The 57110-nt window shown below is 72.6% G+C and carries 48 protein-coding genes and 1 pseudogene (1 of these 49 cut by a window edge); 17 read left to right on the forward strand and 32 right to left on the reverse strand.

All coding sequences use genetic code 11. The annotated features are described in order from the left end of the window. Positions 1-18: 18 nt before the first annotated feature. From rpsG to AC6EH9_RS15880, 5 genes and pseudogenes are all read right to left on the reverse strand, one after another. Positions 19-489: a 30S ribosomal protein S7 gene (rpsG, locus tag AC6EH9_RS15860; RefSeq protein WP_498424442.1), complete on the reverse strand. Its 471-nt coding sequence runs from the start codon at positions 487-489 to the stop codon at positions 19-21. After that, positions 489-863 (reverse strand): 30S ribosomal protein S12, encoded by a 375-nt coding sequence (rpsL, locus tag AC6EH9_RS15865; protein ID WP_428344753.1) that lies wholly within the window; start codon positions 861-863, stop codon positions 489-491. The genes rpsG and rpsL overlap by 1 nt, the downstream gene beginning before the upstream one ends. A gap of 200 nt (positions 864-1063) precedes the next feature. Continuing rightward, a pseudogene (locus tag AC6EH9_RS15870) lies at positions 1064-2332 on the reverse strand (MFS transporter); the annotation flags it as partial. 30 nt (positions 2333-2362) lie between these two features. Continuing rightward, positions 2363-2812, reverse strand: a complete 450-nt coding sequence (locus tag AC6EH9_RS15875) for a MarR family winged helix-turn-helix transcriptional regulator (RefSeq protein WP_498424443.1) — start codon at positions 2810-2812, stop codon at positions 2363-2365. 176 nt (positions 2813-2988) lie between these two features. After that, a complete protein-coding gene (locus AC6EH9_RS15880; protein WP_498424444.1) occupies positions 2989-4485 on the reverse strand; it encodes an NCS2 family permease in 1497 nt (498 codons plus the stop codon). A gap of 110 nt (positions 4486-4595) precedes the next feature. On the opposite strand from AC6EH9_RS15880, the gene AC6EH9_RS15885 reads away from it, so the two are divergent. Further along, positions 4596-4871: a DUF2530 domain-containing protein gene (locus AC6EH9_RS15885; RefSeq protein WP_498424445.1), complete on the forward strand. Its 276-nt coding sequence runs from the start codon at positions 4596-4598 to the stop codon at positions 4869-4871. 32 nt (positions 4872-4903) lie between these two features. Here AC6EH9_RS15885 and AC6EH9_RS15890 read toward each other — a convergent pair whose 3' ends face one another. Beyond that, the gene (locus AC6EH9_RS15890; RefSeq protein ID WP_498424446.1) at positions 4904-5677 is read right to left on the reverse strand and encodes a DUF3027 domain-containing protein; all 774 of its coding nucleotides are present in this window, start codon (positions 5675-5677) and stop codon (positions 4904-4906) included. A gap of 174 nt (positions 5678-5851) precedes the next feature. On the opposite strand from AC6EH9_RS15890, the gene AC6EH9_RS15895 reads away from it, so the two are divergent. Further along, the gene (locus AC6EH9_RS15895; protein ID WP_498424447.1) at positions 5852-7312 is read left to right on the forward strand and encodes an MFS transporter; all 1461 of its coding nucleotides are present in this window, start codon (positions 5852-5854) and stop codon (positions 7310-7312) included. Here the strand turns inward: AC6EH9_RS15895 and AC6EH9_RS15900 are convergent. After that, positions 7305-7703: a cold-shock protein gene (locus AC6EH9_RS15900; protein WP_498424448.1), complete on the reverse strand. Its 399-nt coding sequence runs from the start codon at positions 7701-7703 to the stop codon at positions 7305-7307. The two genes, AC6EH9_RS15895 and AC6EH9_RS15900, sit on opposite strands and share 8 nt — an antisense overlap. Positions 7704-8041: 338 nt before the next feature. On the opposite strand from AC6EH9_RS15900, the gene AC6EH9_RS15905 reads away from it, so the two are divergent. Then, positions 8042-10099 (forward strand): S8 family serine peptidase, encoded by a 2058-nt coding sequence (locus AC6EH9_RS15905; RefSeq protein ID WP_498424449.1) that lies wholly within the window; start codon positions 8042-8044, stop codon positions 10097-10099. Between the two features lie 12 nt (positions 10100-10111). Here AC6EH9_RS15905 and AC6EH9_RS15910 read toward each other — a convergent pair whose 3' ends face one another. From AC6EH9_RS15910 to AC6EH9_RS15925, 4 genes are read right to left on the reverse strand one after another with little or no spacing between them, the layout of a single operon-like run. Beyond that, positions 10112-11722, reverse strand: coding sequence for an AMP-binding protein (locus tag AC6EH9_RS15910; RefSeq protein WP_498424451.1), 1611 nt, complete (start codon positions 11720-11722; stop codon positions 10112-10114). A 31-nt stretch (positions 11723-11753) separates the two neighbouring features. Then, the gene (locus AC6EH9_RS15915) at positions 11754-12956 is read right to left on the reverse strand and encodes an RDD family protein (protein WP_498424452.1); all 1203 of its coding nucleotides are present in this window, start codon (positions 12954-12956) and stop codon (positions 11754-11756) included. Between the two features lie 52 nt (positions 12957-13008). Next, positions 13009-14433, reverse strand: a complete 1425-nt coding sequence (locus AC6EH9_RS15920; protein WP_498424453.1) for an FHA domain-containing protein — start codon at positions 14431-14433, stop codon at positions 13009-13011. After that, positions 14430-15254, reverse strand: coding sequence for a PP2C family protein-serine/threonine phosphatase (locus AC6EH9_RS15925; protein ID WP_498424454.1), 825 nt, complete (start codon positions 15252-15254; stop codon positions 14430-14432). Before AC6EH9_RS15925 ends, AC6EH9_RS15920 begins: the two co-directional genes overlap by 4 nt. 63 nt (positions 15255-15317) lie before the next feature. Between AC6EH9_RS15925 and AC6EH9_RS15930 the strand changes: the two genes are divergently transcribed. From AC6EH9_RS15930 to AC6EH9_RS15955, 6 genes are all read left to right on the forward strand, one after another. Continuing rightward, positions 15318-17645: a helicase-associated domain-containing protein gene (locus AC6EH9_RS15930; protein ID WP_498424455.1), complete on the forward strand. Its 2328-nt coding sequence runs from the start codon at positions 15318-15320 to the stop codon at positions 17643-17645. Positions 17646-17667: 22 nt separating this feature from the next. After that, the gene (locus AC6EH9_RS15935) at positions 17668-18207 is read left to right on the forward strand and encodes a CGNR zinc finger domain-containing protein (protein ID WP_498424456.1); all 540 of its coding nucleotides are present in this window, start codon (positions 17668-17670) and stop codon (positions 18205-18207) included. Then, positions 18204-19847 (forward strand): DNA repair helicase XPB, encoded by a 1644-nt coding sequence (locus AC6EH9_RS15940; RefSeq protein WP_498424457.1) that lies wholly within the window; start codon positions 18204-18206, stop codon positions 19845-19847. Before AC6EH9_RS15935 ends, AC6EH9_RS15940 begins: the two co-directional genes overlap by 4 nt. Further along, positions 19844-21043 carry a phosphoglycerate dehydrogenase gene (gene serA / locus AC6EH9_RS15945; RefSeq protein WP_498424458.1) on the forward strand — a complete coding sequence of 400 codons (1200 nt, stop codon included), beginning with the start codon at positions 19844-19846 and terminating at the stop codon, positions 21041-21043. The genes AC6EH9_RS15940 and serA overlap by 4 nt, the downstream gene beginning before the upstream one ends. A 211-nt stretch (positions 21044-21254) precedes the next feature. Then, positions 21255-22136, forward strand: a complete 882-nt coding sequence (locus AC6EH9_RS15950) for an oxygenase MpaB family protein (protein ID WP_498424459.1) — start codon at positions 21255-21257, stop codon at positions 22134-22136. Position 22137: 1 nt separating this feature from the next. Then, positions 22138-22761 (forward strand): HD domain-containing protein, encoded by a 624-nt coding sequence (locus tag AC6EH9_RS15955; RefSeq protein ID WP_498424460.1) that lies wholly within the window; start codon positions 22138-22140, stop codon positions 22759-22761. Positions 22762-22877: 116 nt separating this feature from the next. Here AC6EH9_RS15955 and AC6EH9_RS15960 read toward each other — a convergent pair whose 3' ends face one another. Further along, on the reverse strand, positions 22878-24074 hold the full coding sequence (locus AC6EH9_RS15960) for a DUF4031 domain-containing protein (RefSeq protein ID WP_498424461.1): 1197 nt from the start codon (positions 24072-24074) through the stop codon (positions 22878-22880). Continuing rightward, positions 24071-24784, reverse strand: a complete 714-nt coding sequence (locus AC6EH9_RS15965) for a copper homeostasis protein CutC (RefSeq protein WP_498424462.1) — start codon at positions 24782-24784, stop codon at positions 24071-24073. Before AC6EH9_RS15965 ends, AC6EH9_RS15960 begins: the two co-directional genes overlap by 4 nt. Before the next feature lie 92 nt (positions 24785-24876). Here AC6EH9_RS15965 and AC6EH9_RS15970 point away from each other — a divergent pair, with 92 nt between their 5' ends. Beyond that, on the forward strand, positions 24877-25230 hold the full coding sequence (locus AC6EH9_RS15970) for a DUF8819 family protein (protein WP_498424464.1): 354 nt from the start codon (positions 24877-24879) through the stop codon (positions 25228-25230). Here the strand turns inward: AC6EH9_RS15970 and AC6EH9_RS15975 are convergent. From AC6EH9_RS15975 to AC6EH9_RS15985, 3 genes are all read right to left on the reverse strand, one after another. Continuing rightward, positions 25214-25945, reverse strand: coding sequence for a GntR family transcriptional regulator (locus AC6EH9_RS15975; protein ID WP_498424466.1), 732 nt, complete (start codon positions 25943-25945; stop codon positions 25214-25216). The genes AC6EH9_RS15970 and AC6EH9_RS15975 overlap by 17 nt on opposite strands. A gap of 89 nt (positions 25946-26034) precedes the next feature. Further along, on the reverse strand, positions 26035-28578 hold the full coding sequence (locus tag AC6EH9_RS15980; protein ID WP_498424467.1) for an ABC transporter permease: 2544 nt from the start codon (positions 28576-28578) through the stop codon (positions 26035-26037). Between the two features lie 2 nt (positions 28579-28580). Continuing rightward, positions 28581-29432, reverse strand: a complete 852-nt coding sequence (locus AC6EH9_RS15985; protein ID WP_498424469.1) for an ABC transporter ATP-binding protein — start codon at positions 29430-29432, stop codon at positions 28581-28583. Between the two features lie 232 nt (positions 29433-29664). On the opposite strand from AC6EH9_RS15985, the gene AC6EH9_RS15990 reads away from it, so the two are divergent. Further along, positions 29665-30306 carry an alpha-ketoglutarate-dependent dioxygenase AlkB gene (locus AC6EH9_RS15990; protein ID WP_498424470.1) on the forward strand — a complete coding sequence of 214 codons (642 nt, stop codon included), beginning with the start codon at positions 29665-29667 and terminating at the stop codon, positions 30304-30306. Between the two features lie 124 nt (positions 30307-30430). On the opposite strand, the gene AC6EH9_RS15995 is transcribed toward AC6EH9_RS15990, so the two are convergent. From AC6EH9_RS15995 to AC6EH9_RS16025, 7 genes are all read right to left on the reverse strand, one after another. Beyond that, entirely contained in the window at positions 30431-31585 is a 1155-nt protein-coding gene (locus AC6EH9_RS15995; protein WP_498424472.1) for a hypothetical protein, read from the reverse strand. A 247-nt stretch (positions 31586-31832) separates the two neighbouring features. Next, positions 31833-32594 carry an SRPBCC family protein gene (locus AC6EH9_RS16000; protein ID WP_498424473.1) on the reverse strand — a complete coding sequence of 254 codons (762 nt, stop codon included), beginning with the start codon at positions 32592-32594 and terminating at the stop codon, positions 31833-31835. 5 nt (positions 32595-32599) lie between these two features. Next, entirely contained in the window at positions 32600-33454 is an 855-nt protein-coding gene (locus tag AC6EH9_RS16005; RefSeq protein ID WP_498424474.1) for an FAD binding domain-containing protein, read from the reverse strand. Next, a complete protein-coding gene (locus AC6EH9_RS16010; protein ID WP_498424475.1) occupies positions 33451-35952 on the reverse strand; it encodes a xanthine dehydrogenase family protein molybdopterin-binding subunit in 2502 nt (833 codons plus the stop codon). Before AC6EH9_RS16010 ends, AC6EH9_RS16005 begins: the two co-directional genes overlap by 4 nt. Next, complete coding sequence (locus AC6EH9_RS16015; protein WP_498424477.1) at positions 35949-36455, reverse strand: (2Fe-2S)-binding protein; 507 nt, start codon at positions 36453-36455, stop codon at positions 35949-35951. The genes AC6EH9_RS16010 and AC6EH9_RS16015 overlap by 4 nt, the downstream gene beginning before the upstream one ends. Before the next feature lie 120 nt (positions 36456-36575). Further along, positions 36576-37862, reverse strand: a complete 1287-nt coding sequence (locus AC6EH9_RS16020; protein WP_498424478.1) for a transcriptional regulator — start codon at positions 37860-37862, stop codon at positions 36576-36578. Positions 37863-37892: 30 nt separating this feature from the next. Continuing rightward, a complete protein-coding gene (locus tag AC6EH9_RS16025) occupies positions 37893-38441 on the reverse strand; it encodes a TetR/AcrR family transcriptional regulator (RefSeq protein ID WP_498424479.1) in 549 nt (182 codons plus the stop codon). A 113-nt stretch (positions 38442-38554) separates the two neighbouring features. On the opposite strand from AC6EH9_RS16025, the gene AC6EH9_RS16030 reads away from it, so the two are divergent. Next, a complete protein-coding gene (locus tag AC6EH9_RS16030; protein ID WP_498424480.1) occupies positions 38555-40147 on the forward strand; it encodes an MFS transporter in 1593 nt (530 codons plus the stop codon). 43 nt (positions 40148-40190) lie between these two features. On the opposite strand, the gene AC6EH9_RS16035 is transcribed toward AC6EH9_RS16030, so the two are convergent. The 4 genes from AC6EH9_RS16035 to AC6EH9_RS16050 form a co-directional block, all read right to left on the reverse strand. Then, on the reverse strand, positions 40191-41330 hold the full coding sequence (locus tag AC6EH9_RS16035) for an XdhC family protein (protein WP_498424481.1): 1140 nt from the start codon (positions 41328-41330) through the stop codon (positions 40191-40193). Next, entirely contained in the window at positions 41323-42486 is a 1164-nt protein-coding gene (locus AC6EH9_RS16040; protein ID WP_498424482.1) for a vWA domain-containing protein, read from the reverse strand. The genes AC6EH9_RS16035 and AC6EH9_RS16040 overlap by 8 nt, the downstream gene beginning before the upstream one ends. Next, a complete protein-coding gene (locus AC6EH9_RS16045) occupies positions 42483-43511 on the reverse strand; it encodes an AAA family ATPase (protein WP_498424484.1) in 1029 nt (342 codons plus the stop codon). The genes AC6EH9_RS16040 and AC6EH9_RS16045 overlap by 4 nt, the downstream gene beginning before the upstream one ends. A gap of 201 nt (positions 43512-43712) precedes the next feature. Beyond that, positions 43713-44285, reverse strand: a complete 573-nt coding sequence (locus AC6EH9_RS16050; RefSeq protein ID WP_498424485.1) for a nucleotidyltransferase family protein — start codon at positions 44283-44285, stop codon at positions 43713-43715. A 133-nt stretch (positions 44286-44418) separates the two neighbouring features. On the opposite strand from AC6EH9_RS16050, the gene AC6EH9_RS16055 reads away from it, so the two are divergent. Next, positions 44419-44709: a helix-turn-helix transcriptional regulator gene (locus tag AC6EH9_RS16055; RefSeq protein ID WP_498424487.1), complete on the forward strand. Its 291-nt coding sequence runs from the start codon at positions 44419-44421 to the stop codon at positions 44707-44709. Further along, a complete protein-coding gene (locus AC6EH9_RS16060) occupies positions 44706-45176 on the forward strand; it encodes a hypothetical protein (RefSeq protein WP_498424489.1) in 471 nt (156 codons plus the stop codon). The genes AC6EH9_RS16055 and AC6EH9_RS16060 overlap by 4 nt, the downstream gene beginning before the upstream one ends. Positions 45177-45305: 129 nt before the next feature. Here AC6EH9_RS16060 and narI read toward each other — a convergent pair whose 3' ends face one another. The 4 genes from narI to AC6EH9_RS16080 are packed head-to-tail and all read right to left on the reverse strand — an operon-like array spanning position 45306 to position 52144. Continuing rightward, a complete protein-coding gene (gene narI, locus AC6EH9_RS16065; RefSeq protein WP_498424490.1) occupies positions 45306-46031 on the reverse strand; it encodes a respiratory nitrate reductase subunit gamma in 726 nt (241 codons plus the stop codon). 1 nt (position 46032) lies between these two features. Then, a complete protein-coding gene (gene narJ / locus AC6EH9_RS16070) occupies positions 46033-46782 on the reverse strand; it encodes a nitrate reductase molybdenum cofactor assembly chaperone (RefSeq protein ID WP_498424492.1) in 750 nt (249 codons plus the stop codon). Continuing rightward, positions 46779-48449: a nitrate reductase subunit beta gene (gene narH / locus AC6EH9_RS16075; protein ID WP_498424494.1), complete on the reverse strand. Its 1671-nt coding sequence runs from the start codon at positions 48447-48449 to the stop codon at positions 46779-46781. Before narH ends, narJ begins: the two co-directional genes overlap by 4 nt. Next, positions 48449-52144 carry a nitrate reductase subunit alpha gene (locus AC6EH9_RS16080; RefSeq protein WP_498424506.1) on the reverse strand — a complete coding sequence of 1232 codons (3696 nt, stop codon included), beginning with the start codon at positions 52142-52144 and terminating at the stop codon, positions 48449-48451. The genes narH and AC6EH9_RS16080 overlap by 1 nt, the downstream gene beginning before the upstream one ends. 293 nt (positions 52145-52437) lie before the next feature. Between AC6EH9_RS16080 and AC6EH9_RS16085 the strand changes: the two genes are divergently transcribed. The 3 genes from AC6EH9_RS16085 to AC6EH9_RS16095 all read left to right on the forward strand — a co-directional run bounded on the left by AC6EH9_RS16085 (position 52438) and on the right by AC6EH9_RS16095 (position 55981). Next, positions 52438-53736, forward strand: coding sequence for an MFS transporter (locus AC6EH9_RS16085; protein ID WP_498424495.1), 1299 nt, complete (start codon positions 52438-52440; stop codon positions 53734-53736). Further along, positions 53736-55151 carry an MFS transporter gene (locus AC6EH9_RS16090; RefSeq protein ID WP_498424496.1) on the forward strand — a complete coding sequence of 472 codons (1416 nt, stop codon included), beginning with the start codon at positions 53736-53738 and terminating at the stop codon, positions 55149-55151. The genes AC6EH9_RS16085 and AC6EH9_RS16090 overlap by 1 nt, the downstream gene beginning before the upstream one ends. 116 nt (positions 55152-55267) lie before the next feature. After that, positions 55268-55981 carry a helix-turn-helix transcriptional regulator gene (locus AC6EH9_RS16095; RefSeq protein WP_498424497.1) on the forward strand — a complete coding sequence of 238 codons (714 nt, stop codon included), beginning with the start codon at positions 55268-55270 and terminating at the stop codon, positions 55979-55981. 141 nt (positions 55982-56122) lie between these two features. Here the strand turns inward: AC6EH9_RS16095 and groL are convergent, their stop codons facing one another. Then, a protein-coding gene (gene groL / locus AC6EH9_RS16100) for a chaperonin GroEL (RefSeq protein WP_498424498.1) crosses the window boundary here: on the reverse strand, positions 56123-57110 show its 3' portion. 641 nt of this gene lie beyond the right edge of the window; the window shows 988 of its 1629 coding nt (coding positions 642-1629); the start codon falls outside the window, past its right edge; the stop codon is at positions 56123-56125.

Raw genomic sequence — 57110 nt, forward strand, 5'->3', positions numbered from 1 at the left:
GGTCCGATCGGACCGATGTCACCAGCGGTAGTGCGCGAAGGCCTTGTTGGACTCGGCCATCTTGTGGGTGTCCTCACGCTTCTTCACCGCGGCGCCGAGGCCGTTGCTCGCGTCGAGGATCTCGTTCATCAGCCGCTCCGACATCGTCTTCTCGCGACGGGCCTGGGCATAGCCGACGAGCCAGCGCAGGGCCAGCGTCGTGCTGCGGTTGGGCTTGACCTCGATCGGGACCTGGTAGGTCGCACCGCCGACGCGGCGGGACTTGACCTCGATAGCCGGCTTCACGTTGTCGAGCGCACGCTTGAGCGTGACGACCGGGTCGGTGCCGGTCTTCTCGCGGCAGCCCTCGAGCGCCGTGTAGACGATGCGCTGCGCAACCTGCTTCTTGCCGTCCTGCAGGACCTTGCTGACCAGCTGGGTGACGACCTGCGAACCGTAGACCGGGTCGACGTCGAGCGGGCGCTTCGGGGCGGGACCCTTACGCGGCATTAGCTCTTCTCCTTCTTCGCGCCGTAACGGCTGCGGGCCTGCTTGCGGTTCTTGACACCCTGGGTGTCGAGCGAGCCGCGGATGATCTTGTAGCGGACACCGGGGAGGTCCTTCACCCGGCCGCCGCGAACGAGCACGATCGAGTGCTCCTGAAGGTTGTGACCCACACCGGGGATGTACGCCGTGACCTCGACGCCGCTGGACAGGCGCACGCGGGCAACCTTGCGCAGGGCGGAGTTCGGCTTCTTCGGGGTGGTCGTGTAGACGCGGGTGCAGACACCGCGGCGCTGGGGCGAACCCTTGAGGGCAGGCGTCTTGCTCTTGGACACCTTGTCCTGGCGGCCCTTGCGGACCAGCTGGTTAATCGTGGGCACCTGGTGGTTCCCCTTCGTTTTCTCTCTCAGTACCCGGCGCTCTGCTGGGCACGATGATGCTGCTCTGTGTACTGGTGGTGCTCGGCGAACCTGAACCGCTACAACCCCCGCGGTCGGGCGTGTCGCCCTTCCCCGATAGTCACCACACGGGTAACTTGCGCCGGGATCCGTGCCCGTCACCGGCGGTTTCGACCCGCCGACTACTTCCGAGCACGCGCAACGGCCTGGTTGTTCCAGACACGAGGGAAAAGACTACTCGGCCGCACAATGCCGGTCAAAACGCGGCGACCGGGCCCGAACAGGGCCACCGCGAGCAGCACGCCGACCATCGTCATCGCCCCTCCCCCGAGCAGCGTCCAGCGGGCTCCGAAGACCTCGCCGATCCAGCCGACCACGGGAGCGCCCAGCGGGGTCCCGCCCATGAAGATCATCATGTACAGCGCCATCACCCGCCCCCGCAGGGCCGGCTCCACCGACATCTGGATGACGGTGTTGGCGGCCGTGATCATGGTCAGCGCGCTGACCCCGAGCACCGGCATCCACAGCGCGAACGACCAGTAGTGCGGCAGCAGCCCCGCCACCACCTCGGAGGCCCCGAAGGCCAGCGCGGCGAGCACCACCAGGCGCTGACCGACGTGCGTGCGCCGGGCCGCGAGCAGGGCGCCGGCGAGCGAGCCGACCGCCATCACCGAGCCCAGCAGGCCGTACTCGGTGGGCCCCTTGTCGAAGACCTCGGTGGCCATCAGCGCGGAGGTCATCTGGAAGTTCAGCCCGAAGGTGCCCGCGAAGAACACGATCGTCAGGATCAGCAGCAGGTCCGGGCGGCCGCGCACGTAGCGGATGCCCTCGCGCACGCCTCCGGCTCCCTTGCGCAGTGGCTCGGGGGTGGCCAGCAGCGCGGGGTTCATCCCGCGCAGGGCGACGATCGGGGCGGCGTAGGTGAAGGCGTTGATGATGATCACCCAGCCGGTGGCCACCGCTCCCCCGCCGAGCGCGGCGATCAGCAGGCCGGCGATGGCGGGTCCGACGAGACGCGCGGCGTTGAACGAGGCGGAGTTGAGGCCGACGGCGTTGCTCAGGTCCTCGCGGGTGACGATCTCGCTGACGAACGACTGCCGGGCGGGACCGTCGAAGGCGGTGCCGATGCCGAAGACGAAGGCCAGCACGTAAACGTGCCACACCTCGGCGACCCCGGTCACCGCGAGGAGACCGAGGACGAGGGCGGGCAGCGCCATCATCACCTGGGTGACCTGCAGCAGGGTCCGCTTGGAGACCCGGTCGGCGACCAGCCCGGCGTAGGGCGAGAGCAGCAGGATCGGCAGGAACTGCAGTCCGGTGGTGATGCCCAGCGCGGTGCCGCCGCTGGTGGCCAGCTGCAGGACCAGCCAGTCCTGGGCGACGCGCTGCATCCAGGTGCCGACGTTGGAGACGACACCGCCTGCGGCGTAGAGACGGTAGTTGGCGTTGGCGAGCGCCTTGAACGTGGGAGACGTGGTGGTTCAGTCCTTCCGGGCCAGTGCTTGCAGGATGGGGGTGGCCCGGCGCAGCACCTCGCGCTCCTCGGGCTCGAGCTCGGCCAGCCGGCGGGCCAGCCACGCGTCGTGACGGCGACGATCGGCCAGCACGACCTGCCGGCCCGGCTCCGACAGCGCGACCAGCACCTGACGGCCGTCGGTGTCGTGGGGGCGGCGAACGACCAGGCCACGGTCCACGAGGGCGTTCACGGTCCGGGTCATCGACGGCGGCTGGACCCGCTCGATCGCGGCGAGCTCACCGAGGGGGCACTCCCCCTGGCGCAGCAGCGTCCCGAGGACCGCCATCGCCCCCGAGCTCAGCTCGTTGTCGGGGTGCCGCTCGGCGGCCAGACGTCGGCGCAGCCGCATCACGGACAGGCGAAGCTCGGCGGCGAGGCCGGCGTCGGTGCGCGAGGCGGGCTGAGGGATGGGCACACCTCTCCCCAACTCGTTACCGTTGCTAACTATTCCAGCAGTTTCGAGTGATGCGCGCCACAGTCGCTCCGGGGGCCCGGCGGTGGTCCGGGGGCCGGTGGTTTCCCCGGTCGGCCGGGGAACGCTGAACTTGTCGGCCGAAGTTTCGCCCGACAAGTTCAGCGATCGCCTGAGGCTCAGCCCACCCAGTTCGAGATCGGGTTGATCGCGAAGTACACCGCGAACAGCACGGCCACCACCCACATCAGCCCGTGCACCTCGCCGACCTTGCCGCGCACCACCTTGATCAGGACGTAGGCCAGGAAGCCCGCGCCGATGCCGGCCGAGATCGAGTAGGTGAACGGCATCACCACGATCGTCAGGAACGCCGGGATGGCGATCTCGAGGTCGTCCCAGTCGATGCCGCGCACCTGCTGCATCATCAGGAAGCCGACCAGCACCAACGCCGGCACCGCGGCCTCGTTCGGCACCACGCGCACCAGCGGAGCCAGGAACGTCGCCAGCAGGAACAGCACCCCGGTGACCACGGAGGCCAGACCGGTACGGGCGCCCTCGGCGACCCCGGAGGTCGACTCGATGTACGACGTGTTGGACGAGACGCTGGCGGCGCCACCCGCCGCGGCGGCGAGCGAGTCGACGATGAGGATCCGCTTGGTGTTCGGCGGGTTGCCGTCCTCGTCGAGCAGGCGCCCCTCGGCCCCGATCGCGGTCATCGTGCCCATGGTGTCGAAGAAGTCGGCCAGCAGCAGGGTGAAGATCAGCAGCGCGACGGTGACCACGCCGGCGTTCTCCCACGAGCCGAGCAGGTTGAACTCGCCGACCAGGCCGAAGTCGGGCATCTGGACGATCTTGTCCGGCCAGTCCGGGACGTTGAGGTTCCAGCCCTTGGGGTTGACCGTGCCGTCCGCGCGGAACGTCGGGCCCACGTCCGCGATCTTCTCCACGATGATGGCGATCACGGTGGTGGTCAGGATCGAGATCAGGATCGCGCCGCGCACCTGATTGACGTAGAGGCCGATCAGCAGCGCCAGGCCGATCACGAACACCAGCACCGGCCAGCCCTGCAGCTGCCCGCCGATGCCCATCTCCACCGGCACCGAGGAGGCGGTCTTGCGCACGAACCCCGCGTCGACCAGGCCGATCAGGGTGATGAACAGACCGATGCCGACCGAGATGGCCACCTTCAGCTGCCCGGGGACGGCCTTGAACACCGCCTCGCGGAAGCCGGTGAGCACGAGGACCAGGATGATCAGGCCCTCCATCACCACCAGGCCCATCGCGTCGGCCCAGGTCATCTGGTTGGCGATCGAGTAGGTGACGAAGGCGTTCAGCCCCAGTCCCGCGGCCAGTGCCATCGGGAAGTTGGCGACCACGCCCATCACCAGCGTCAGCAGACCCGCCACCAGCGCCGTCGCGGCCGCGATGGCAGCCACGTCGCCGCCGGCGAGCTGGTCGCCGTTCACGTCGGTGCCACCGGTGAGGATGATCGGGTTGAGCACCAGGATGTAGGCCATCGTCAGGAAGGTGACGATGCCGCCGCGCACCTCGCGTCCGACGGTCGATCCTCGCTGGGAGATCTTGAACCAGGAGTCGAGTGCGCCTACGGACTCGGGGGCGGTTCGTGTCGTCTGCTTGTCCACAGATGACAACTGTGTCAGATCCGGGAGCCCCATCCGAGCCGTCGATGCCTGGATGAGACGAATGCGGACTTGGATCTTCGTCACACCGTGCGACCACGCAGCCGCGCCGCCGCGTCGGCCCGCCCATCGTCTAGCGTGGAGGCGTGGAGAACCGCGACGAGCAGCCGATGACGCACGAGATCGGCAACCGCACCTACCTCGTCGCCGACGTCGAGCCGCTCGACGTCGACGGCGTGCGCACGGTCACGGTCGGCACCGCGCTGTGGCTGGTCGCGTTCGTGGCCCTGCTGCCGTTCTACGGCGAGCTGAACGAGAGCGGCCGCGAGTGGTGGCTGTGGACGTGCCTGGCCGGCTTCGGCCTGGGGCTGTTCGGCGTGGAGTACTGCCGCCGGCGCCGCCAGGCCCGCACGGAGGGCTAGCCGGGAGGGTCAGCCGGCAGGTCCAGCCAGGGCTAGAACGACTCCATGTCGTCGGGGTTGATCGTGTCCACCACCGGCTCGAGCGGCGGCAGCGGCTGGTGCTTGCGGGCCAGCTGGACCTCGGAGTGGGCACCGCAGCCGTGGTCGAAGGACACGATCCGGCCGTCGTCGTTGGCGCTGCCGTTCGCGCAGACCCCGAACATCTCCGAGAGCGGGCCGGCGATGCGCATCAGGAACCCGCACGTCGTGCACGGCTCGGGGGCCGCCTGGGCGACCGGGGAGGTCGGGCCGCCGTCCCCGTCGTACCAGCGCTGAGCGGCCAGGTCACGACCCTCGACCGAGAGGGTGCGCACCCGACCGAGCCCGAGGTCCGTGGCGACCTGGCGGATCTGAGCCTTGTCGTCGGCGTCGAGGGGGTCGTCGCCGAAGGAGTACGTCGGGACCAGTCGCGGGTCGTCGTCCTCGACCGGGAGCAGGTCGCCGGGTGAGAGGTCGCCCGGGCGGACGCGCTCCCTCCACGGCAGCCACGGCGGGGCGACGATCGCCTCCTCGCCGGGCACCAGCACCACCTCGTCCACGGTGATCTTCTTCTGGCGCGAGGCGCGCGCCACCGTGACCGACCAGTGCCAGCCGCGGTAGCCCGGGCGCAGGCAGTCGAAGAGATGGGTGACGACGCGCTCCCCCTCGGCCTGCAGGGCGAGGTGTTCACCCACATCGGCAGCGTCGACGAGGTCGAGCAGGGCCGCGCGGGCGACGTCGACCGCGGCTGCCGCAGCGGCGTCGGGCTTGGAACGAAGGGTGGCCATCACACGCGAAATCATGACGCATGCCCCCCTCCTCTGTCGCCCCGGCCCGAGATCCGTCTCGCGAACGGCTCCCCCGAGTGCCCCTGCGGCCCTGCCGGCCGGACCGGCGAGACACGACCGACCAGCTGCGCGGACACCGCTCCGCGAACGCCCCGGGCGCGGCAGGATGTCCCCATGACCGCCGACCCCGACCCCACGCAGGAGCGCCCCACCACCGCGCGACGCGTCGGCTCCGCGGTGCACACCGGCGCCCGCGCCACCGCCGGCGCGCTGCGCGGGGCGGCCCGGGTGAGCGGACGGGCCGGCCGGTTCACGCTGCGCCAGGCGCGGCGCGCCTCGCACGCCGAGGGGGCGGGCGACTCGGGGCTGTCCCGGCTGATCGAGATGCACGCCTTCAACACCGCCGGCGACGCCGCGGTGGCGATCTCGCTCGCGGGCAGCCTGTTCTTCCAGGTGCCGACCGGCGAGGCCCGCGACCAGGTGGTGCTCTTCCTCGGCCTGACGATGCTGCCCTTCGCCATCGTCGCTCCGCTGATCGGGCCCTTCCTGGACCGGTTCAGCCACGGGCGCCGGTGGGCGATCGGGTCGACGATGGCGCTGCGGGCGTTCCTGTGCTGGGTGTTGGCCTCCGCGGTCGTCACCGAGTCCGCCTGGCTCTTCCCCGCCGCGCTGGGCGTGCTCGTCGCGTCCAAGGCGTACGGCGTGACCCGGGCCTCCGCGGTGCCCCGGCTCGTGCCGCGCGAGTTCACCCTGGTCAAGGCCAACGCCCGCATCTCCCTGTCCGGGGTGGTGGGCGCGTCGGTCTCCGCCCCGATCGCCGCACTGGCCGCGACCTTCGGCGCGCAGTGGTCGCTGCGCTACGCGTTCGTGCTCTTCGTGGTGGCGACGGTCCTGTCGATCCTGCTGCCCGCCAAGGTGGACTCCAGCCACGGCGAGATCAGGCTGGCGCTGCTGCCCGGCTCCACCTCGGACCGGGCGACGTACGGCGCGGGCGGCGTGAGCGCGGCGAGCGGGGAGGAGCCGGGGACCCGCACGAGCCGCCGGCGCCGGCGCGGGCCGAGCGTGCGGATGCCGCCCACCGTGGCCTTCGCGCTGCGCGCCAACGCCGGGCCGCGCTGGATGATGGGCTTCCTGACGATCTTCATGGCGTTCCTGCTGCGCGAGAACCCGATCGCGGGCTGGAGCACCGAGCTGCTGCTCGCCGTGGTGATCGGCGCCGCGGGGGCCGGCAACGTCATCGGGATCGCGATCGGCTCACTGCTGCGCCGGGTGAACCCGGCCACCACCGTGGTGCTGGCCCTGCTCGCCGACGTCGCGATGGCCCTGGTCGCCGCGCTGTTCTACGGCGTACTGCCCCTGGCCGCGCTGGGGCTGACCGCCGGCCTGGCGCAGTCGCTGGCCAAGCTGTCCCTGGACGCGACCATCCAGCGCGACGTCCACGAGCGGGTGCAGTCCAGCGCCTTCGCCCGCTCCGACACCACGCTGCAGCTGGCCTGGGTGATCGGCGGCTTCGTCGGCATCGCGATGCCGCTGCTGCCCCGGCTCGGCCTGGGCGTCGCCTGCGGGGTGCTGGCCGCCTGGGCGATCTACGTGCTCGCGGCGCGCGTCCAGCAGCCCGCGGTGCGGATCAGCTGAGCTCGAGCTCGTCGGCCAGCGCCCGCAGCAGCTTCGCGGTGGGGGCCGAGGTGCGGGTGTCGGGGTGACGCCCGTGCCGGTAGCCCTCGCCCACACCGTCGAGGAGCTTGATCAGGTCCTCCACGATGGTGGCCATCTGCTCGGGCGACTTGCGCTGCGCGCGCGACTGGTTGCGGGCCACCGAGGTCGGTGCCTCCAGCACCCGCACCTGCAGCGCCTGCTCGCCGCGCCGGCCCTGGACGATGCCGAACTCGACCCGCGTCCCGGCCTTCAGCGTGGCGACGCCGTTGGGCAGCGCATCGGAGCGCACGTAGACGTCGGGCCCGTCGTCCTGCGAGAGGAAGCCGAAGCCCTTCTCCGCGTCGTACCACTTGACCTTGCCACTGGGCACGGGGCCGACCTCTTCCGTAGTCCTGCGCCGCGACCCTGTGCCCCGGCGAAGGCACAGCCTAGGGGCGAGAACGCCGCGCTGCCACCGCGATGACCGGTGGAGGGGGCCGGGGTCGCGCTGGGGACGGTGTGGCGCACGTCCCCTGGCTTCCTCGGCGTGCGCCTGTCATCATCGCTCGTCTACGCAAGAATGGGCCTCCGAGACAGCTGGGACGGAAGAGAGACGTGGGTTCGCACGGTCGACTCCCCCGCCCGCGCCGGCGCTCGCCGGTCGCGGGGCTTCGTCCTGCCCTCGTCTCGGCCCTCGTCACGGTCCTCGCCCTCGGCGCCGCGACCGGTGTGACCCCGGGTAGCGCCGCCGCCCCCACCGAGCCGGACTCGACGGGCTCGACCGGACCGACCCGCTCACTGCACCTCGTCGCCCTCGAGGGCCCGGGGACCGCCGGTTACCGCGGCTCGCTGCGTACCGCCGACTACCGCCTGCGCCTGCTCGAGCGGCAGCGCGACGCGCTGGCCGGCGTCGCAGCCGTCGCCCCCGTCTACCGGTGGACCACGGCCCTCAACGGCATGGCGGTCGCGCTCACCCCCAGCCAGGCCGACGAGCTTCGCGCCACGCCCGGCGTCGCCTCGGTGGAGCCCAACTCCGTACGTCGCCTGGCCGGGGCCCGCGACGGCGCCCGCTCCCCCGCGGCGACGTCGATCCGAGGTGGCGGCGCGGGCACCGTCGTCGGCGTGGTCGACACCGGGATCTGGCCCGAGAGCCCGCTGTTCACCGGACACACCGGCGAGCCGATCAGCCGGCGGTTCCGGGGCGCGTGCACCGCCGGCGACGAGTGGCCCACCGACGGCTGCGACGCCAAGCTGGTCGGGGCGCGCTGGTTCGTGGCCGGCTTCGGCGCCGACGCCGTGCGGACGACCTCCTCGCTGTCCCCGCTCGACGACACCGGCCACGGCACCCAGGTCGCCTCGATCGCGGTGGGCAACGCCGGGGTCTCGGTCAACGCCGCCGGGGAGTCGATGGGCGCCTACTCCGGGGTGGCACCCGAGGCCGCGCTCGCGGTCTACAAGGCCTGCTGGACCGCTCCCGACCCGGCCGACGACGGTTGCGCGACCGCCGACCTGGTCACCGCGATCGACCGCGCCACCCGGGACCGGGTCGACGTCCTGAACCTCTCGGTGTCCGGCGGCAGCGCCCGCGACACGGTCTCGCGGGCACTGCTGGGCGCCGCCGAGGCCGGGGTGGTGGTCAGCGCCGCGGCCGGCACCGGCGCCGCGCAGTCGGCGGCGCCGCCCTGGGTCGTCTCCGCCGGGGCCACCACCGCCTCGGTACGGCGCGGCGAGGTCCGCGTCGCCGGCGGTCCGCGCCTGAGCGGAGCCATGCTCTCGCGCCGGCGCACCCAGCCCGCCCCCCTGGTGCGCGCCGCGGACGCGGTCGCCCCCGGCGCCCGCCGGGCCGACGCCCGGGTCTGCCGGCCCGGGTCGCTGGACGCCGCCCAGGTCTCCGGCGCGGTGGTGCTCTGCGCCCGCGGCGCTCTGGGCCGCGTCGACAAGTCGCTGGCGGTCCAGCGCGCCGACGGCATCGCGATGGTGCTGGTCAACCCGCGCGGACGCGACGTCGCCGCCGACTTCCACAGCGTCCCCACCGTCCACCTCACCGCACCGGCCGGTCGCCGGCTGAAGGCATGGCTGGCGCGTCACGACGACGCCCGGGTCGCCCTCGCCCCGCTGCCGGCCGATCGCGGTCCGCTGCGGGTGGCGCCCTCCTCCCCGTCCGCCGCCGCCGGCGGCCCCGACCTGGTCGCGCCGGGCGTGGGAGTGCTGGGCGCGGTGCCGCCCACCGGCTCCGGGGCCCGTTGGGACTTCCTCACCGGCACGTCGGCCGCGGCGGCGCACGTCAGCGGCACGGCCGCGGCGCTGCTCTCCGGCGGGCTCTCGTCCGCCGAGGTCCGCTCCGCGCTGGTCACCTCGGCCCGGCCGCTGCCCGCAGCGCCGGTCGCCGAGCAGGGCTCGGGCGCACTCCGGTCGCTGCGCGCCGCGCGGCCTGGCCTGGTGCTGGCCACCCGGCTGCCCGACTACCGCGCCTGGCTGGAGCGGGGGCTGGCCACGGACGCCCTGAACCTCCCCGAGATCACCGTGGCTCCCGGGCAGCGCCAGGCCACCCGACGGGTCACCAACGCACGCGGACGGGCGCTCTACTTCTCCTCCGGTGCCCGCGGCTTCGCGCGCTACGGGGTGAGCGTGACCCCGGCCGCCCTGCGCCTGGCCCCCGGCGAGTCGGCCACCTTCCGGGTGCGCCTGGACCGGCCGGCCTCCGCCGGGCGCCGCGACGACGGGCACGTGGTGTGGCGAGGCGCCGACGGCTCGCGGGTCACCATCCCCGTGCTCGTGAGTCCTTGAGCCCCGACCCCCTCACAGCCCCAGGGTCCGGGTCGACTCCTCGCGCATCGCCACCTTGCGGATCTTGCCGGTGACCGTCATCGGGAACTCCTCGACGAACAGCACGTAGCGCGGGACCTTGTAGTGCGCCAGCCGGTCGCGGGCGAAGTCGCGCACCTGCTCGGCGTCGACGCGGGCACCGGGCCGGGCCCGGACCCAGGCACACAGCTCCTCGCCGTACCGCTGGTCGGGCACCCCCACCACCTGGACGTCCTCGATGTCGGGGTGGGCGTAGAGGAGCTCCTCGATCTCGCGGGGGTAGATGTTCTCGCCACCGCGGATCACCATGTCCTTGATCCGCCCGACGATCGTGCAGTAGCCGTCCTCGCGCATCACCGCCAGGTCCCCGGTGTGCATCCAGCCCTCGGCGTCGATCGCCTCGCGGGTGCGCTGCTCGTCGTTGAAGTAGCCGAGCATGACGCTGTAGCCGCGCGTGCACAGCTCCCCGGTCTCGCCCCGAGGCAGGGTGCTGCCGGTGCTCGGGTCGACGACCTTGACCTCGACGTGGGGATGCACCCGCCCGATGGTCGCCGTGCGCCGGTCGAGGTCGTCGTCGGCGCGGGTCTGGCAGCTCACCGGGGACGTCTCGGTCATCCCGTAGGCGATCGCCACCTCGGCCATGTGCATCTCCTCGATGCAGCGACGCATCACCTCGACCGGGCAGATGGACCCGGCCATCACGCCGGTGCGCAGGGTGGAGAGGTCGTGGCTGGCGAACGTCGGGTGGCTCTGCATCGCGATGAACATCGTCGGCACGCCGTACAGCGCGGTGCAGCGCTCCTCCGCGACGGTGCGCAGCGTGGTCTCGGGGTCGAAGCCGGGGCCCGGGATCACCATCGTGGCGCCGTGGGTGAGGCAGCCGAGGTTGGCCATCACCATCCCGAAGCAGTGGTAGAAGGGCACCGGGATGCACAGCCGGTCCTCGGCGGTGAAGCCGATCAGCTCGGTGGTGAAGAAGCCGTTGTTGAGGATGTTGCGGTGCGAGAGGGTGGCGCCCTTCGGGTTGCCGGTGGTGCCGGAGGTGTACTGGATGTTGATCGGATCGTCCGGGCTCAGCCCGGTCGCGCGCTCGGCGAGTGCCCCGGCCGGCAGGTCCGCGCCCTGCGCCACCAGCGCGGCCCAGTCCCCGGTGTCGAGCAGCACCACCCGCTCGAGGTCCGGGCAGTCGTCGCGCACCTGCGCCACCATCGCGGCGTAGTCGCTGGTCTTGAAGCTGCTCGCGCACAGCAGCAGCCGCAGCCCGCTCTGCCGCAGGGCGTAGGCCAGCTCGTGTGAGCGGTACGCGGGGTTGAGGTTGACCAGGATCGCGCCGACCCTGGCCGCGGCGACTTGGACGATGGTCCACTCCGCGCAGTTGGGGGCCCAGATGCCCACCCGGTCGCCGACCGCGATCCCGGCACCGATCAGCCCCCGCGCCAGCGCCTCCACGTCACGGTCGAGCTCGCGCCAGGTCCAGCGCCGACCGGTCGCCACCTCGACCAGGGCCTCGCCGAGCGGGTACGACGCGACGGTGCGCGCGAAACTCTCCCCGATCGTCTCCTCCAGGAGGGGCGGGCTGGTCTCACCGACGGCGTAGGACTCCATGCCTGCACCCTAGTGACCCCGGTCACAGTGCTCAGGAATCCCGGGCCACGCTCATCTCCCGGTCGCCGAACAGGACCACGTCGCCGGCCAGCAGCGTCGCGGGCTTGCCGGCGGTGAGCTCCCGGTTGACACCCTGGCGGCGCAGCATGGATCCGTTGGTCGACCCGCGGTCCATCACCACCAGGACGCCGTCGCTGAGGTGGAACTGCGCGTGCGTCTTGGACAGCGACATGTCCGCCGAGGGCAGGGGCACCAGGTGCCGCACCGGCTCGCCGGCCCGCCCCTCGGGGCGCCGCCCGACCAGGCCGAGCCCTTCGACCACGAAGCTGGTGCCGGTGTCGAAGGTGACCCGCCAGCGGGTGCCCAGGACCGGCGAGCCGGGGCGGAGCACGGTGCGTCCCCCGGCTGGCTGGTCGATGGGCTGGGCGGGGGCGGGCGGGTACGACGGAATGGCCGGCGCGACCAGGGGCGGCGCGACCGGGCGCGACGACACCGGGGCCGGTGCGACCGGAGGCGGCGACACCGCGACCGGCTCCGCGACAGGCGGCGCCGCCGGCGGCTGGACGGCCGGGGGCTGGACGGGCGGCAGCTGAGCGGCCGGGGGCTGAGCGGCCGGGGGCTGAGCGGCCGGGGGCTGAGCGGCGGGGGGCTGGAACGCGGGCTGCTCCGGCGCCGCCGCCGGCACCAGTCGCATCGCCGTGAGGTTGACGATGTGGCGCGGGCCGCGGTCCTCCTCCTGGTCCACCTCGGGCGGCGGCGGGCGGACGTCGACCACGATCGAGTGGGCGAGCCGGTCGTGCAGCCCTCGCCGCTGCCGGCCGCGGTCCATCAGCGCCGTCCAGGCCAGCGTCGCCACCCCCAGCCCGAACGTCGGCAGGGTGGAGACACCCAGCACCAGCCCGCGCAGGAGGGCGCGGCCCACGCCGATCGGCGTGCCGGTGCCGTGGTGGACGACCCGCACCCCGAGCAGCGCCTTGCCCGGCGACGCGCCGGTGAGGCCCTGCACCACGGCGAAGAGCAGGCTGAGCAGGAGCACGGCGGCGACCACGGCGCCGATGCCGGGCCAGAGCCGGTCGCGCTCCATCAGGAAGTACCAGGCCGCCCAGCCCGCGGCGGCGTACGCCGACCAGGCCAGGAGGCGGTCGACGGCGAAGGCGTAGAAGCGACGGTCCAGGCCGGCGGCGGGGAACGTCGGTGCGACGGGGGCGACGACGGCCGGAGCCGGCGCGCTCATCGGGCGAGCGGCCGCGGGGCGGTCCGGTGCCGGCGGCGCACGGACGCGAGGCTCATGGCTGGGTGACCTGGATGGTGACGCTGTCACCGAGGTCGAGCACGGCGCCAGGGATGAGCTGGACGGCCACGCCGGGTCGCAGGTCCTCGGGAGGAAGCCCCGGCTGGACCAGCACCGTGCCGTTGGTCGAGCCCATGTCGGTGACGACCGCGGTGCCGTGGTCGGCACCCGAGCCTGGCCGGATCTCCAGGTGGGTGGAGGAGATCTCCTTCTGCGGGCTCGGCACCGTCACCAGGCGCGGCTGCTCGGTCGAGGTGAAGCGACGTGCCTCCGGCGCGCGGCCCACCAGGATCACCCGGTCCACCTCGACGGTGTCCCCGCTCGAGATCGTCAATCGCGCCACCGGGCGCGAGACCACGCTCGGCGGCGGAGGCTGACCGGGCAGGCCCGGGTGCTGGCGCGCGAATTGGCCGGGCTCCCAGCCACCGGCGCGCGTCATGCCGTCATGGTCGGCGTCGCCGGCCACCGGCGGGCCGAACCCGGGGGGCGGCGACGGGTAACCGCCGGGCGGGCTCGGCGGCGGGCTCGCGGGCAGCGGCGGCGGCGGCGCGAACGGGTCGGAGGGCGCCAGGATCTCGCGGGCCACCTCCGGGGGGAGGGTCTGGATCGGCTCGGTGGGCCGGGAGTCCTCGATCGGCTCCGGCAGCGGGTCGAGGTCGGGGACGGCCGCGAGCACCGGCTGCTCCGGCTCGGCCTCCTCCGGCTCGGCCTCCTCCGGCTCGGCCTCCTCCGGGGCGACCTCCTCCGGGGCGGGCTCCTCCCCGGCGGGCTCCTCCCCGGCGGGCTCCTCCGGGGCGAGCACCTCGATCACCTCGGGCACCTCGGGCACGGGGTCGTGCCGCACGGGCTCCTCCGGCTCGGGCGCCTCGTGGGCGGCCTCCTGCGCAACGGCGCCCTCCAGCACGGCCTCGTCCGGGACCGGGTCCGGGCTCACCGGCGAGGCGACCGGCCGGGCCGGCTCCCGCAGGCCGCCCAGGCGGACCAGGCCCGCGTCGACGACCAGGTCGGCCTCGTCCATGTCCGCGTCCGCGTCGAGCAGCACCGTGAAGACGCTGACGTCGGTGAGGGTCCGCTCGGTCCAGGTGGCGCTTCCCGAGCCGTCCAGCACCACGGCACCGTCACCGGTCACCGCGCTCACCCGGGCCTCGCCGCGCAACAGCACCCGCAGACCGTCCTCGGTGGGCGCCCACAGCACGAACGCCGGCAGCTCGCGCAGCCCGGCGGCGACCAGCGTGTCGAGGAGCTCGGCGAAGTCGGCGCCCGCGTCGACCAGCTCCCACAGCCCGGCCACCCGGTGTCGCTGCGTGGGCGGCAGCAGCACGCTCGCGTGCTCGCCCAGGATCCCGAACCAGGTCCCCGGACGGAACGCCCGCGGCGTACGGCGAGCGGCCGGCTCGTCACCCAGGTGGTCGTGGCTCATGGAAGTGCCCCCAGTTTCTTTTCCAGACTCTCGCGCAGGCGCTCGGAGTCATAGGAGTCGTCGTGCCGCGCCAATCCCACCACATCCACCACCACTGCGGTGGCGTTGTCCTTGCCTCCGGCCTCGACCGCGGCCGAGACGGTCCGGTCGGCGGCGTCGCGGGGGTCGGAGGCGCCGACCAGGATCTCCTCCATCCGGGCGTGCTCGAGCATGCCGCTGACGCCGTCGGAGACCAGCACCAGGCGCTCGGCGCCCGAGAGCGGGAACAGGAAGTAGTCGGCCTCGTCCAGCCTGGGGCCGCCCAGGGCTCGGGTGACGACGTGGCGCTCGGGATGCACGGCGGCGTCCTCGGGGGTGATCACGCCCGCGTCGACCAGCTCCTGCACCAGCGAGTGGTCCACGCTCACCTGCTCGAGGCGCTGGTCGACGACCCGGTAGACGCGCGAGTCGCCGAGGTTGGCCAACAGCCACTTGGGGCCCTCCTCGTCCTCGACCAGCAGCGCGACCACCGCCGTCGTCCCGGCGTACCACTGGGGGTCTCCCCCCTCACGCTGGCGGGCGCTGTAGGCGTGGATCTCCTGCTGGCAGGCCCGCAGTGTCTGCGCCACCACCTCCGCGCCGCGGCGCGAGTCGTAGCCCTCGTCGGCCAGCCGCGCGAACTGCTCGACCACGATCCGGCTGGCGACGTCGCCCCCGGCGTGCCCGCCCATCCCGTCCGCGACGACGAACACCGGCGGAGCGGCCAGGAACGAGTCCTCGTTGACCTCGCGGACCCGCCCGACGTCCGTGGCGGCCCCGTGGTGCAGGTCGACGCGGCTCACGCGCGCCCCCCTGCCGGAGTGCGGGGTGCGGAGGCCGCGACCGGCAGCAGTAGTTTGGAGGCGATGGCCAGTTCCGAGCACGAGCAGGGCGCGAGCGACGACCTCACCGGCGACGCCCCCGCCAGGACCCTCGCCGACCAGCTCCGCGGCTGGCCGGACGATCGTCTTGCCCGGCTGCTGCGCGCACGTCCCGATCTCGCCACTCCAGCTCCCCACGACTCCGCACAGCTGGCGTCCAGGGCCGCCACCCGTTCTTCACTGACGCGAGCCCTCGACCAGCTGACCCAGCTCGAGCTCTCCGTCCTTGATGCCCAGGTGGTTCAGGGTCAAACCACCCGGGCGGCGCTCGTCGCCAGCGTGCACGCCGACCCGCGCCGTGTCGAGGAGGCCGTGGACCACCTCCTGGACCTGGTCCTGATCTGGTCGTCCACCGGCGGGCTGCGTCCGCTCTCCGGCGTCGCGGAGGTGCTCGGCGCACCCGGCGCACCCGGGGTCAGCGGTCTGCGCCAGGTCTCCGCCGGCGCCCCCACCGCCGAGGTGGTGCGCCGACGCATCGAGGCGCTCTCGCCGGCGGCCCGGGCTCTGCTCGAGCACGTCACCGACAGCGGCGGCGAGGGTACGACGGGCTCCGCGCGCACCACCGTGCTGCCCCAGGACGCCACCACGCCGGTCGAGGAGCTGCTCGCGCACCGGCTGCTGCTGCCCCGCGACGGCGGGCTGATGCAGGTGCCCGGCGAGGTCGGGCTCGCCCTGCGTGGCGGGTGCACCACCGCGAAGCCCGTCGACGAGGTGCCCGAGCTGCTCACCTCCATGCGCAGCGAGGCGCTGGTCGACCGCACCGCGGCCGGCGCCGCGTTCGAGCTGGTACGGCGCGTCGAGCTGCTCCTCGACCACTGGGGGACGCAGCCGCCCGGCGTGCTGCGCGGCGGCGGGCTGGGCGTGCGCGACCTGCGGGCCACCGCGCTGCACCTGCACGTCGACGAGCCGACCGCGGCCCTGCTGGTCGAGGTGGCCGCCGCCGCGGGACTGCTCGCCTCCGGGTCCGACTCCCACGGCACGCCGTCGTGGCTGCCGACCGACACCTTCGACGCCTGGGTGCAGAAGCCGATCGCCGCACGGTGGCTGACCCTGGCCACCACCTGGCTGGCCAGCCCCCGGACCATCGCCCTGGTCGGCACCCGCGACCAGGCGGGGAAGACCTGGAACGCGCTGGCCCCCGAGCTGTCGAGCATGCTCGTGCCCGAGACGCGCCGGCTGACGCTGGAGGTCCTCGCCGCGCTCGCCCCGGGCGAGGCCCTGGCCGCCGGCACCGGCACCCCTTCGCTGGTGCAGCGGCTGGCCTGGCTGCGCCCACGCCGGCCGCGGGTGCGCGCCGAGATGGTCGTCTGGTCGGTCGACGAGGCCGCGGTGCTCGGGGTGACCGGGCTCGGCGCGGTCGCCACGCACGCCCGGCTGCTGCTGGCCGGCGACACCACCGCGGCGGTCGAGGCCCTCGAGCGGCTGCTGCCCCAGCCGATCGACCACGTGCTCCTGCAGGCCGACCTGACCGCGGTGGCCCCCGGCCCGCTGGAGTCGGGCATCGCCCGGCGCCTCCAGCTCGTCGCCGACATCGAGTCGCGCGGCGGCGCGACGGTCTACCGCTTCACCCCCGGGTCGGTGCGCCGTGCCCTGGACGCCGGCTGGTCCGCCGCGGAGGTGCACGAGTTCGTCGCCTCCGTCTCCCGCACGCCGGTCCCGCAGCCGTTGAGCTACCTGATCGACGACAGCGCACGCACCTTCGGCACCATCCGGGTCGGCCACGCCGAGGCGTTCCTGCGCGCCGACGACGAGTCCGCGCTCACCGAGCTGCTGCACCATCCGCAGGCCGACAGCCTGGGGCTGCGCCGGATCGCGCCGACCGTGCTGGTCAGCCAGACCCCGCTGGACGTGCTGCTGCCCCGGCTGCGCGACCTCGGCGCGGCACCGGTGGTGGAGGCGGCCGACGGCACCGTGCGCGTGGCGCGGCGCGACCTGCTGCGCGCGCGCACCCCGCGCGAGGCCCGCCGCGACGCGCGCGCCGACGCGATCGCGCTGGCCCGGGAGAGCGCGCACCTGGCGTCGGTGCTCACCGCGCTGCGCGCCGGGGACCGGGCCGGCGCCGACCGGCTCGGCAGCATGATGACGGCCTCCACCCCCAGCGGCGCGCTGGCGGCGCTGCGCGAGGCCGTCGAGGCCGGGGCGACCGTGTGGATCGACTACCTCGACAACCACGGCACCTCCACCGCGCGGGTCGTCGACCCGCTGCGCGTCGAGGGCGGCCAGCTCACGGCGTACGACCACCGCTCCGACGACACCCGCACGTTCGCGGTGCACCGCATCTCGGGTGTGCGCGGCGTCGCAGACCGGACCTGAGCGGGACCCGTAGAGTTGGGGGGTGGACTTCATCGCCTATGCCGAGGGATCGGCGAGCCTGCTCAACGCCGAGCTCCCCGACGTGGGGGCGCTGAGCGAGCACCTGGGCGACCGTGAGTGGCTGCTGGCGCGGGTCAGCGAGAAGGACCTGAGCACCCTGCGCCGCTTCCAGCACGAGCTGCGCCCGGTCTTCGAGGCCTCCGAGGCCGGCGACACCGAGGCCGTCGTCGCGGGCATCAACACGCTGCTGGAGCGCTACCCGCTCACCCCGCGCATCTCCGACCACGACCCGCAGCGGCTGCACCTGCACGTGGCGCACCGCAACGCCGGGATCGCCGAGCTGCTGATCTCGGAGTCGCTGCTCGGCCTGGCCACGCTGGTCTGCGACCTCGGCCCCGGCCGGCTCGGCGTGTGCAGCGCCGCGCCGTGCACCCAGGTCTACGTCGACACCTCGCCCAACCGGTCGCGTCGCTACTGCTCGGACCGCTGCTCCTCGCGCGCCAACGTCGCCGCCTACCGGGCCCGCCAGAAGGCGCTCGCCCCCTCCGAGGTCCGGGGATGAACGACGGCCCCCTCATCGTCCAGTCCGACAAGACCCTGCTCCTCGAGATCGACCACGAGCTGGCCCAGGACTGCCGCAAGGCGATCGCGCCGTTCGCCGAGCTGGAGCGCTCCCCCGAGCACATCCACACCTACCGGCTGACGCCGCTGGGGCTGTGGAACGCGCGCGCCGCCGGCCACGACGCCGAGCAGGTCGTCGACACGCTGCTCACCTACTCGCGCTACGCGGTCCCACACTCGCTGCTGGTCGACGTCGCCGAGACGATGGCCCGCTACGGCCGGCTGCGCCTGGAGAAGCACCCGGTGCACGGCCTCGTGCTCTCCTCCAGCGACCGCCCGGTGCTCGAGGAGGTGCTGCGCGCCAAGAAGGTCAAGGGCATGCTCGGCGAGCGCCTGGGCGAGGACACCGTGGTGGTGCACGCCTCCGAGCGCGGCAACCTCAAGCAGGCCCTGCTCAAGCTGGGCTGGCCCGCGGAGGACTACGCCGGCTACGTCGACGGCGAGGCCCACGCGATCTCGCTGGTCGAGGACGGGTGGCAGCTGCGCGACTACCAGCGCGACGCCGCCGACTCCTTCTGGCACGGCGGCTCCGGCGTCGTCGTCCTGCCCTGCGGCGCGGGCAAGACCATCGTCGGCGCCTCCGCGATGGCGCACGCCCAGGCCACCACGCTGATCCTGGTCACCAACACCGTCTCGGCACGGCAGTGGAAGGACGAGCTGGTCAAGCGGACCTCGCTCACCGAGGACGAGATCGGCGAGTACAGCGGCGCGGTCAAGGAGATCCGGCCCGTCACCATCGCGACGTACCAGGTGCTCACCACGCGCCGCAAGGGCGTCTACCCGCACCTCGAGCTGCTCGACGCGCGCGACTGGGGCCTGATCGTGTACGACGAGGTGCACCTGCTGCCCGCCCCGATCTTCCGGATGAGCGCCGACCTGCAGGCGCGGCGCCGGATCGGCCTGACCGCCACCCTGGTGCGCGAGGACGGGCGCGAGGGAGACGTGTTCTCGTTGATCGGGCCCAAGCGCTACGACGCGCCGTGGAAGGACATCGAGGCCCAGGGCTGGATCGCGCCGGCCGACTGCGTCGAGGTGCGGGTCACCCTGCCCGAGTCCGAGCGGCTGGTCTACGCGACCGCCGAGCCCGAGGAGCGCTACCGGCTCGCCTCGTGCACCTCGCGCAAGACCGGCGTGGTGCGTGACCTCGTCGCCCAGCACGCGGGGCAGCCGACGCTGGTGATCGGGCAGTACATCGACCAGCTCGACGAGCTCGCCGCCGAGCTGGACGCGCCGCTGATCAAGGGCGAGACCACCGTGAAGGAGCGCCAGCGGCTCTTCCAGGCGTTCCGCACCGGCGAGATCGGGCTGCTCGTGGTCTCCAAGGTCGCGAACTTCTCCATCGACCTGCCCTCCGCGGAGGTGGCCATCCAGGTCTCCGGATCGTTCGGCTCCCGCCAGGAGGAGGCCCAGCGCCTCGGCCGCCTGCTGCGCCCCAAGTCCGACGGCCGGGGGGCGCGGTTCTACACCGTCGTCTCGCGTGACACCGTGGACGCAGAATTTGCCCAGAATCGCCAGCGTTTCCTGGCCGAACAGGGATACGCCTACCGAATCGTCGACGCGGAGGACCTGCCCACCCCATGAAAGCCCTGCTCCTGGAGAACATCCACCCCGCCGCCGTCGCCCGGCTGGAGGACGCCGGCTTCGAGGTCGACCTCCGCAAGGCGGCGATGTCGGAGGAGGAGCTCGTCCACACCCTCGCCGGCGTCCAGCTGCTCGGGGTGCGCTCGAACACCAACGTCACCGCACGGGTGCTGGAGAAGTGCCCCGACCTGGTCGCGGTCGGCGCCTTCTGCATCGGCACCAACCAGATCGACCTGACCGAGGCCGCGAACCGCTCGGTCGCCTGCTTCAACGCGCCGCACTCCAACACCCGCTCCGTCGTGGAGCTGGTGATCGGCGAGATCATCATGCTCGCGCGCCGCCTGGTGGAGAAGACCATGCGGATGCACGACGGGATCTGGGACAAGTCCGCCGCCGGCAGCCACGAGGTGCGCGGACGCACGCTGGGCATCGTCGGCTACGGCAACATCGGCTCGCAGCTCTCCGTGGTCGCCGAGGCGATGGGGCTGCGGGTGATCTTCTACGACATCGCCGACCGGCTGGCGCACGGCAACGCGCGCCGGATGGCCACCCTGGAGGAACTGCTCGCCGAGGCCGACGTCGTCTCGCTGCACGTGGACGGGCGCCCGGGCAACGCCGGGATGTTCGGGGCCGAGCACTTCGACCGGATGAAGCCGCGCTCGCTGTTCATCAACGCCTCGCGCGGGATGGTCGTGGACACCGAGGCGCTGCGCGAGCGGATCCTGTCGGGCCACATCGCCGGTGCCGCGCTCGACGTGTTCCCGGTCGAGCCCAAGGCACAGGGCGACCCGTTCCAGTCGCCGCTGCGCGGCCTGGACAACGTGATCCTGACCCCGCACGTCGGCGGCTCCACCCAGGAGGCGCAAGAGGGGATCGGCCACTTCGTCGCGGGCAAGCTCGCGTCGTACGCGCACGAGGGGAACACCGAGCTGTCGGTGAACTTCCCCGAGGTCACCGCCCCCCGCGCGCCCGGCACCTACCGGGTCGCGCACCTGCACGACAACGTGCCCGGCGTGATCGCGGAGATCAACCACATCCTCGCCGAGGAGTCCGAGAACGTCGTCGCGCAGTCGCTGGCCACCCGTGGCCAGCAGGGCTACGTGATCACCGACGTCTCGGCCCCCCTCGGCGCCGCCGCCCTGCAGCGCCTGCACGCCATCCCCCACACCCGCCGCATCCGCGCCCTCCCCGCCTGAACAGCACGCCGGCGGCGCCGAGTCGGCGTGAACTCGCACGCTGACGGCGCCGAGTCGGCGTGAGCTCGCAGGCCGGCGGCGCCGAGTCGGCGTGAACTCACGCCGACTCACCCGCCGTACGACGAGAGTTCACGCCGACTCACCCGCCGTACGACGCGAGTTCGCGCCGACTCGCGCCCGCGGGCTTGCGTCACCCGTCACGATGGGAGGCATGGCCATGCCCGTCACCTCCGTCGTACGAGGCGCGCGCGACCGCCTCGGCGAGGCTCTCTTCCTGCGCGTGGCGGGCCCCGACGGCCCCGCCAACCGGCAGCGGATCCACGGCACGCCGGGCCCGCGCTGGTTCGCCCCGGACAGCCCCATCGGGCGGGTGCACGGCGACGCCTCGATGTTCGTGGGCGGGCTGCGTGCGCTGATGCTGCAGGCGCTCCACCCGGTCGCGATGACGGCCGTCTCGGAGCACTCCGGCTTCCGCGGCGACATGTGGGGGCGGCTGGCGCGCACCAGCACCTTCCTGGCCACGACCACCTTCGCGGCCGACGACGACGCCCAGGCGGCGGTCGACCTGGTGCGGCGCATCCACGACAAGATCACCGGCACGATGCCCGACGGCACGCCGTACATCGCCTCCGACCCGCATCTGCTGATGTGGGTGCACGTCGCGGAGGTCGACAGCTTCCTGCGCGCGCACCAGACCTACGGCGCCCGCCCCCTCGACCAGGCCGGACGCGACGAGTACGTCGCCCAGACCGCGCTGGTCGCCGAGAAGCTCGGCGTCGTCGCCGCGCCGCGCAGCGAGGCGGAACTGGCCCGGATCCTGGCGTCGTACGAGCCCGAGCTCGCTGGCACCGAGCACGCCCGCGAGGCGCTCGACCTGCTGCTGCGTCGCCCGCCGCTGCCGCTGCCCGCGCGTGGGCCGTACCTGATGCTGGTGGCCGCGGCGGTCGGGATGATGCCCCGCTGGACCCGCGAGCCGCTCGGACTGCCGACGGTGCCGCTCGCCGAGCAGCAGCTCACCCGCGGGCTCGGCACCCTGGCCACCGCCACGATCCGCTGGGCTCTGACCCCGCCCAGTCCCCCGCCGGAGCCCTGAGGTGGAGGTCGGGACGCCGCCCCTGCACGACGCCTGGCCGCTCCCCGGGGCCGGGGACCTGCGCGACGCCCTGCTCGCGGCGTACGGCGCACCCAGTCGCGGCTACCACGACACTCGCCACCTCGGCGAGGTACTGGCCCGCGTCGAGGAGCTGGCCGAGGCGGGCGAGCTCTTCGACCTGCCCACGGTGCTGCTGGCGGCCTGGTTCCACGACGCCGTGCACGACGCGCTGCCGGGCGCCGAGGAGCGCTCGGCGCAGTGGGCCCTCGACGCCCTGGCGGGGTGCCGCCTCCCGGCCGGGCTGGTCGACGATGTCGCCCGACTGGTGCGGCTGACCGAGACCCATCGCCCCGAGCCCAACGACGTGGCCGGGTGCGTGCTGAGCGACGCCGACCTGGCCATCCTCGCCGCCCCCGCCGAGCGCTACGCGCAGTACGCCGACGACGTCCGCCGGGAGTACGCCGCGGTGCCCGACGAGGACTTCCGGGCCGGGCGCGCGGCCGTGCTGGCGGACCTGCTGGCCAAGCCGACGCTGTTCCACACGGCGTACGCCCGGGAGCAGTGGGAGCGCAGCGCGCGCGCCAACGTCACCCGCGAGCTCAGCCGGTTGACCGACGCTCGTTGAGCCGTCATTGGCTCCGCGACACGCCGCGAAAGACGTCGAGGGAGTGACGGGTCGGCGCACTTGGGGTGGGGCTGGGGCTGGGGGCTGGGGTGGGCTGGGGCTGCTTGGAGGTGGGGTCAGCGGAGGGCGGGGGTGGGGACGGTGAGGGTGCCGGCGTCGGCGTCCAGGACCGCGGTGGCGCCCAGGGGGACGGCCAGGTTCCGCTCGCCGTGCCCGACCTCGACGTCGTAGACGACCGGGACGCCGAGCGGGCCGAGTCGGGCGGCGAGCAGCTCGCGGACCTCGTGCGGCGGCCCGCAGTCGGTGAAGGAGCCGCAGACCACCCCGCGCACGCCGTGGAACCAGCCCGAGCGCAGTAGCTGGGTCAGCGCCCGGTCCAGGCGGTAGGGCCGCTCCCCCACGTCCTCGAGCAGCGCGATGCCGCCCTCCGCGGGACGCAGGTGGGCCGTACCCACGCACCCGGCCAGCACCGTGACGTTGCCGCCGACGAGCACCCCCCGCGCGCCGCCGGGCACCCCCGGGACCCCGCGCAGCGGCACCGCCACGCCATCCAGCACCAGCGAGGCCGCCGCCTCCCGGCTCGCGTCGTCCCCGGGCCCGTTCCGGTCGCCCAGCCCGGCGACGCCCGGCCCGTGCACGCTGACCAGCCCCAGCCGCGCGGCCACCGCCTGGTGCAGGGCGGTCACGTCGGAGAAGCCGACCAGCAGCCGCGGCCCCGCCTGCGCCAGCCGCGGCCAGTCGAGCAGGTCGAGGACCCGGTGCGAGCCGAAGCCGCCCCGCGCGCACCACAGCGCCCGCACCTCGGGGTCCGTCCAGGCCTCGCTCAGCGCCGCGGCGCGCTGCTCGTCGCTGCCGGCCAGCCAGCCGAACGACGTCCGGTCGGGGCGTCGGGTCAGATCGCGTACCTCCAGCCCCCAGCCGCGCAGCACCTCGATCCCCGCGGCCAGCCGTCGCTCGTCGACGCCGCCGGCCGGCGTCACCACCGCGACGGTGTCCCCGGGCCGCAGCCGGGGCGCCCGCACCAACCGCGCCCCCGGCGCACGCGGGCCCGGGGTCTCGCTCTTGCGGCGACGCAGCCCGGCCCGCACCAGCCGGTCGATCAGCTCACGCGAGGAGACCGGACGCGCCCCGGCCCGCAGGACGCGCTCGTACCACTCCGCCGGCACGTCGTAGTGGTCCCGGTCGAAGCCGCGCTCGGGGATCCCCAGGCCGCGGGCGAAGGCGTGCAGCTCGTCGTACGACGCGTCGCTGGCCAGGTGCGACCACAGCCGTCCGTGCCCGGCGGCGTTCGGGGGGTCGATCAGCACGCTCATCGACTGGCGCGCTCCACGGCGTCGTCGATCAGCAGGCGCCAGGACCGGACCAGCGCGGCGTCCACGTGGACCCGGTCCGTGCCGCCGGGCCGGGCCTGGGGCCCCAGTTGGAACTGACGCACGCCGGCGCGGGCCAGCCACCACACGTGCTCGGGCAGCAGCCCCGCCCCGGGCATCAGCAGCGCCGCGATCGCGGGGTCGGTGGCGGCGATGTCCAGCAGGTCGTCGTAGCCGGTCTCGAGCCCGCGCGGCGAGCCGGCCGAGCAGACGGCCGTGAGCCGCGGCAGCTCCAGCAGCCGACGCCACGAGCGGTGCGGATCGAGCGCGGCGTCGATGGCGCCGTGGAAGGTCCACGGCACCTCCGGCAGCGCATCGACCAGGTGCCGACACACCTGCACGTCCACCTCGAGGTCGGCGTCGAGGAAGCCCAGCACCACGCCCTCGGCTCCCCGCCCGAGGTAGTCCTCGGCCAGGCCGACCAATCGGCTGAGCTCGCCCCCGGTGGTGGTCCAGGTGTCGTTGAGCCGGAGCTGGACCCGCACCGGCAGGTCGCTCTCCCGGCACACCGCCAGCGCGGTCGCCAGCTCGGGTGAGAACCCACCGAGCTCGGTGCGCGCGCTCAGGTGCAGTCGGTCCGCGCCACCCTCCTGCGCGCCGGCGACATCGCGCTGGTGCAGGACACTCACCTCGAGCAGGCCCTCGTCGGTCATGTCTGGCACTCTAAGGCCGCGAGCACGTACTTCGCGCCGGACATGACGGCCCGCCCGCGCCCCGACTTTGCCTGGTCATGACAATGGACCCCATGGACGACGCAGTGCTGCTCGAGTCGCGGGCCCGGGTCCTCGCCGACCTCGAGGCCCGCCAGCTGGCCACCCCCGTCGCCGTCTCGGCGCTGGAGGAGTCGGTCTCCGCGCGCCGGTGGTGGGTCGAGCAGTGGCCCGAGGGCGCCCAGTACATCGCCGGGCTGATCGCCCAGGACGTCCAGGACGCGCTGTTCGAGAGCATCGGGCGCTGGCCGGTCTGCGACGCCTGCGGGGACGCCCCGGCACATCCGCTCTACATCCACCCCGAGCTGGGCGGACCCGACCCGGTCTGGGTCTGCGAGGAGAGCGGGACGACGGTGGCCGCCTTGGGCCTGCTCAGCCCTCGTCGCTGAACTGCACGTACATCGTGAAGCGGTCCGCGCGGTAGACCGAGCGCGAGACCTCCACGACCTTGTCGCCGCACACCGCTCGCCGCGCCACCCGCAGCACCGGGGAGCCCGGCGCGATCTCGAGCGCGGCCGCCTCCTCGGGGCCGGCCAGGTCGGCGGAGATCGAGTCCTCCGACCAGCTGGGCCGCAGCCCGCGCGAGGCGAGCGCGTCGTACAGGCTGGTCGGCATGCCGCTCTGCAGGAAGCCCGGCAGCAGGATCTCGTTGAGGTAGGCGTCCTCGACGCACATCGGAACGGCGTCGGCGCGACGCAGGCGCTTCCAGTGGATGACCGCGTCGCCGGCGGTGATGTCGAGGGCCCGGGCCACCCCCGGCCCGGCCTGCTCACGGCGCGCGAGCAGGGTCTGCGACTCGGCGAGCAGCCCGCGTCGGGCCATCTCCTCGGTGTAGCTGGTCAGCCGACCGACGTCGTTGCGCGGCTTGGCCACGAACGTGCCACGTCCGGGCATCCGCTCCAGCAGCCCCTCGCTGACGAGCGCGTCCATCGCCTGGCGCACCGTCATCCGGGCCACGCCGAAGCGCTGCACGAGCTCGCGCTCGGAGGGGGCCGGGGTGCCGGGCGCTGCGCCCTCGACCAGGGCGCGAACATATTCGCGGACCTGGACGTGCTTGAGGGCGGGCCGTCCGGCCGAGAGCTGCTGCGTCGTGGTCTGCGTCACGCAGTGAACTCTAGGCGCGGTCTAGACCCCCTGTCCTGCGAATCGGGGATCTTTGCTACCGGACATCGGGCAAGAAAAACCAGACGTGCTCAGTCCGTCGCGATCGCGGCGAGCACGTTGAGCTTGGCCGCCCGACGCGCCGGCAGCACCGCCGCCAGCACCCCGACCACCACCGCGACACCGAGGAACACCGCCAGCTGCAGCCAGGGCACCGCGGTGACCTCCAGCCCCTCGCTGCGCAGGGAGCCGGCCAGCGCGACGCCGAAGAAGATGCCCAGCAGCACGCCCAGGCTGGCGCCGAGGATGGCGATCACCACCGACTCCAGGGTGACCATCCGGCGCAGCTGGCGCCGGCTCAGTCCGATGGCGCGCAGCAGCCCGACCTCGCGGGTGCGCTCGATGATCGACAGCGCCAGGGTGTTGACGATGCCCAGCACGGCGATCAGCAGCGCCAGACCGAGCAGCGCGAAGATCATCAGCACCAGCTGGTCGATCGGTGCGCGCTGCTCGGCGGCGAACTCGCCCTGGTCCTTGACGGTCACCATCCGCAGGTCTGCGACCTGCGCGTCGATGCCGTCCTGGACCCGGTCGAGCGCGGCGCCGTCCTCGGCGTCCACCACCAGCATCCGGTCGTTGTCGGGCACCCCGGCGTCGATCAGGGTCTGCACGGTGGTCACGTAGGGGAAGCCGATCAGCGGGTTGTCCTCGAACACGCCGACCACCTCCAGCTCGTGCTCGGTGCCGAACAGCTCGTAGCGGACCGTGTCCCCCACCTTCGTGCCCTCGTCGGCGACATCCTCGGAGACCACGACCGTGCCGTCGCGGACGTCGGCGGCGTCACCCTCGACCAGGTTCAGCCCCATCACCTGCTCGAGCTGACGGGGGTCGCCGGCGCTGAGGCCCTGGCCGTCACCGTCGATGGAGCCGAACGCGTAGCGCAGCGCCGCCACCGACTCGACGCCGTCCACCTCGGCGATCTGGTCGCCCAGCGACGAGGAGAACTCCTCGCCGATGGCGTTGCTGACCACGAAGTCGCCGCGGAAGTTGTCCGCGACGATCTGGTCGATGCTGGCCTTCGCCGAGGCCCCGACGATCGACATCGTCCCGGCCAGGGCGAGCCCGATCATCAGCGCCGAGGCGGTGGCGGTGGTACGGCGCGGGTTGCGCAGGCTGTTCTGCCCGGCCAGTCGCCCGACCGTGCCGAACGCGCGCGAGGAGAGCCACCCGGCGGCCACCAGGAACGGCTGGCTGAGCACCGGGCTCGCACCGGCGACCCCGAGCAGGACCGCGAGCATGCCGGCCCCCAGCACCCAGCCCGCGCGGGGCACGTCGCCCAGCAGCGCGGCCGCCATCATCGCCAGGCCCGCGACGATCAGCGCGATGCCGGCGATCAGGCGCCGCCGGATCGAGGTCTCGGGCAGGGCGACGTCGTCGCGCATCGCCTGGACCGGCGCGATCCGGCTGGTGTGGCGCGCCGGCAGCCAGGCCGCCGCCATCGTCACGGCCACGCCCACGACGTACGCCGTGATCACGGTGCTGGGCTGGAACACCAGCGACTGGCCGGCGATCTCCAGGCCGACGAAGGTCGAGAAGAACCACCGCAGCGCCATCGCCAGCAGCACGCCCAGCCCGAGCCCGAGGGTGGAGCCCAGCAGCCCGAGCACCAGCGCCTCGAGCAGCACCGAGCGGGTGACCTGTCCCTGCGAGGCGCCCAGGGCCCGCAGCAGGGCCAGCTCGCGGCTGCGCTGGGCGACCAGGATCGAGAACGTGTTCACGATCAGGAAGGCGCCGACGATCAGCGAGATGCCGGCGAAGATCAGCAGGAAGGTGCTCAGGAACGAGATGGCCTGGAGCAGCTGCGAGGCGGACTCGTCGGCGGCCTCGTCGCCGGTGACGGCCTCCACCCCGTCGGGCAGCTGGGCGGCCACCGCATCGCGCAGCTCCTCCTGGGAGACGCCGTCCTCCGCGGTGACCCAGATGTCGTTGTAGACATCGCGGCCCTCGTGGAAGAGCTGCTGGGAGGTGGGGGTGTCGAAGAGGGTCAGGGTGGCGCCGTTGAGCGACCCGCCGTCGGCGAAGTCGGCGACTCCGACCAGCTCCTTGCGCAGCACCGGCTCGGCGCCGACGGTGTTGAGCAGGACCTCGTCGCCGATCTCGTAGCCGGACTTGTCCGCGGTGTCCGCGTCGAGGGCGATCTCGCCGGCCGCACTGGGCTCCTCGCCCTCGACGATGGTGAGCCCCTCCAGGCCGTGGCCGGCCGGGGCGTCGTTCCAGTTCAGGCCGAGGCCGGGGGCGCCCTGCCCGCCGATCACCTTGTCCTCGGTGTCGACCACGAAGACGCCGTTGACGCTGACGTTGCCGTCGGCGCGGGCTGCGCCGGGGGTGTCGCGCAGGTCCTCGACGAGCTCGGCGGGCAGGGTCCGCGTCGAGATCCCCTCGCCGAGGTCCCCGCCGTCGGGGCGGACCACGACGTCGCCGACGGTGGAGGCGAACAGGGCGGTGAAGCTGCGTTCCAGGGTGTCGGTGAAGACCAGGGTCCCGGCCACGAACGCGATGCCCAGGACGATGGCGAAGGTGCTCAGCAGCAGCCGGATCTTGCGGCCGAGCAGGCTCTTGAGGGCGGCTCTCCACATGGTCAGGCGTCCCGATCCTGCATCAGCGGCACCTGGTCGTGGGGCGTCTGCTCGTGGGGGGGCCGCTCGTCCTCGCCCCGGCCGTGCGAGGCGGCGCCGGCCGGGTCGCTCATCTGCGTCATCACCGCGAGCACCTGCTCACGGGTGGGGTCGCGCAGCTCGTCGACGACGTGGCCGTCGGCGAGGAACACCACCCGGTCGGTGTACGCCGCGGCGACCGGGTCGTGAGTGACCATCACGACCGTCTGGCCGTAGTCGGTGACGCTGCGCCGCAGCAGCTCGAGCACCTCGGCCCCCGAGCGGGAGTCCAGGTTGCCGGTCGGCTCGTCGGCGAAGACGATCCGGGGCCGGCTCACCAGCGCCCGGGCCACCGCGACCCGCTGCTGCTGGCCACCGGAGAGCTCGTTGGGCTTGTGGTGCAGGCGGTCCGCGAGGCCGACCGTGTTGATCACCGTCCGGTGCCACTCGGGGTCGGGCTTGCGGCCCGCGATCGCCAGCGGCAGGGCGATGTTCTCCCCCGCGGTCAGCGTCGGGACCAGGTTGAACGACTGAAAGACGAACCCGACCTCGTCGCGGCGCAGCCGGGTCAGCGCCTTGTCCTTGAGCCGGCTCAGGTCCTGCTCGCCCACGAACACCGACCCCGACGTACCCGTGTCCAGAGCGGCGCAGCAGTGCATCAGCGTGGACTTGCCCGACCCGCTGGGCCCCATCACGGCGGTGAACTCGCCCTCGTAGAGGTCGAGCGTGACGTCGTCGAGGGCGCGGACCAGCGCCTGCCCGGAGCCGTACGTCTTGGTGAGGTTCTGCACGCGTGCGGCAGGGATGCGCTGGATCGGCGCCGAGCTGAGGGTCATGGGTCAACCATCCCAACCCCAGGCCCGCTCGCCAACCGGGATTCTCCCCGGGGCATCCCTGAGGGGGCTCGGAGTGGGCGTCCGGGGGCTGTCGGTTTCCCCGGTCGACCGGGGAAGCCTGAACTTGTCGGCCGAAACTTCGCCCGCCCAGTTCAGCGATACCCGGCCGGCCGGGGAAACCGACACGCCAAGCCTCATCGAACAAGCGTTCGATCCGCGCTACGCTGGCGCGATGGACTTCCAAGGGACGCTCTTCGCCGCCGACCCGCAGACCCTGGGCGGCGGACGGGCCCAGGTGCTGCCGCTGTCCGGTGCGGTCGAGCGTACGGCGCTGAGCCGCGGCGCGTGGGTCGACGTACGGCGCGACTGGGTCGCCGGGGCCGACGAGCTCTTCGAGGCGCTGGTCAGCGAGGTGCCGTGGCGCGCCGAGCGACGCGAGATGTACGACCGGGTCGTGGACGTGCCGCGGCTGGTGTACACCTACGGGATCGGGGCGCCGCTGCCGCATCCGGTCCTCGAGCAGGCGCGCGACGCGCTCTCGGAGTATTACCGCCCCGAGCTCGGCGAGCCGTTCCTGACCGCCGGGTGCTGCTACTACCGCGACGGGCGCGACTCGGTGGCCTGGCACGGCGACACGTTCGGCCGCGGGCGCACCCAGGACACGATGGTCGCGATCATCTCGGTGGGCGACCCGCGCCGGCTGGCCCTGCGGCCGCGTGGCGGCGGGGGCGGCTCGACGGGCTTCACGATGGGCCACGGCGACCTGCTGGTGATGGGCGGATCGTGCCAGCGCACCTGGGAGCACGCGGTGCCCAAGGTCGCCCACGCCGGGCCGCGGCTGTCGGTGCAGTTCCGCCCGCGCCACGTCTTCTGAGGAACAGGCGGAACTGAGGCCGCAGTTCCAGCAGGTTGACATGCGAAGTTGCGGCAACAGGCGACGACTGCACCATCCCGTCAGGCGCACGAGACGGGCCACGTACTCGCCGCTTGTCGTGCTGCTATCCGCGAGCCCAGGGCTTTGGGTTCTCGCGGAGGGTCTGCTCGGTGAGGAGCATCGGGCCAAAGTCGTGGCGGGCGCTGGCGATGAGGTCGGGGTCTGGTTGTTGGGTGTAGAAGGCGTGGGCGTCGCGGTGGCGTACGAGGTGGCGTTGGTCGCCCAGAGGGGTGATGTCCCAGTCGGTGAGGTCGTGGGCCTTCTCGAGGTGGGCGTCGGTGAGGACCTGGACGCCGTGGGCGTCGACGGCGTAGGTCTCCAGCAGGTGGTAGATCCGCTGCGCGATATCGACTGGAGGGTGCGGACCGGGGCCGATCTTGAAGTCTTCCCAGGTCTGTGGCAGGGCTCGGGTGGAGCGGATGAAGGCCTGCCGGACGATCCCGCGCTGGGCAACGACGGGTGCGAGCAGCCGGCCGATTAGCGCTTCGAGGTCCAGGCCGGGCGCGCCGCACTGCTGCACGACGGTGCCGTGGACGCTGAACTGGATGTCGTTGAACTCGCCCCGGCGTGGCCCCACGCTCCGCAAGCCAGCCCTGGTCTTGGGGTGTGCCAGAGCTGAGCGGAGGAGGGGCGCGACGTCGGGTCCGGTCTCGAAGGTGTGCAGCTCGCGGCGCACGTAGATCCGGGCGCGGTCGCGTTGTGCCCACTCGACTGCCTGGGTGACGATCTGGCGAGTGAGGTCCTCGGGCACCAGCCATTCGGAGCGGGCCTGGTGGGTGGTGAGCGTGCTCTCCTCGACAACCTGGTAGGCGACGAAGCAGGCGGGGATCCACGGTGAGTCGAGGGGGGAGGGGAGCCCGGCCGGGTGTCGAGCCTCGGGTGCCACGCCCAGGGTCCCGCTCAGGCCGGCGGCCTCAGCGTGGCGGGTGAAGGAGTCCATCCAGGCCTCGAACGCCGGTGGGGTGCCACCCTTGTCGTCGAGGGCGGCGACGGGGCCCTTGTCGGAGGCGCCGACGCACACGACGCCGATCTCCTCCTCCAGCCCGGCCGCGTCCATGTCCTGGGCAGCCAGCTCGAGCACGCCTTCGAAGAGCGTGACCACGTCCACGTCCGAGTCCGCTAGCGCCTGGTCGGGTCGGAACTCCAAGAACAGCTCCGACCAGTCCGTGCGCCGCCACGCCCGCTGCAGCTTCTGCCGCTGCACCTCAACCTCGCCCACTGGCGCCCCTAACCCGTCTTGAAGTGAACATCTGTTGGCAATCGAGTGTTCAGTGGCGGCAGACGGGGCTGTAGAACGGCGGCGTCACCATCGGCGACGGTAGCCTGATCGGGCGCTTGTTGCAGGGTGGCGTCACGGGATGCTGCGAATTGATGCTGGCTGAGTGCCAAGTCGTTGCAGAGTCAAGAATCGTCGGCATCTGAGGGGCGTGGGCGGCCACCTCCCGACCGCCCCCGCCAGACCCGGCTCAGCTCCGGCAGTCGCAGCCGCGCCGCCCCCGGCGCCGACCCAGCCAGTAGAACAGCACCGCACCGGCCAACCCGGCCAGGGCCGGCTTGGCGTAGCTCCTCACCAGCACCGGCAGCACCGCCGCGCCGAGGTCGAGCGCCTCGCCCTGGGGCCCGCCGCTGACCCGGTCCGAGGCCGGCCCGGGATCCACCGCCCGCGCCGAGGGCGCCGCCGCGGCGGGCGCGGGCGCAGCGACTGCCGGACCAGGCGGAGCAGGCGCCGCCGGAGCCACCTCCGCGGCCTCCTCGGCGGCGTCGTCCCCCGCAACCATCTCCTGCGACGCGCCCACCCGCTGCTGCAGGCAGTCCACGAACTGGTGCAGCAGCTTCTCGCTGACCTCCTGGATCACCCCGCGCCCGAACTGCGCGGGCTTGCCGGTGATCGCCAGGTCGGTGACCACCGTGACCCGGGTGCCCGTCGCCTCGGCCGTCATCGAGGCGACCACGTCCGCGCCGGCCGTGCCGTTGCCGCGCTTGTCCTTGCCCTTGGCGGCGATCTTCATGACGTGGGCGGCCTCGTCCTTGTCGACGAAGGTGCCGGTGCCGTTGTAGACCAGCGCGATCGGACCCAGCTTGACCTTGACCGAGCCGTGGAAGCTGTCCCCCTCCACCGAGGAGACCACCGCCCCGGGGAAGCAGCCGGCCACCGACTCGATGTCGTTGAGCGCGGCCCAGGTCTCCTCGACCGAGGCCGGCACCGTGAACTCGTGGGTCAGCTCCATCCGCCTCAGGCCCCCGCGGCGGCGAGCACGGCCCGCCGAGTGAGCACGGTGGCGAGGTGGCGGCGGTAGTCGGCGTCGCCGTTGAGGTCCGAGGGCGGGTTGGTGCCCTCGGTCACCGCGGCCGCCGCACGCCGTACGGCGTCGTCGGTGGCGGGCTGGCCGACCAGCGCCTCCTCCACCGCGCGGGCCCGCAACGGCGTGGAGCCCATGTTGGTCAGCCCCACCCGGGCCTCGGCGATGGTCCCGCCCTCGGCGCGCACCGTCGCCGCGACCGCCACGATCGGCCACTGGTGCGCGACCCGGACGAACTTCTCGTAGTGCGCCCCCCAGCCGGTGTGCTTGGGCAGCCGGATCTCGGTGAGGATCTCGTCGTCGGCGATCGCGGTGGTCATGAAGTCCTCGAAGAAGTCGTCGGCCGCCACCGTGCGGGAGCCGGCGCCGCTCGCGATCACGAACTGCGCGCCCAGCGCCAGCGCCGGCGCCCCCAGGTCACCGGCGGGGTCCGCGTGCGCGAGCGCACCGCCGAAGGTGCCACGGTGGCGGATCTGGGCGTCGGCCAGGTGCCCGATGGCGCGGGTCACCAGCGCCGCGTGCTGGGCCACCAGCGGGTCCTTGCCGACCTGGTCGTGGGTGGTCATCGCACCGACGACGAGGGCGTCGCCGTCGTCGCGGATCCCCCGCAGCGCGTCGATGCGGCGCAGGTCGATCACCATCTCGGGTGCGTTGAGCCGCATCCGCAGCACCGGCAGCAGGCTCTGCCCGCCGGCGATGATCTTGGCGTCGTCGCCGTGCGCGGCGAGCAGGCCGAGGGCCTCCTCGACGGTGGTGGGCGCGACGTAGTCGAACTGGGCGGGGATCACTGGCCTGCTCCGTCCGTGCGGTCGGCGGTCCCGGACATGCCGGTCCCGGTGTCGAAGTGCGGTGCGGCTGCCTCGGTGGTGGGCTCGTGGGCGCCCGCGGAGCCCTGCTGGATCGCGCGCCAGACCCGCTCGGGGGTGCACGGCATCCGGATGTCGCGCACGCCGTACGGCTTGAGGGCGTCGACGACCGCGTTGACCACGGCGGGCGTGGAGGCGATGGTGCCGGCCTCACCCACCCCCTTGGTGCCGAGCGTGTTGGTCAGCGCCGGGGTGGTGGTGTGGTCCACGTCGAAGCTGATCGTGTCCGCGGCGGTGGGCACCAGGTAGTCGACGAACGATGCGGAGACCAGCGTGCCGGCCTCGTCGTGCACCGCCTCCTCCCACAGCGCCTGGGCGATGCCCTGCACCAGCCCGCCGTGCACCTGGCCCTCGACGATCAGCGGGTTGACGATGGTGCCGATGTCGTCGACGCAGGTGTACTTGCGCATCTTCACCGCGCCGGTCTCGGTGTCGACCTCCATCGCGCACAGGTGGGTGCCGTGCGGGTAGTTGAAGTTCACCGGGTCGAACGTGGCGTCGGAGTCCAGCGAGGCCTCGACTCCGTCGGGCAGGTTGTGCGCGGCGAACGTGGCGAGCGCGACCTCGGCCAGCGCCAGCCCGTTGTCGGTGCCGCGCACCGACAGCCGGCCGTCCCTGAACTCGATGTCGTCCACCGCGGCCTCGAGCAGGTGCGCCGCGATCGGCCTGGCCTTGTCGATCACCTTGTCGGCGGCCCGGACCAGCGCCTCGCCGCCGACCACCAGGGAGCGTGAGCCGTAGGTGTCGAGCCCCTTGTGCGCGACCATGGTGTCGCCGTGCAGCACCTCGACGTCCTCGAAGGCGACGCCGAGCCGGTCCGCGACGATCTGGCTGAAGGCGGTCTCGTGGCCCTGCCCGTGCGCGGAGGCGCCGGTGGTCACCTCGACCTTGCCGGTCGGCAGCATCCGCACCGAGGCGTGCTCCCAGCCGCCCGCGCCGTAGTCCAGCGAGCCCAGCACCCGCGAGGGCGCCAGCCCGCACATCTCGGTGAACGTCGAGACGCCGATGCCGAGCTGGATCGGGTCCTTGGTCTCGCGGCGGCGCTGCTGCTCGGCGCGCAGCTCGTCGTAGCCGAAGTGCTCCTTGGCCAGCGCGGTGGCCTTCTCGTAGTTGCCGGAGTCGTACTCGAGCCCGGCGACGGTGGTGAAGGGGAACTCCTCGTGGCGGATCCAGTTCTTCTCCCGGATCTCCAGCGGGTCCACGCCCAGCTCGTCGGCGAGCTCGGTCATGATCCGCTCGATGGCGAACGTCGCCTCCGGGCGCCCGGCGCCGCGGTAGGCGTCGGTCCAGGTCTTGTTGGTCAGCACGGTCTGCACCGAGAAGTGGTAGGCGGGGAACTTGTAGATCGCGTTGAACATGAACGCGCCGAGCACCGGCACGCCGCCGCCGACCAGCGAGACGTGCGAGCCGAGGTCGGCGAGCAGCTCGACCTTGAGGCCAGTGACGGTGCCGTCCTTCTCGGCGGCGAGGGTGATCTTCTGCCACTGGTCGCGGCCGTGGTGCCCGGCCATCAGCGACTCCGAGCGGGTCTCGGTGTACTTCAGCGGCCGGCCCAGCCGGCGCGCCAGCACGAAGGTGATGAACTCCTCCGGGGTGGCCTGCAGCTTGCCGCCGAAGCCGCCGCCGACGTCGGGGGCGATCACCCGGATCTTGGCCTCCGACACCCCGGTCACCGCGGCCAGCAGGTAGCGCAGGATGTGCGGGATCTGGGTCGCCGACCACATCGTGGTCTGCTCGCCGGTCGGGTCCACCACGACCGAGCGGGGCTCCATGAAGGCCGGGATCAGCCGCTGCTGGCGGTACTCGCGCTCGAGCACGATGCCGTCGGTGCGGGCCCGGTCGATGGCCGCGTCGGCGGAGCTGCCGGTGCCGGCCTCGGCGGAGTCGAAGACCCACAGCGCGGACCTGTTCGTGCCGAGGTCGGGGTGGGCCAGCGCGCCGCCGTTCTCGGGGGTCGCCGCGGCCGCGGCCTTGAGCTCGAGCGCGGCGGGCAGCTCCTCGTAGTCGACGTCCACCAGCTCGGCCGCGTCGCGCGCCTCGGCCGCCGTACGGGCCACCACCACCGCGACGATCTCGCCGGCGAAGCTGACCCGGTCGACCGCGACCGGCGGGTGCTCGGGGGCGACCTGGTCGGGGGTGATCGGCCAGGCGTTGGGCAGCGAGCCCTGCACGTCGGCGACGTCGCGGCCGGTGACCACGGTGACCACGTTGGGCGCCGCCTTGGCGTCGGCGGTCTCGATGTTGAGGATCCGGGCGTGGGCGTAGGGGCTGCGCACCATCGCCAGGTGCAGCATCCCGGTGAGCTGGAGGTTGTCGGTCCAGCGGGTCCGCCCGGTGATCAGCCGCTGGTCCTCCTTGCGGCGCCGGTCGCGCCCGATCTCGGGGACCGCGGCGACCTGGGGCTCGTCGGTGAGGGTCATCGGGCCTCCCCTGCGCCGGCCCCGGCGGGGGCACCCTCGGGTGCGCCCTGAGCGGCGGCGTGCTGCACCGCCCGGACGATGTTGTGGTAGCCGGTGCACCGGCAGAGGTTCCCCTCGATGCCTTCGCGGATCTCCTGCTCGCTGGGGTGGGGGTTCTCGTTGAGCAGGTCGACGCTCTGCATGATCATCCCCGGCGTGCAGTAGCCGCACTGCAGTCCGTGGCACTCACGGAAGGCCTCCTGCACCGGGTGCAGCTGCCCGTCGACGGCCAGACCCTCGATGGTCAGCACCTCGGCCTCGTCGGCCTGGACGGCGAGCACGTTGCACGACTTCACGCTGCGTCCGTCGAGGTGCACCGTGCAGGCGCCGCAGTTGCTGGTGTCGCACCCGATCACGGTGCCGGTCTTGCCGAGCTTCTCGCGCAGGTAGTGCACGAGCAGCATGCGGGGCTCGACGTCGTCGCTGACGCGGGCGCCGTCGACGGTGAGGTTGATCCTGGCCATGAGCGACTCCTGGGTGAACGGGCCGGCGGGAACGCGCGGTGACGAGCAGCGGTGAGCGCGGGCTGTGATCGCGCTCACACGCTGGGCAGGCTAGACCCGCGAGGTTGGCCGAAGGTTGGCTCAGCGGCGAGCGGCCGCGAGCCGCCCCCTCAGCAGCGGCCGGGCCGGGTGCGGGCTGTCGCCGAGCGCGGCCAGCGCGGCCTCCACGACCTCCACGTCGTACGGCGCTCGCTCGGCGTAGCGCAGCACCGCGCCGGGCTCGGGGTCGGCCAGCAGCCCCTCGCGCACGGCGACGGCGACGTAGTCGGCCAGCTCGCTGAGCGCGGGCGAGGCGGTGCCGGGCAGCAGGTCGCCGCGATAGGCCTCGACCGCGTCCGCGATCCGCCCCTGGCGCACGCAGCGCAGCACCTCGTCGACGTCGGTGGCCACCGGCATCAGCAGCCGGTAGGGCCGCGAGGCCAGCCGGCCGCCGAGCGCCTGCCGCAGGTGCGACACCTCGGCCTTGAGCGTGGACAGCGTCACCGGGGAGTCGCCGTAGACCAGCGCGTGCAGCTGCTCGAGCGAAAGCCCCTCGGGGTGCAGCGCGAGCAGCGCCAGGATCTCGCTCTGGCGCCGGTTGAGCAGCAGCCGGACCCCGTCCAAGGACGCCTCGGCCCGGCCCAGCAGGTGCAGCTCGAGTCCGGCGCCGGCCTCGTGCGCGATCGCCGGCTGCCGCGCGGGGCGCTCGGGCTGGGGCATCGCGGTCTCGATCAGCCGGGCCAGCACCCGGGCGGTGGCCAGCCCGATCGGGTGGGTCCGGTCCCAGGTCGTGGAGAGGTCCACCACGCCGAGCGTGGCGCCGGTGACCGGGTCGTGCAGCGGCGCCGCCCAGCACACCCAGTTGTGCACGATCGGGGCGTAGTGCTCGGCGCTGAAGACCATCGCCGGCGCGTCGTGGCGCTGGGCCAGGTCCAGGGCGTTGGTGCCCACGCTCGCCTCGTCCCAGCGTCCGCCGGCGACGAAGTTGACGCTCTCGGCCTTGCGGCGCATCACCCGCCCGCCGTACGTCCACAGGATGCGGGTCCGGGCGTCGGTGACCGCGAGCACCAGGTCGCCGTCCTCGGCGGTACGGCGCAGCTCGTCCTCGACCCGGGCGACCGCGCGCTGCAGCGGGGAGCCGCGCCAGCGCTCGGCCAGCTCCCCCTCGTCGACCATCGGGGCCTGGCGGACCTCGGCGGGCAGCGCGCTTCCCGAGCGACGCCAGCTGCTCAGGATCTCCGGGCGCACCGGCGTCGGCGCGCCGGGCCGGCGCGAGCCCGAGCCCGAGTCCGATCCCGGAGCCGAGCCCGCGTCAGCGCCTGCGACGAAGTCGGACCAGGCGCGCACCGCGGCGCGCCGACGGGCGAGGAGCTCGCTGCGCGTGTCCACCGTGAGGCCTCCCGGGGCATGTGACCCCGGTCACGGTAGCGCGCCGTCCCGGATCCGGTCGACCTGCAGCAGCAGCTGGTCCAGGGAGGCCACGAACGTCCCGCGCGACCAGGACCCGGGCAGCGTCGTGTGGTAGTAGAGCCCCTCGCCGATCAGCATGATCGCCTCGGCCGCGTAGGTGTCGCCGACCTCGCTGCGGATCAGCTCCAGCCAGTCGCGGTGCACCTCGTCGAGCGCCTCCACCGCGGAGGCGTGTCCGGCCTGGGCCAGGCGCAGCACGGCGCCGAAGTAGGTGTCGAGATCGGTGCCGGTCAGGCAGGACGTGCGGACGTAGTGGCGAGCCGGCCCCTCCTCCGCGGACGCCATCGCCGCGAGGTCCTCCTCGACGACCTCGCGCAGCCGCACCAGGACGGCGTCGGCGAGCGCCTCCTTGGACGGGAAGTGGTAGAGCAGGCCGCCCTTGGAGACCCCCGCGCGCGCCGCGGTCGCCTCGAGGGTGGCGCCCCGGTCGCCCTCCTCGCACAGCAGTGCGGCGTACGCGTCGAGCACCTTGAGCCGGGCATGGGGCGGGCGGGACATGCCAGGACCCTATCCCCGTGTACAGAGCGCCGATCCCGATTCCTTAGTAAACCGTCCAGACGGTACAGTTATGGGTTGCACCCATCCCCCGAAAGTCGCAGGACCGCCCCGCCATGACCATGCTCGACGTCGCGCTGCGCGATGTGTCCCCCGCCCGTCCCGCTCGCTCCGTGAGGCCCACCCGGACGGCCTCCAGCGACCGGTCCGGCACCCACCGACCCGGGGCCGGCCGCCGGTGGGCGGCGCTCGCGGTGCTGATGCTGCCGGTGCTGCTGGTCTCGGTGGACAACACCGTGCTGAGCTTCGCGGTGCCCGCGATCACCCGGGCCCTGGGGCCCTCGAGCACCCAGGTGCTGTGGATCATCGACGTCTACCCGCTGGTGCTGGCGGCGCTGCTGATCCCGATGGGCAGCCTCGGCGACCGGATCGGCCGGCGCCGGCTGCTGCTGCTGGGCGCGGTGGGCTTCGCGGCGACCTCGGCGGCGGCGGCGTTTGCGCCCACGGCCGGCGCCCTGGTCGCCGCCCGCGCGCTGCTCGGCGTCTTCGGCGCGATGCTGATGCCGGCGACGCTGGCGCTGCTGCGCAACGTCTTCACCGACCCCGGCGAGCGTCGTACCGCGATCGCGATCTGGGCGACCGGGTTCTCGGCCGGTGCCGCGCTCGGGCCGATCCTCGGCGGCTGGCTGCTCGAGCACTTCTGGTGGGGCTCGATCTTCCTGCTCGCGGTGGTGATGCTGGTGCCGCTGCTCGTCGCCGCACCGCTGCTGGTGCCCGAGTCACGCGACCCCGCGCCCGGCCCCGTCGACCCGGTCAGCATCGTGCTGGTGGTGGCGGCGATGCTCCCGATCGTCTACGCCGTCAAGCACGCCGCGGCCTCGGGCGAGTGGCTCGGCCCGGCCCTGCTGGTGGCGGCCGGCATCGGCGCCGGCGTGGTGTTCGTCCGGCGCCAGCTGGCGCGCGCCACCCCGATGCTCGACGTGCGACTCTTCGCCAACCCGGTCTTCTCCGGCGCGCTCGCGGTGAACATGTTCAGCCTGTTCGCGTTCGTCGGCTTCCTGTACTTCCTCGCCCAGCACCTGCAGCTGGTCGCCGGGATGGGGCCCGTCGAGGCGGGCGTGTGGTTGCTGCCCGGGCTCGGCCTGACCGTGGTGGCCGGCCTGGCCGTGGTGCCGCTGGCGCGCCGGTTCGCGCCGGCGACGATCGCCGTGGTCGGCCTGGGCTCGAGCGCGTCGGCGTACGCCGTGGTGGCCGCGGCCGGGCACACCGGCTCCGCGGTGGTGCTGATGGCGGCGTTCTGCCTGCTCGGGATCGGCGTCGGCCTGGCCGAGACCGTCGCCAACGACCTGGCCCTCTCCGCGGTCCCGGCGACCAAGTCGGGCGCCGCGTCGGCGATCTCGGAGACGGCCTACGAGATCGGGGCGGTGCTCGGCACCGCGGTCCTGGGCAGCATCCTGAACGTCGCCTACAGCACCGGGGTGCGCGTGCCCGCGGACCTGACCGCGGCGCAGGCCGAGCAGGCCCGGGCGACGCTCGGCGGCGCGAGCGAGGTGGCCGCGGAGCTGCCCGCCGGGGCCGGCGGGGCTCTGCTCGACTCCGCGCGGCACGCCTTCGACGCCGGGGTCACCGCCACCGCCGTGATCGCCCTCGTCGTCACCCTCGCCACCGCCGCGGGGGCGCATCGGGCACTGCGCGGGCGCACCGGCTGAGCCGGGCCCGGCGGGGCCCCGTCCGCCGATCGCGGGCCTGCGCTCACTCGCCGTGGATGCGCCCCCGCGTCGCAGCCAGCGGCTCACCCGAGCCGCCCCAGCGCCGGGCGATGATCTCGGCGGCGATGCTCACCGCGGTCTCCTCCGGGGTGCGCGCGCCGAGGTCGAGTCCGATCGGCGAGGACAGCCGGGCCAGCTCGACCTCGCCCAGTCCGATCTCGCGCAGCCGGGCCAGCCGGTCCTCGTGGGTGCGTCGCGACCCCATCGCCCCGACGTAGGCCACGTCGGGCAGGCGCAGCGCCACCTCGAGCAGCGGCACGTCGAACTTGGGGTCGTGGGTGAGCACGCAGATCACCGTGCGCCCGTCGATGCGCCCGGCCTCGACCTCCGCCTCGAGGTAGCGGTGCGGCCAGTCCACGACCACCTCGTCGGCGTGCGGGAAGCGGCTGTTGGTGGCGAACACCGGCCGGGCGTCGCAGACGGTCACGTGGTGGCCCAGGAAGCTGCCCACCCGGGCCACCGCCGCGGCGAAGTCGATCGCGCCGAAGACCAGCATCCGGGGCTTGGGCGCGAAGGCCCACACGAAGACCCGCATGCCCTCGCCGCGGCGCTCCCCGTCCGGCCCGTAGCCCAGCACCTCGCTGTGCCCGGAGGCGAGCAGGCCGAGCGCGTCGTCGTGTACGGCCGCGTCCGCGCGCGGGCTGCCCAGGGAGCCGCTGCGCTCCACGACCTGGCTGGTGGAGTCCTCGGGGCGCACCAGCATCCGCCGACCGACCCACGCGGGGTCCGGGTGGTCCACGACGGTGGCGACGGCGACCGGACGGCCGGCCTCGACGTCGGCGGCGATCTCGGCGAGCTCGGGGAAGGTCTCGCGGCTCACCTTCTCGACGTACACGTCGAGGATGCCGCCGCAGGTCAGCCCGACCGCGAACGCGTCGTCGTCGGAGACGCCGTAGCGCTCCAGGAGCGGTGTCCCGTCCACGGCGACCTGCTGGGCGGCCTCGTAGACCGCGCCCTCGACGCAGCCCCCGGAGACCGAGCCGACGGCCGTCCCGTCCGGCCCGACCAGCATCGACGCGCCGGGCGGGCGCGGCGCCGAGCGGAAGGTGGCCACCACGGTGCCCATCCCGACCGTCTCGCCGGCCTCCCACCAGCCCATCAGCTCCGGTAGCACCTCACGCACGTGCGACCACCTCCACCAGCTCCGTGTACGTCGCGAGCGAGTGGCCCGCGAGGAAGTCGTCGACGTGGGGCAGCACCGCCACCACGCCCTGCTGCACCGGCTCGTAGCCGGCCTTGCCGCGGTGCGGGTTGACCCACACCACCCGGTGCGCCAGCCGGTGCAGCCGCGCCATCTGCTCGGCCAGCAGCGTGGTGTCGCCGCGCTCCCAGCCGTCGCTGAGCACGACCACCACGGCTCCGCGGGCCATCCCCCGCGCGCCCCAGCGGTCCAGGAAGACCTTCAACGACTCCCCGAGCCGGGTCCCGCCCGACCAGTCGGGCACGGTGGCACCGGCGGCCACCAGCGCTCGCTCGGGGTCGCGCAGGCGCAGCGCCTCGGTGATCCGGGTGAGCCGGGTGCCGATGGTGAAGACCTCGACCCCGCCGCGCGTGACGCGCCCCCCGCGGGTCGTGCTCTGGGCGCAGGCGAAGCGGTGCGCGAGGCGCAGCAGCGCGTCGGCGTACGCCTCCATCGAGCCGGAGACGTCGATCAGCAGCACCACCCGGCGCGCGCGCAGCCCGCGCCGGCGCCGGACCACCTCGGCGGGCTCGCCCATCCGGCGCAGGCTGGCGCGCAGGGTCCGCGAGGCGTCGATGTCGCCGCGGCGCCAGGTGCGGTGCCGGGCGGTACGGCGGGTCGGGGCCCGCGGGTGCAGCCGCGCGAAGAGCGCGGTGAGGCGCTGCCGCTCGGCGACCGAGAGCGTGGCCACGTCGCGGTGACGCAGGATCTCGACCGCGCTGGCGGCGGCGCGCACCGCGTCGGGCTCCTCGCCGTCGCCGTCCTCGCCGCCCTCGGGCTCACGCTCGGGCAGGGAGGCGAAGGAGAGCGCCGGTGGGTCGTCGGAGCTGCGCGGGCGCGGCAGGGCGTCGCGGGGGTTGAACCAGGCCTCGAAGACCTGGTCGTAGCGCTCGAGGTCCTCGGGGCTGCCGCACAGGGTGGCGCGCCCGGCCCGGTAGGTCGCGGGCCGGTCGCCGAGTCCGAGCAGGGCGACGGCGTCGAGGAAGGCGTGCGCACGGTCCTGGGTGACGGCGACCCCGGCCGCCCGCAGCGCCCGGGAGAACCCGAGCAGGATCGCGTCGGCGCCGCCGACGGTGCCGGCCTGCGCGGCGCTCGTCACCCGGCCAGCATCCGATCGAGCGCGGCGCGGACCCGGTCGTGGTCCTCGCGGTACTTGACCAGAGCGCCGAGCGTCGCCGAGGCGGTGGCGAGGTCGAGGTCCTCGGCGCCCAGCATGGTCAGGGCGCGGGCCCAGTCGAGGGTCTCGGCGACCCCGGGCGGCTTGAGCAGGTCGTGGCCCTCGCGCAGCTGCTGGACGGCGACGACCACCTGGCGGGCCAGCGTCTCGGAGACCTCCGGGGAGCGGGTGCGCAGGATCTCCACCTCACGCTCCAGGCCGGGGTGGTCGATCCAGTGGTAGAGGCAGCGCCGCTTGAGCGCGTCGTGCAGCTCGCGGGTGCGGTTGGAGGTGAGCACGACGATGGGCGGGGTCGCGGCCTTCACGGTGCCGATCTCGGGGATCGTCACCTGGTAGGTGGAGAGCACCTCGAGCAGGAACGCCTCGAACTCGTCGTCGGCGCGGTCCACCTCGTCCACCAGCAGCACCGCCGGGCTGGCCTGCAGGGCGGCCAGCACCGGGCGCGCCAGCAGGAACCGCTCACTGAAGAGGGTCTTCTCGGCCTCCTCCACCCCGTGGCCGGCGGCGCCGGTCGCCTCCAGCGCCCGCAGGTGCAGGATCTGGCGGGGGAAGTCCCAGTCGTAGAGCGCCTGGGTGGCGTCGATCCCCTCGTAGCACTGCAGCCGGATCAGCGGCACCCCGAGCACCTGCGCCAGCGCCTCGGCCAGCGCGGTCTTGCCCGTCCCGGGCTCGCCCTCCAGCAGCAGCGGACGCTCCATCCGCAGCGCCAGGAAGAGCACCGTCGCCAGGGACTCGTCGGTGACGTAGCCGGTGGCCGAGAGCCGCTGCGCCACGTCGGCGGGGTCGGCGAAGGACGCCGAGGCCGCCGGGGGCATCGAGGCGGCGGACACCGGGGTGGCGGACGCGGTGGCGGCTGACGCGGCTCCGCGAGGGTGGGCCGAGCCGGCCGGGCGCACCGGCTCCACGGGAGGCGCGACCGGACCGGAGGAGTGTGACGGGGACTGCATCCGGCAAGGCTACTCAGCCGCACGTTGGATCCCGGTTGGCAGCACTTGACGAACCCCACCCCACCCAGTCGGCGAACTCGCGCCGTACAGGCGCCGAGTCGGCGTGAACTCGCGCCGTATCCGGGCCGAGTCGGCGTGAACTCGCGCCGTACAGGCGCCGAGTCGGCGTGAACTCGCGACGTAGGGGCGCCGAGTCGGCGCTCAGACGTGGCCGGGGGTGTCCACGTCGCGCCCGGTGGCCAGGTCGGCGCACTCCACGAGGCTCACCTCGCGGGCGGCCAGGTACTCCCGTGCCCCGCGGTCCCCGGTGGCGCTGGACGCGATGCCGGCCCAGTGCGCACGGCCGAGGAGCACCGGGTGCCCGGGCACGCCGGCGTACGACGCGCGCCGCAGGGTCGTGGGCCCAGGAGCCGGCCCCGCGGCGAGCAGGCGGGCGACGACCTCGGGCCCGACGTCGGGCAGGTCCACGAGGGAGACGAGGGCGACGTCCTCTGCGGACCCCAGCGAGGCGAGGCCGGCGCGCAGGGAGGCGCCCATCCCCTCGGCCCAGTCGTGGGCGAGCACCACGTCGACGTCCTCACCGGCCTCGTCCAGCAGGGCGCGGGCGTCGGCGGCGGATGCGCCGAGCACCACCGTGAGGCCGGCGCATCCCCCCAGGCGCAGCGCCGCGAGGCTGCGCAGCAGCCACGACGTACCGTCCGCGTCGCGCACGAGCGCCTTGGGAGTCCCCATCCGACGTCCGGCTCCGGCTGCGAGGAGTAGTCCGGTGGTCACCGGCCAAGCCTCACACACCCCAGCCGCCTCAGCGTGGCCGGGAATCCACGGCGTTGGGTTTACACAACATTTCGTTCTGTTTTTCCGACGATATGTGTTGACGGCCTAATGTTCCTCCACCTAAGTTCGACGTGTGACAGGGCGTAGGCGCAAGGACGCGAGACCGATCCACAACCGCGTGGCGGTGCTGCGCGCAGAGCGGGCCCTCTCGCGGGCCGCACTGGCCGAGCGAGTCGGCGTCAACCCGCAGACGATCGGCGCCCTCGAACGCGGGGACCACTCCCCCAGCCTTCACCTGGCGATGAGTATCTGCGAGGTGTTCGGCGTACCGATCGAGGCGGTCTTCAGCCGGGAGCCGTTCCCGTCGATCACCGCGGGCTACCGGACCCAGAGCCCCCAGAACTCTCAGGAGGACCCGACATGACCAAGCAGACGCTGACCCCGACCCGTCGCCATTCCCTGGCCCCCACGACCGCTCTGGTCGGCACGGCCGCCTGGCTGGTGTTCGTCGCCCTCATCGCGGCCCAGCAGCAGCCCTACGGCTGGGCGGGGGGCGCCACTCTCCTGGTGCTGGGCGGTTGCTGGTTGGGCTGCCGCAAGCTGATCGGTGACATCGCCGAGCGCCGAGTCGACGAGGTGGACGAGTACGAGCTCGCCCAACGCAACCTGGCCCGCAACGCCGGCTACGCCGTGGCGCTGGGCTCGCTGACCGTGCTGTACCCGCTCGCCGCGACCGCCGACCGGCTGGCCGAGCGCGGGCGGCCCGAGCTGCTCGCCCAGCTCGGGCCGCTCGTTCTGGCGGCGCTGCTGCTCACCGCCGCGACGCCGACGTTCCTGCTCGCCTGGCGAACGCGCCTCCAGGCCGCGGAGCTGGACGAGCACGGCCTCTGAGCCGAGCGGCCGACGCGACCTCACGCCGACTCGACCGCCCTACGACGCGAGCTCACGCCGACTCGCCCCCCGTGCGACGCGAGCTCACGCCGACTCGACCGCCGTACGACGCGAGCTCGCGCCGACTCGTCAGCCGACCTTGTCCCAGCCTCGGCGGGGTCGGTGGCTGCCGAGCTGGTCGTCGCGGCTGCGGTAGACGATGTAGGGCCGGGTCAGGTAGCCCACCGGGGCGCTGAAGACGTGCACCAGCCGGGTGAAGGGCCACAGCGCGAACAGCATGAACGCGGTCAGCGCGTGCAGCTGGAAGCCGATCGGCGCCTCGGCCATCAGTGCGGCGTCGGGCGTGAACGCCAGGAAGGAGCGGTACCAGACCGACACCCCCTCCCGGTAGTTGTACTCCCCGCCCAGGGTGAAGATCGAGCCCGCGATGGTGTTCCACATCCCGAGGAAGATCACCACCCCGAGGAAGGCGTACATGACCTTGTCCATCCGCGTGGTCGCCGAGAACACCGGCCCCACGGTGCGCCGGCGGTAGATCAGGATGACCATCCCGACCGTGGCCGCGATGCCGGCGACGAGGCCACCGCCGACCGCCAGATAGTGGTAGAGGTGGTCGTCGATACCGACCGCCTCGGTCCACGAGCGCGGGATCAGCAGGCCGATCACGTGACCGCCGACGACGCCGAGCATCCCGAAGTGGAACAGCGGCGAGCCCAGGCGCAGCATCCGGTCCTCGTAGAGCTGGGAGGACCGGGTGGTCCAGCCGAACTTGTCGTAGCGGTAGCGCCAGAAGTGGCCGACCACGAAGGTCGCCAGGCACAGGTAGGGAAAGACCACCCACAGGAACTGGTCCATGTCAGGCTCCTCGTCGGGTCGGCAGGGAGGGCATCGGCAGGTCCACGACCCCGCCGGTCGGCGGGGGCATCCGTCGGCCCCCCATCCGGTCACTCAGCGCCGCGTCGAACTGCGGCGTTCCGTACGGCGTGAGGCCGACCTCCTCCTCGGGAGGCCCCTCGGCGGCGAGCCGGCGCACGGCCTCGCGCTCCTCGCCCTCCAGGGGCGGCAGCGTCGCCGACACCGCCTCCATCACCTCGGCCCAGGGCGAGCCCAGGTCGCTCAGCGCGATCCGCAGCAGCTCCAGGCCGGCGCGGTGGTCGAGCATCAGCTGGCGGCCCTGCTCCTGGTCCACGCACGCGGCGTACTCGAGCACCACGCACAGGTGGTCGGGCAGCTCGGAGTCGTCGAGCTCGACGCCCGAGGCCTGGTAGGCCTGCTTGAAGCGCAGCAGCGCCATCCCCCGCTTGCGGGTGTCCCCGTGCGCGAAGTAGGTGAGGAACAGGTTGCAGCGTCGCCGCGAGTCGAAGGTCTCCACATAGTCCTGCTGCAGCTGGCGCAGGTCGGTGGCGTCGCGGTGGGCCAGGAACCGGGCCAGCGGCTCCCCGACGCTCGCCGGCAGGTGCGGCACCGCCCGGCGTACGACGTCGAGGTCCTGCTCGTCGCCGGGGTAGTCCAGCAGCAGCGAGGCCGACTGCCAGGCCAGCGTCAGCTCCTCGGAGGTCAGCTCGCGGCGTCCCGCCCGTGGGCGGGGCCGCAGCCGGGTCCTCATCGCGCCCCGCCCTCACTGTCCGGCTTGGGCGGGAACAGCCCCGTGGGCGCCCCCTTGCCGTCCCAGTTGAGCAGGTTGACCCGGGCGCTCTTGTTGTCCGGCGCGGCGAACGAGTCGGCGGTCTGGCGATCGCGCAGCATCTGGAAGTTCTCCACCGCGATCGGCGTGGGCGCCCCCGACCCCTCCCCGAACGGACCCGAGCCGCCCATCCCCGGCCCGCCGTCGTAGTCCAGCGAGCACTCGGTGGCCAGCTCCTCCAGCGAGTGCGCCTGCTCGGCGTGCGCCGCCGGGATGACGTAGCGCTCGTCGTACTTCGCGATCGCCAGGAGGCGGTACATGTCGTACATCTCCTCCTCGCTCATCCCGACCGCGGCCGGGATCGCCGCGTTCGGCTCGCGGCCCATGTTGATGTCGCGCATGTAGGAGCGCATCGCCGCGAGCTTCTTCAACACGCGGTCGACCGGCGCCACGTCACCGGCGGTGAAGAGCTCGGCGAGGTACTCGATCGGGATCCGCAGGGCGTCGATGGCCGCGAACAGGTTGCCGGTGTCCTCGGCGTCCTCGCCGGTCTCCTTGACCACGTCGATGACCGGCGAGAGCGGCGGGATGTACCAGACCATCGGCATCGTCCGGTACTCCGGGTGCAGCGGCAGCGCCACCTTGAAGGTGTTGATCAGCGCGTGGATCGGCGAGCGCTGGGCGGCGTCGATCCAGTCGCGCGGGATGCCCTCGCGCTCGGCGGCCCGGATCACCTCGGGGTCGTTGGGGTCGAGCAGCACCGAGCGCTGTGCCTCGTAGAGCTCGTGGTCGTCCTCGACCGAGGCCGCCTCCAGCACGCGGTCGGCGTCGTAGAGCACCAGGCCGATGTAGCGCAGCCGGCCCACGCAGGTCTCCGAGCACACCGTCGGCAGGCCGACCTCGATGCGCGGGAAGCAGAACGTGCACTTCTCGGCCTTGCCGGTGCGGTGGTTGAAGTAGATCTTCTTGTAGGGGCAGCCCGACACGCACATCCGCCAGCCGCGGCACTTGTCCTGGTCGACGAGCACGATGCCGTCCTCGGAGCGCTTGTAGATCGCCCCGCTCGGGCACGACGCCGCGCACGACGGGTTGAGGCAGTGCTCGCAGATCCGTGGCAGGTAGAACATGAAGGTCTGCTCGAACTCGAACTTCACCTTGTCGGCGATCTTCGCCAGCATCGGGTCGTGCTTCTCGGTGGCCTTGGAGCCGCCGAGGTTGTCGTCCCAGTTCGAGGACCACTCGATCTTCATGTTCTTGCCGGTGAGCAGCGACTTGGGCCGCGCCACCGGGGTGTGCTCCTGCGCCGGGGCGTCGGTGAGCGTGGCGTAGTCGTAGGTCCAGGGCTCGTAGTAGTCCTGGATCGAGGGCATCTTGGGGTTGGAGAAGATCGTGGCGAGCTTCTTCATCCGGCCGCCGGCCTTGAGCTTGAGCCGGCCGCGCTTGTTGAGCTCCCAGCCGCCCTTCCACTCCTCCTGGTCCTCGTAGGTGCGGGGGTAGCCCTGGCCGGGTCGGGTCTCGACGTTGTTGAACCAGACGTACTCGGTGCCGGCGCGGTTGGTCCACGCCTGCTTGCAGGTGACCGAGCAGGTGTGGCACCCGATGCACTTGTCGAGGTTCATCACCATCGCCATCTGCGCCATGACCTTCATCAGTAGGTCACCTCCTGCGAGCGCTTGCGGATGACGGTGACCTCGTCGCGCTGGTTGCCCGTGGGGCCGAGGTAGTTGAAGGCGAACGCCAGCTGGGCGTACCCGCCGATCAGGTGGCTGGGCTTGACCAGGATCCGGGTCAGCGAGTTGTGGATGCCGCCGCGCTTGCCCGACGTCTCCGCGAGCGGTACGTCGATCAGCCGGTCCTGTGCGTGGTGCATGTAGACGGTGCCCTCCGGCATCCGGTGCGAGACGATCGCCCGCGCGACGACGACGCCGTTGCGGTTCACCGCCTCGATCCAGTCGTTGTCCTCGACGCCGACCTTCTCGGCGTCCTTGTCGCTCATCCAGATCGTCTGCCCGCCCCGCGAGAGGGAGAGCATGAACAGGTTGTCCTGGTACTCGGAGTGGATCGACCACTTGTTGTGCGGGGTCAGGTAGCGCACGGTCACGCTGAGCTGGCCGTGCGACTCCCCCATCTCGCCGATGGCGGGCTCGCTGAACAGCGCCCCCATGTTCAGCGGCGGCCGGTAGACCGGCAGCGACTCGCCCAGCTCGGTCATCCAGTCGTGGTCGAGGTAGAAGTGCTGACGCCCGGTGAGCGTGTGCCAGGGCTTGAGCCGCTCCACGTTGATGGTGAACGGCGAGTAGCGCCGCCCGCCGGTCTCCGAGCCCGACCACTCCGGCGAGGTGATCACCGGCACCGGCGCCGCCTGGGTGTCGGCGAAGGTGATCTGCTTGCCCTCGTGCTCGGCCGCCAGGTCGTGCAGCAGCGTGCCGGTGCGCTTCTCCAGGGTCTTGAACCCCTGGGTGGCGAGGTGGCCGTTGGTGGTGCCCGACAGCGCGAGGATCGCCTCGCAGGCGTGCACGTCGCGCTTGAGCGACGGGCGCCCGTCGGCCGGGCCGCCACGCACGGTGCCGTTCTTGTGCTTGAGGTACTCGATGGACTTGGTGACGTCGTAGGTGACGCCCTTGGTCGTCGTGCCGAGCTTGTCCAGCAGCGGCCCGAGCGCCTTCATCTGCGCGCCGATCGCGGCGTAGTCGCGCTCCACCTCGACGATCTTGGGCATCGTCACGCCCGGCACCGGCTCGCACTCGCCGTGCTTCCAGTCCGCCACCACGCCGTGCGGGTTGGCCATCGCGTCCGGGGTGTCGTGCAGCAGCGGCACCGCCACGACGTCCTTGCGGGTGCCCAGGTGGGTGGCCGCGAGCTCGCTGAACTTGTCGGCGATCACCTGCCAGGCGTCCCAGTCGGTGCGGGTCTGCCACGGCGGCGCGATCGCCGGGTTGAACGAGTGGATGAAGGGGTGCATGTCGGTGGTGTTGAGGTCGTGCTTCTCGTACCACGTCGCGGCCGGCAGCACGACGTCGGAGAAGATCGTCGTGCTGGTCTGGCGGAAGTCGAGGGTCAGCAGCAGGTCGAGCTTGCCCTCGGGGGCCTCCTCGTGCCAGTCCACCTCGGTGGGCCGCTGGCTCGGCGCCGCCTCGGTGGCGCGCAGCGAGTTGTCGGTGCCGAGCAGGTGCTTGAGGAAGTACTCGTTGCCCTTGCCCGAGGAGCCGAGCAGGTTGGCGCGCCAGATCGACAGGATCCGCGGGAAGTTCTCCGGGGAGTCGGGGTCCTCCGCGGCGAAGCGCAGCTCGCCGCTCTTGAGCTGCTCGACCACGTGCTCGGCCACCGGCCGGCCGGCGGCGGCGGCCTCCGCGGAGACCTCGATCGGGTTGCGGTTGAACGTCGGGTAGGACGGCATCCAGCCCATCCGCGCGCTCTTCGCGATCACGTCGGCGGTGCTCATCCCGGCCAGCTTCCCGCTGCCGGTCTTCGCCGAGAGCACGTCGGCGGCGAAGTGGTCGTAGCGGAACTGGTTGGTGTGCAGGTACCAGTACGCGGTGTGGATCATCTGCCGCGGCGGGCGCATCCAGTCCAGCCCGAACGCCAGCTGCGCCCAGCCGGTGACCGGACGGCACTTCTCCTGCCCGACGTAGTGGGCCCAGCCGCCGCCGTTGACGCCCTGGCAGCCGGTCAGCGTGGTCAGCGCGAGGAAGCCGCGGTAGATCGTGTCGGAGTGGAACCAGTGGTTGGTGCCGGCGCCCATCAGGATCATCGAGCGACCCTTGGACTCCTCGGCGTTCTGCGCGAACTCCCGCGCGATCCGGGCCGCGGCCGAGGCCGAGACGCCGGTGACGGTCTCCTGCCAGGCCGGGGTGTACGGCGCGCTGGCGTCGTCGTAGGACGTCGCGTAGTCGCCGGCCAGCCCCTCACGCCCGACGCCGAACTGGGCCAGCATCAGGTCGAAGACCGTGGTGACCAGCCGGCCGGCCACGCGCCGTACCGGCACCGCGCGGGTCAGCGAGCCCGGCGTGCCGTCGACGTTGTCGAAGCGGGGCAGCTCGGCCAGCACCGTCTCGGCGCCGGGCTCGAGCAGGCTCAGCTGCGGGTCGACGTCGCCGAGCTCGAGGTTCCAGTGTCCGGCTCCGCTCTCGCCGAAGCGGTGCCCCAGCGACCCGCCGGGGACCACCGGCTGCCCGGTGCGGGCGTCGACGAGCACGGTCTTGAAGTGGGCGTTCTCCTCGCCGGCGTGCTCGGGCAGGTCCGAGGCGGTGAGGAACTTGCCGGGGCGGAACACGCCGGCGCCCTCTCCGGCGACCTCGTCGAGGGCGACCAGGTAGGGCAGGTCGGTGTACTTCTTCGTGTACTCGGTGAAGTACGGCGTCTGCCGGTCGACGAAGAACTCCTTGAGGATCACGTGCGCCATCGACATCGCCAGGGCGCCGTCGGTGCCGGGCGCGATCGCGAGCCACTCGTCGGCGAACTTCACGTTGTCGGCGTAGTCGGGGGCCACCACGACGACCTTCTGGCCGCGGTAGCGCGCCTCGGTCATCCAGTGCGCGTCGGGGGTGCGGGTGACCGGGACGTTGGAGCCCCACATGATCAGGTAGCCGGCGTCCCACCAGTCGCCGGACTCCGGCACGTCGGTCTGGTCGCCGAAGACCTGCGGCGAGGCCACCGGCAGGTCGGCGTACCAGTCGTAGAACGACAGCATCGAGCCGCCGATCATCGAGGTGAAGCGGGCGCCCGAGGCGTGCGAGACCATCGACATCGCGGGGATCGGCGAGAAGCCGGCCACGCGGTCGGGGCCCCACTTGCGGATCGTGTGCACGTAGGCGGCCGCCACCATCTCGGTGGCCTCCTCCCAGCTCGCCCGGACCAGGCCGCCCTTGCCGCGGGCCGACTTGTAGGCCTTCGCGCGCTGGGGGTTGTCGACGATGTGCGCCCACGCCTTGACCGGGTCGCCGCCGTGCTGGGACTTGGCCTCGCGGTACATCTGCTGGAGCACGCCGCGCACGTAGGGGTAGCGCACCCGGGTCGGCGAGTAGGTGTACCAGGAGAACGCCGCGCCACGGGGGCATCCGCGCGGCTCGTACTCCGGCGAGTCCGGGCCGACCGACGGGTAGTCGGTCTGCTGGGTCTCCCAGGTGATGATCCCGTCCTTGACGTAGACCTTCCACGAGCAGGAGCCGGTGCAGTTGACCCCGTGCGTGGAGCGGACGACCTTGTCGTGGCTCCAGCGGTCGCGGTAGAAGTCGTCGGCCCCCCGCCCACCCGTGCGGTGCAGGGTGCGCAGATCCGCGCTGACCTTGGCCTTGGTGAAGAACCGCCGGCTGCGCACCATGGCGTCGGAGAACCCGCCGTCCATTCCCGCCTGCTTGCTCCGCTTTCCCTCGGGCTGGACCTCAGTGCTCACGTTTCTCTCCCCTTGCGTGCGGGCCTTTGGGGGCCCTTCTGCCAGCCTGAATAGGGACCCTATCCTGGCCAGAACGGGCCGAATGTCCCTATATCCACGGAGCTGAGTACCCCGATGCTTAGCGACGTCCGCTTTACCTTGCCGACCCCCATGCAAGCAGACCGGAGAATCCAGTGTCAGCCCCACCCGTCTCACAAGCACCAACTGCAACAGCTCCGGCGCCCGTCCCCCCGGGCGCCGGTCGCGTGCTGAGCCTCTCCACGATCGCGTTCACCCTGATGTTCGCGGCCTGGATGATGTTCGGCATCCTCGGTATCCCGATCCGCGACGAGTTCGGTCTCTCCGACGTCCAGCTCTCGTGGCTCTCCGCCGTGGCGATCCTCAACGGCTCGCTGTGGCGGCTGCCCGCCGGCATCGCCGCCGACCGCTTCGGCGGCCGGGTCGTGTTCATCGGCCTGCTGCTGGCCACCGCGCTCTTCTCCTACCTGGTCGCCCAGGCCGGCAGCTACGGGATGCTCCTGCTGCTCGCCTTCGCGGTCGGTTTCGCCGGCAACGCCTTCACCGCCGGCATCGCCTGGAACTCGGCGTGGTTCCCGCGCCAGCGCCAGGGTTTCGCGCTCGGCGTCTTCGGCGCCGGCAACGTGGGCGCCTCGGTCACCAAGTTCATCGGCCCGGTGCTGATCACCGCCACCGCCGGCGGCACCTACTTCGGCTTCGTCGAGGGCGGCTGGCGGTTGATCCCGGTCATCTACGCCGTGCTGCTGCTGGTCATCGCGGTGGCGCTGTGGGTGGGCACCCCCCGCCAGGACCGCAAGCCCGGTGCCGGTCGCCCGATCCGCGAGCAGCTCGTGCCGCTCAAGCAGCTGCGGGTGTGGCGCTTCAGCCTCTACTACGTCGCCGTCTTCGGTGCGTACGTCGCGCTGTCCTCGTGGCTGCCGAAGTACTACGTCGACAACTTCGACATCTCGCTGACCAAGGCCGCGCTGCTCACCGCGACGTTCATCTTCCCGGCCAGCCTGCTGCGCCCGCTGGGCGGCTGGTTCTCCGACAAGCTCGGCGCGCGCCGGGTGATGTACTGGACCTTCGCGATCATGCTGGTCTCGACGTTCCTGCTGATGATGCCCAACGGCCACGTGGTCGTGGAGGTCTCCGAGAAGACCGACCCCTCCGGCATCGCCGAGGTGCTGCCCTACTCGATCGGCCTGTGGCCCTTCGTCGGGCTCGTCTTCCTGCTCGGCTGCTCGATGGGCATCGGCAAGGCCGCGGTCTACAAGCACATCCCCGAGTACTTCCCCGGCGAGGTCGGCTCCGTCGGCGGCCTGGTCGGGATGCTGGGCGCGCTGGGTGGGTTCTTCCTCCCGCCGCTGTTCGCCTACACCACGTCGTGGACCGGCCTGCCGTCCGCCACGTTCTTCGTCCTCTTCCTGCTCACTCTGGTCTGTGCGATCTGGATGCACTGGACCGTGGTGCACATGCTGCACAACGAGTCCCCTGAGTTGGCAGGTCACTTCGAGAAGCCCAATGCCATGGAGGCACGAGCCTGATGACCACTTCCCCCCCGTCCGCCCCCGACGCCGCTCGCAGCGGCAAGGAATGGCTGCAGGCCTGGGACCCGGAGAACGAGGAGACCTGGGACAAGGCGCTCGCCTGGCGGACCCTGTCGATCACCACGTTCACCCTCACCCTCGCCTTCGCCTCCTGGTTCATCGCCAGCGCGCTGGCCCCGAAGCTGAGCAACCTCGGCTTCGACCTGACCAAGGACCAGCTCTACTGGCTGGTCGCGCTGCCCGGTCTCTCCGCCGGTCTGCTGCGGCTGACCTGGATGGTCCTGCCGCCGATGCTCGGCACCCGCAAGCTCGTCACGCTGACCACCCTGTTGCTGCTGCTGCCGCTCGTCGGCTGGGCGATCGCGGTGCAGAACCCGGACACGTCGTACACGACGCTGCTGATCCTGTCGTTCATGTCCGGCATCGGCGGCGGTGCGTTCTCCGGCTTCATGCCGAGCACCTCGTACTTCTTCCCGCGCCGGATGCAGGGCACCGCGCTCGGCCTGCAGGCCGGCATCGGCAACTTCGGTGTCTCCCTGGTCCAGTTCGTGACGCCGTGGATCATCGGCTTCTCGATGGTCGGCTTCCTCGGCTCCTCGCAGCTCGAGAGCGTGCCCGGGAAGGCCTCGCAGGAGGTCTGGTACCAGAACGCCACCTACGTCTACGTGCCGTTCGTCCTGATCGGCGCGTTCCTGGCCTGGACGATGCTCAAGAGCGTCCCGATCAAGGCCAACGTGCGCCAGCAGTTCGACATCTTCAAGAACCAGGACACCTGGTGGATGACGCTGCTCTACATCATGACCTTCGGCACCTTCGCCGGCCTGTCGGGACAGTTCGGCCTGATGATCAAGAACCTGTACGGCGCCGGCAACACCGAGATCGCCACGATCCTCTCCGACGGCACCACCCAGATGCTCATCGAGGGCTACTCGATCCCGGACCCGGTGAAGTTCGCGTTCCTCGGCCCGCTGGTCGGCGCCGGCGCCCGGGTGCTGTTCAGCCCGCTCACCGACAAGCTCGGTGGCGCCAAGTGGACCCTGGTGAGCGGCATCGGCATCCTCGCCTCGATCATCTACACGAGCATGCACCTCACCCCCGACACCAGCTCGGCGGCCGCGCTCGACGCGGACTTCGACAGGTTCCTCTACGGGATGCTCGCGATCTTCCTGTTCACCGGCATCGGCAACGCCTCGACGTTCAAGCAGATGCCGATGATCTTCGAGCGCCGCCAGGCCGGCGGAGTGATCGGCTGGACCGCGGCGATCGCCGCCTTCGGGCCGTTCTTCTTCGGCATCGGCCTGACGATCATGGCGCCCGAGACCTTCTACTACATCGGCGCCGCCTTCGCGACGATGTGCATCGCGGTCACCTGGATGCGCTACGCACGCCCGGGGGCACCCAAGCCCTCCTGAGCGCACAGTGCTTCGCGCTGGCGCGAAGCAGCTGAGACGAGCCGCTGGCTGGACCGGTCACCCCGGATCCGGCCGGCGGCTCGCGTCGTTCCCGGGGTTTTACTACTGTGGGATCCGTGGAAAACGTCTCGTGGTCCCCGGCGGATCGCCCCGCCGGCTTCGGGCCCCGGCTGGGCACCTCGCGCCCCCTGTCCCCGGCGCGGGCCGCGATCCTGGCCAAGCTGCACGACCAGCCGGACCCCACCACCCAGGCCGCGATCGTGGCCGCCACCGGCCTGCACCCCAACACCGTGCGCGAGCACCTCGACGGGCTGGTCCGCCGCGGGCTGGTCCGTCGCACCCGGGCGCGACCGTCGGGGCGGGGCCGGCCGGCCTGGCTCTACGAGTCGGTCGCCGAGGACCCCGCACGCTCGGAGTACGCCGGGCTCGCCTCCGCGCTGGCCGTCACCATCGCGCGCCACAGCCCGGCCCCGCAGCGCGACGCCGCCGAGGCCGGCGAGAGCTGGGGCCGCCAGCTGGCCCGCGACCGCGGAGCCTCGCCGGTGCCCGCCGAGCAGGCCCGTGCGCAGGTCGTCGAGCTCCTCGACGACCTCGGCTTCGACCCCTCCCCCGAGGAGGGGCGCCCCGAGCACGTCCGGCTCACCCGCTGCCCGCTGCTCGAGGTCGCCTACCGGCAGCCCGAGGTGGTGTGCTCGGTCCACCTGGGCCTGGTCCGCGGCGTGCTGGCGGAGTACGGCGCCAGCGCGGAGGGCAGCGCGCTGGAGCCGTTCGCCGAGCCCGGGGCCTGTCGCCTCGTCGTACCGCCCGTGCCGGGGCCGGACGCCGGCTGAGACTCCCGGGCCCCCCGGGACGCCAACAGGGCCCCGGTCCGAAGACCAGGGCCCTGCTGGTGGTGCTGTGCGGGAGGAGCTGGACTCAGAAGACTCCCTGAATGGGACTTCTTCCTCCTCCGCTCGTACCTCGCTGCGGACTCAGAAGTCCATACCACCCATGCCGCCGGACGGGTCGCCGCCCATGGGCGCCGACTTCTCCGGCTTGTCGGCCACGACGGCCTCGGTGGTGAGGAACAGCGCAGCGATCGACGCGGCGTTCAGCAGCGCGGAGCGCGTCACCTTGGCCGGGTCGATGATGCCCTCGGCGATCATGTCGACGTACTCGCCGTTGGCCGCGTTCAGACCGTGACCGGCGGTCAGGTTGCGCACCTTCTCCGCCACGACGCCGCCCTCGAGGCCGGCGTTGATCGCGATCTGCTTGAGCGGGGCCTCGGTGGCCTTCAGCACGATGTTCGCGCCGGTGGCCTCGTCACCCTCGAGCTCGAGCTTCGGGAACACGATCGCGGCAGCCTGGACCAGCGCGACGCCACCACCGGCGACGATGCCCTCCTCGACGGCGGCCTTCGCGTTGCGAACGGCGTCCTCGATGCGGTGCTTGCGCTCCTTGAGCTCGACCTCGGTGGCCGCGCCGACCTTGATCACCGCGACACCGCCGGCCAGCTTGGCCAGGCGCTCCTGCAGCTTCTCGCGGTCGTAGTCGGAGTCCGACTTCTCGATCTCGGCGCGAATCTGGTTGACCCGGCCCTCGATCTGGCCGGCGTCGCCGGCGCCCTCGACGATCGTGGTCTCGTCCTTGGTGATGACGACCTTGCGGGCCTGACCGAGGAGCTCGATGCCGGCCGACTCGAGCTTGAGGCCGACCTCCTCGGAGATGACCTGGCCACCGGTCAGGATCGCGATGTCCTGCAGCATGGCCTTGCGGCGGTCGCCGAAGCCCGGAGCCTTGACGGCGACGGACTTGAACGTGCCACGAATCTTGTTGACGACCAGCGTGGACAGAGCCTCGCCGTCGACGTCCTCGGCGATGATGACCAGCGGCTTGCCGGACTGCATGACCTTCTCGAGCAGCGGCAGCAGGTCCTTGACGTTCGAGACCTTCGAGTTGGCGATCAGGATGTAGGGGTCC

This window comes from Nocardioides sp. Z21_20 (genome assembly GCF_059766585.1).

Coding starts and splice junctions, on each gene's coding strand:
- AC6EH9_RS16030 (WP_498424480.1), top strand. CDS start 38,555: ATGACCATGCTCGACGTCGCGCTGCGCGATGTGTCCCCCGCCCGTCCC.
- AC6EH9_RS15915 (WP_498424452.1), bottom strand. CDS start 12,956: ATGAGCGCGCCGGCTCCGGCCGTCGTCGCCCCCGTCGCACCGACGTTC.
- AC6EH9_RS16045 (WP_498424484.1), bottom strand. CDS start 43,511: ATGCAGTCCCCGTCACACTCCTCCGGTCCGGTCGCGCCTCCCGTGGAG.
- AC6EH9_RS15940 (WP_498424457.1), top strand. CDS start 18,204: ATGAACGACGGCCCCCTCATCGTCCAGTCCGACAAGACCCTGCTCCTC.
- AC6EH9_RS15980 (WP_498424467.1), bottom strand. CDS start 28,578: ATGTGGAGAGCCGCCCTCAAGAGCCTGCTCGGCCGCAAGATCCGGCTG.
- AC6EH9_RS15895 (WP_498424447.1), top strand. CDS start 5,852: ATGACCGCCGACCCCGACCCCACGCAGGAGCGCCCCACCACCGCGCGA.
- AC6EH9_RS16060 (WP_498424489.1), top strand. CDS start 44,706: ATGACCAAGCAGACGCTGACCCCGACCCGTCGCCATTCCCTGGCCCCC.
- AC6EH9_RS15950 (WP_498424459.1), top strand. CDS start 21,255: ATGGCCATGCCCGTCACCTCCGTCGTACGAGGCGCGCGCGACCGCCTC.
- AC6EH9_RS15920 (WP_498424453.1), bottom strand. CDS start 14,433: ATGAGCCACGACCACCTGGGTGACGAGCCGGCCGCTCGCCGTACGCCG.
- AC6EH9_RS16010 (WP_498424475.1), bottom strand. CDS start 35,952: ATGACCCTCACCGACGAGCCCCAGGTCGCCGCGGTCCCCGAGATCGGG.
- AC6EH9_RS16080 (WP_498424506.1), bottom strand. CDS start 52,144: ATGGACGGCGGGTTCTCCGACGCCATGGTGCGCAGCCGGCGGTTCTTC.
- AC6EH9_RS16025 (WP_498424479.1), bottom strand. CDS start 38,441: ATGTCCCGCCCGCCCCATGCCCGGCTCAAGGTGCTCGACGCGTACGCC.
- AC6EH9_RS16090 (WP_498424496.1), top strand. CDS start 53,736: ATGACCACTTCCCCCCCGTCCGCCCCCGACGCCGCTCGCAGCGGCAAG.
- narI (WP_498424490.1), bottom strand. CDS start 46,031: ATGGACCAGTTCCTGTGGGTGGTCTTTCCCTACCTGTGCCTGGCGACC.
- AC6EH9_RS15990 (WP_498424470.1), top strand. CDS start 29,665: ATGGACTTCCAAGGGACGCTCTTCGCCGCCGACCCGCAGACCCTGGGC.
- AC6EH9_RS15970 (WP_498424464.1), top strand. CDS start 24,877: ATGGACGACGCAGTGCTGCTCGAGTCGCGGGCCCGGGTCCTCGCCGAC.
- AC6EH9_RS15880 (WP_498424444.1), bottom strand. CDS start 4,485: ATGGGGCTCCCGGATCTGACACAGTTGTCATCTGTGGACAAGCAGACG.
- narJ (WP_498424492.1), bottom strand. CDS start 46,782: ATGAGGACCCGGCTGCGGCCCCGCCCACGGGCGGGACGCCGCGAGCTG.
- AC6EH9_RS15985 (WP_498424469.1), bottom strand. CDS start 29,432: ATGACCCTCAGCTCGGCGCCGATCCAGCGCATCCCTGCCGCACGCGTG.
- AC6EH9_RS15910 (WP_498424451.1), bottom strand. CDS start 11,722: ATGGAGTCCTACGCCGTCGGTGAGACCAGCCCGCCCCTCCTGGAGGAG.
- AC6EH9_RS15890 (WP_498424446.1), bottom strand. CDS start 5,677: ATGGCCACCCTTCGTTCCAAGCCCGACGCCGCTGCGGCAGCCGCGGTC.
- narH (WP_498424494.1), bottom strand. CDS start 48,449: ATGAAGGTCATGGCGCAGATGGCGATGGTGATGAACCTCGACAAGTGC.
- AC6EH9_RS15960 (WP_498424461.1), bottom strand. CDS start 24,074: ATGAGCGTGCTGATCGACCCCCCGAACGCCGCCGGGCACGGACGGCTG.
- AC6EH9_RS15930 (WP_498424455.1), top strand. CDS start 15,318: ATGGCCAGTTCCGAGCACGAGCAGGGCGCGAGCGACGACCTCACCGGC.
- AC6EH9_RS16000 (WP_498424473.1), bottom strand. CDS start 32,594: ATGGAGCTGACCCACGAGTTCACGGTGCCGGCCTCGGTCGAGGAGACC.
- serA (WP_498424458.1), top strand. CDS start 19,844: ATGAAAGCCCTGCTCCTGGAGAACATCCACCCCGCCGCCGTCGCCCGG.
- AC6EH9_RS15965 (WP_498424462.1), bottom strand. CDS start 24,784: ATGACCGACGAGGGCCTGCTCGAGGTGAGTGTCCTGCACCAGCGCGAT.
- rpsG (WP_498424442.1), bottom strand. CDS start 489: ATGCCGCGTAAGGGTCCCGCCCCGAAGCGCCCGCTCGACGTCGACCCG.
- AC6EH9_RS16015 (WP_498424477.1), bottom strand. CDS start 36,455: ATGGCCAGGATCAACCTCACCGTCGACGGCGCCCGCGTCAGCGACGAC.